At 58.0% G+C, this 57,671-nt stretch carries 51 protein-coding genes (1 of these 51 cut by a window edge); 38 read left to right on the top strand and 13 right to left on the bottom strand.

The window, feature by feature from the left end:
• The 7 genes in view from CD58_RS14150 to CD58_RS14180 are tightly spaced (at most 53 nt apart) and all read left to right on the top strand, a layout consistent with a single transcriptional unit that may run on beyond the window.
• Positions 1-776, top strand: partial view of a 3-oxoacyl-[acyl-carrier-protein] synthase III C-terminal domain-containing protein gene (locus CD58_RS14150; RefSeq protein WP_235195305.1) — the 3' portion only. It extends 259 nt beyond the left edge of the window; only the last 776 of its 1,035 coding nucleotides appear in the window; its start codon lies off the left edge, out of view; its stop codon occupies positions 774-776.
• Between the two features lie 28 nt (positions 777-804).
• A complete protein-coding gene (locus CD58_RS14155) occupies positions 805-1,923 on the top strand; it encodes an acyl-CoA dehydrogenase family protein (RefSeq protein WP_025213653.1) in 1,119 nt (372 codons plus the stop codon).
• A gap of 53 nt (positions 1,924-1,976) precedes the next feature.
• Complete coding sequence (locus tag CD58_RS14160) at positions 1,977-2,774, top strand: hypothetical protein (RefSeq protein WP_235195306.1); 798 nt, start codon at positions 1,977-1,979, stop codon at positions 2,772-2,774.
• Entirely contained in the window at positions 2,771-3,718 is a 948-nt protein-coding gene (locus CD58_RS14165; protein ID WP_025213655.1) for a 3-oxoacyl-[acyl-carrier-protein] synthase III C-terminal domain-containing protein, read from the top strand. Before CD58_RS14160 ends, CD58_RS14165 begins: the two co-directional genes overlap by 4 nt.
• On the top strand, positions 3,708-5,021 hold the full coding sequence (locus tag CD58_RS14170) for a cytochrome P450 (protein WP_025213656.1): 1,314 nt from the start codon (positions 3,708-3,710) through the stop codon (positions 5,019-5,021). Before CD58_RS14165 ends, CD58_RS14170 begins: the two co-directional genes overlap by 11 nt.
• Positions 5,005-6,075, top strand: coding sequence for a MupA/Atu3671 family FMN-dependent luciferase-like monooxygenase (locus CD58_RS14175; protein ID WP_025213657.1), 1,071 nt, complete (start codon positions 5,005-5,007; stop codon positions 6,073-6,075). The genes CD58_RS14170 and CD58_RS14175 overlap by 17 nt, the downstream gene beginning before the upstream one ends.
• Before the next feature lie 23 nt (positions 6,076-6,098).
• Positions 6,099-6,746, top strand: coding sequence for a GIN domain-containing protein (locus CD58_RS14180; RefSeq protein ID WP_235195307.1), 648 nt, complete (start codon positions 6,099-6,101; stop codon positions 6,744-6,746).
• 55 nt (positions 6,747-6,801) lie between these two features.
• On the opposite strand, the gene CD58_RS14185 is transcribed toward CD58_RS14180, so the two are convergent.
• The 6 genes from CD58_RS14185 to CD58_RS14210 are packed head-to-tail and all read right to left on the bottom strand — an operon-like array spanning position 6,802 to position 14,633.
• The gene (locus tag CD58_RS14185) at positions 6,802-7,485 is read right to left on the bottom strand and encodes a 4'-phosphopantetheinyl transferase family protein (RefSeq protein ID WP_038436640.1); all 684 of its coding nucleotides are present in this window, start codon (positions 7,483-7,485) and stop codon (positions 6,802-6,804) included.
• Positions 7,430-8,755 carry a sensor histidine kinase gene (locus CD58_RS14190; protein WP_025213660.1) on the bottom strand — a complete coding sequence of 442 codons (1,326 nt, stop codon included), beginning with the start codon at positions 8,753-8,755 and terminating at the stop codon, positions 7,430-7,432. The genes CD58_RS14185 and CD58_RS14190 overlap by 56 nt, the downstream gene beginning before the upstream one ends.
• A complete protein-coding gene (locus tag CD58_RS14195) occupies positions 8,748-10,160 on the bottom strand; it encodes a sigma-54-dependent transcriptional regulator (RefSeq protein WP_025213661.1) in 1,413 nt (470 codons plus the stop codon). Before CD58_RS14195 ends, CD58_RS14190 begins: the two co-directional genes overlap by 8 nt.
• A 28-nt stretch (positions 10,161-10,188) precedes the next feature.
• The gene (locus CD58_RS14200; protein WP_025213662.1) at positions 10,189-12,618 is read right to left on the bottom strand and encodes an ABC transporter permease; all 2,430 of its coding nucleotides are present in this window, start codon (positions 12,616-12,618) and stop codon (positions 10,189-10,191) included.
• A gap of 1 nt (position 12,619) precedes the next feature.
• Positions 12,620-13,393 carry an ABC transporter ATP-binding protein gene (locus tag CD58_RS14205; protein ID WP_235195308.1) on the bottom strand — a complete coding sequence of 258 codons (774 nt, stop codon included), beginning with the start codon at positions 13,391-13,393 and terminating at the stop codon, positions 12,620-12,622.
• A complete protein-coding gene (locus CD58_RS14210) occupies positions 13,383-14,633 on the bottom strand; it encodes an efflux RND transporter periplasmic adaptor subunit (RefSeq protein WP_025213664.1) in 1,251 nt (416 codons plus the stop codon). Before CD58_RS14210 ends, CD58_RS14205 begins: the two co-directional genes overlap by 11 nt.
• 428 nt (positions 14,634-15,061) lie before the next feature.
• Here CD58_RS14210 and CD58_RS14215 point away from each other — a divergent pair, with 428 nt between their 5' ends.
• Positions 15,062-15,607, top strand: a complete 546-nt coding sequence (locus CD58_RS14215) for a helix-turn-helix domain-containing protein (protein ID WP_025213665.1) — start codon at positions 15,062-15,064, stop codon at positions 15,605-15,607.
• 211 nt (positions 15,608-15,818) lie between these two features.
• On the opposite strand, the gene CD58_RS14220 is transcribed toward CD58_RS14215, so the two are convergent.
• The 5 genes from CD58_RS14220 to CD58_RS14240 are packed head-to-tail and all read right to left on the bottom strand — an operon-like array spanning position 15,819 to position 20,044.
• The gene (locus CD58_RS14220; RefSeq protein ID WP_025213666.1) at positions 15,819-16,874 is read right to left on the bottom strand and encodes an alpha/beta fold hydrolase; all 1,056 of its coding nucleotides are present in this window, start codon (positions 16,872-16,874) and stop codon (positions 15,819-15,821) included.
• Entirely contained in the window at positions 16,864-18,216 is a 1,353-nt protein-coding gene (locus CD58_RS14225) for an MATE family efflux transporter (protein ID WP_025213667.1), read from the bottom strand. Before CD58_RS14225 ends, CD58_RS14220 begins: the two co-directional genes overlap by 11 nt.
• Entirely contained in the window at positions 18,213-18,857 is a 645-nt protein-coding gene (locus CD58_RS14230; protein ID WP_025213668.1) for a hypothetical protein, read from the bottom strand. Before CD58_RS14230 ends, CD58_RS14225 begins: the two co-directional genes overlap by 4 nt.
• On the bottom strand, positions 18,850-19,110 hold the full coding sequence (locus tag CD58_RS14235) for an acyl carrier protein (protein ID WP_025213669.1): 261 nt from the start codon (positions 19,108-19,110) through the stop codon (positions 18,850-18,852). The genes CD58_RS14230 and CD58_RS14235 overlap by 8 nt, the downstream gene beginning before the upstream one ends.
• Positions 19,085-20,044 carry a 3-oxoacyl-[acyl-carrier-protein] synthase III C-terminal domain-containing protein gene (locus tag CD58_RS14240; RefSeq protein WP_025213670.1) on the bottom strand — a complete coding sequence of 320 codons (960 nt, stop codon included), beginning with the start codon at positions 20,042-20,044 and terminating at the stop codon, positions 19,085-19,087. Before CD58_RS14240 ends, CD58_RS14235 begins: the two co-directional genes overlap by 26 nt.
• A gap of 371 nt (positions 20,045-20,415) precedes the next feature.
• Here CD58_RS14240 and CD58_RS14245 point away from each other — a divergent pair, with 371 nt between their 5' ends.
• From CD58_RS14245 to CD58_RS14290, 10 genes are all read left to right on the top strand, one after another.
• Positions 20,416-21,072, top strand: coding sequence for a hypothetical protein (locus CD58_RS14245; RefSeq protein WP_025213671.1), 657 nt, complete (start codon positions 20,416-20,418; stop codon positions 21,070-21,072).
• Positions 21,073-21,167: 95 nt separating this feature from the next.
• Positions 21,168-21,737, top strand: a complete 570-nt coding sequence (locus CD58_RS14250) for a hypothetical protein (protein ID WP_025213672.1) — start codon at positions 21,168-21,170, stop codon at positions 21,735-21,737.
• A gap of 81 nt (positions 21,738-21,818) precedes the next feature.
• Positions 21,819-22,226: a hypothetical protein gene (locus CD58_RS14255; protein ID WP_025213673.1), complete on the top strand. Its 408-nt coding sequence runs from the start codon at positions 21,819-21,821 to the stop codon at positions 22,224-22,226.
• A gap of 183 nt (positions 22,227-22,409) precedes the next feature.
• A complete protein-coding gene (locus tag CD58_RS14260) occupies positions 22,410-24,635 on the top strand; it encodes a type VI secretion system Vgr family protein (RefSeq protein WP_025213674.1) in 2,226 nt (741 codons plus the stop codon).
• Positions 24,636-24,651: 16 nt separating this feature from the next.
• On the top strand, positions 24,652-25,110 hold the full coding sequence (locus tag CD58_RS14265) for a DUF6484 domain-containing protein (protein ID WP_025213675.1): 459 nt from the start codon (positions 24,652-24,654) through the stop codon (positions 25,108-25,110).
• Positions 25,111-25,124: 14 nt separating this feature from the next.
• Complete coding sequence (locus tag CD58_RS14270; protein WP_025213676.1) at positions 25,125-26,237, top strand: DUF2169 family type VI secretion system accessory protein; 1,113 nt, start codon at positions 25,125-25,127, stop codon at positions 26,235-26,237.
• On the top strand, positions 26,234-27,274 hold the full coding sequence (locus CD58_RS14275; protein ID WP_144238569.1) for a hypothetical protein: 1,041 nt from the start codon (positions 26,234-26,236) through the stop codon (positions 27,272-27,274). The genes CD58_RS14270 and CD58_RS14275 overlap by 4 nt, the downstream gene beginning before the upstream one ends.
• Positions 27,274-28,356, top strand: a complete 1,083-nt coding sequence (locus CD58_RS14280) for a PAAR-like domain-containing protein (RefSeq protein ID WP_025213678.1) — start codon at positions 27,274-27,276, stop codon at positions 28,354-28,356. Before CD58_RS14275 ends, CD58_RS14280 begins: the two co-directional genes overlap by 1 nt.
• Positions 28,357-28,366: 10 nt before the next feature.
• On the top strand, positions 28,367-29,275 hold the full coding sequence (locus CD58_RS28775; RefSeq protein ID WP_025213679.1) for a hypothetical protein: 909 nt from the start codon (positions 28,367-28,369) through the stop codon (positions 29,273-29,275).
• A 37-nt stretch (positions 29,276-29,312) separates the two neighbouring features.
• Positions 29,313-30,599 (top strand): TIGR02270 family protein, encoded by a 1,287-nt coding sequence (locus CD58_RS14290; RefSeq protein ID WP_025213680.1) that lies wholly within the window; start codon positions 29,313-29,315, stop codon positions 30,597-30,599.
• Between the two features lie 49 nt (positions 30,600-30,648).
• Here the strand turns inward: CD58_RS14290 and CD58_RS14295 are convergent, their stop codons facing one another.
• Positions 30,649-31,629 carry a DNA-binding protein gene (locus tag CD58_RS14295; protein ID WP_025213681.1) on the bottom strand — a complete coding sequence of 327 codons (981 nt, stop codon included), beginning with the start codon at positions 31,627-31,629 and terminating at the stop codon, positions 30,649-30,651.
• A gap of 88 nt (positions 31,630-31,717) precedes the next feature.
• Here CD58_RS14295 and CD58_RS14300 point away from each other — a divergent pair, with 88 nt between their 5' ends.
• The 20 genes from CD58_RS14300 (at position 31,718) to CD58_RS14395 (ending at position 56,314) form a co-directional block, all read left to right on the top strand.
• A complete protein-coding gene (locus CD58_RS14300) occupies positions 31,718-32,848 on the top strand; it encodes a site-specific integrase (protein WP_080712549.1) in 1,131 nt (376 codons plus the stop codon).
• 110 nt (positions 32,849-32,958) lie between these two features.
• The gene (locus CD58_RS14305) at positions 32,959-33,978 is read left to right on the top strand and encodes a LacI family DNA-binding transcriptional regulator (RefSeq protein ID WP_025213683.1); all 1,020 of its coding nucleotides are present in this window, start codon (positions 32,959-32,961) and stop codon (positions 33,976-33,978) included.
• Positions 33,962-34,966 (top strand): ABC transporter substrate-binding protein, encoded by a 1,005-nt coding sequence (locus CD58_RS14310; RefSeq protein ID WP_025213684.1) that lies wholly within the window; start codon positions 33,962-33,964, stop codon positions 34,964-34,966. The genes CD58_RS14305 and CD58_RS14310 overlap by 17 nt, the downstream gene beginning before the upstream one ends.
• A 60-nt stretch (positions 34,967-35,026) precedes the next feature.
• Positions 35,027-35,836, top strand: coding sequence for an ABC transporter permease (locus tag CD58_RS14315; protein WP_038436641.1), 810 nt, complete (start codon positions 35,027-35,029; stop codon positions 35,834-35,836).
• A complete protein-coding gene (locus CD58_RS14320) occupies positions 35,833-36,627 on the top strand; it encodes an ABC transporter permease (RefSeq protein ID WP_025213686.1) in 795 nt (264 codons plus the stop codon). Before CD58_RS14315 ends, CD58_RS14320 begins: the two co-directional genes overlap by 4 nt.
• Positions 36,624-37,655, top strand: a complete 1,032-nt coding sequence (locus CD58_RS14325) for an ABC transporter ATP-binding protein (RefSeq protein ID WP_025213687.1) — start codon at positions 36,624-36,626, stop codon at positions 37,653-37,655. The genes CD58_RS14320 and CD58_RS14325 overlap by 4 nt, the downstream gene beginning before the upstream one ends.
• A gap of 24 nt (positions 37,656-37,679) precedes the next feature.
• Positions 37,680-38,510: a phosphodiesterase gene (locus tag CD58_RS14330; RefSeq protein WP_025213688.1), complete on the top strand. Its 831-nt coding sequence runs from the start codon at positions 37,680-37,682 to the stop codon at positions 38,508-38,510.
• Positions 38,511-38,700: 190 nt separating this feature from the next.
• Positions 38,701-40,020: an OprD family porin gene (locus CD58_RS14335; RefSeq protein ID WP_025213689.1), complete on the top strand. Its 1,320-nt coding sequence runs from the start codon at positions 38,701-38,703 to the stop codon at positions 40,018-40,020.
• 254 nt (positions 40,021-40,274) lie between these two features.
• Positions 40,275-41,216: a hypothetical protein gene (locus tag CD58_RS14340; RefSeq protein ID WP_025213690.1), complete on the top strand. Its 942-nt coding sequence runs from the start codon at positions 40,275-40,277 to the stop codon at positions 41,214-41,216.
• A gap of 29 nt (positions 41,217-41,245) precedes the next feature.
• Entirely contained in the window at positions 41,246-41,641 is a 396-nt protein-coding gene (locus CD58_RS14345) for a hypothetical protein (protein ID WP_025213691.1), read from the top strand.
• A 22-nt stretch (positions 41,642-41,663) separates the two neighbouring features.
• Entirely contained in the window at positions 41,664-42,980 is a 1,317-nt protein-coding gene (locus CD58_RS14350; RefSeq protein ID WP_025213692.1) for a hypothetical protein, read from the top strand.
• Complete coding sequence (locus tag CD58_RS14355; RefSeq protein ID WP_025213693.1) at positions 42,980-44,044, top strand: polyprenyl synthetase family protein; 1,065 nt, start codon at positions 42,980-42,982, stop codon at positions 44,042-44,044. Before CD58_RS14350 ends, CD58_RS14355 begins: the two co-directional genes overlap by 1 nt.
• 22 nt (positions 44,045-44,066) lie before the next feature.
• On the top strand, positions 44,067-45,701 hold the full coding sequence (locus CD58_RS14360; RefSeq protein ID WP_025213694.1) for a hypothetical protein: 1,635 nt from the start codon (positions 44,067-44,069) through the stop codon (positions 45,699-45,701).
• A gap of 9 nt (positions 45,702-45,710) precedes the next feature.
• A complete protein-coding gene (locus CD58_RS14365) occupies positions 45,711-46,421 on the top strand; it encodes a hypothetical protein (protein WP_025213695.1) in 711 nt (236 codons plus the stop codon).
• A gap of 20 nt (positions 46,422-46,441) precedes the next feature.
• Positions 46,442-47,557 carry a hypothetical protein gene (locus CD58_RS14370; RefSeq protein WP_025213696.1) on the top strand — a complete coding sequence of 372 codons (1,116 nt, stop codon included), beginning with the start codon at positions 46,442-46,444 and terminating at the stop codon, positions 47,555-47,557.
• Between the two features lie 71 nt (positions 47,558-47,628).
• A complete protein-coding gene (locus CD58_RS14375; RefSeq protein WP_025213697.1) occupies positions 47,629-48,570 on the top strand; it encodes a hypothetical protein in 942 nt (313 codons plus the stop codon).
• Positions 48,571-48,606: 36 nt separating this feature from the next.
• Positions 48,607-52,515, top strand: a complete 3,909-nt coding sequence (locus CD58_RS14380) for a hypothetical protein (RefSeq protein WP_025213698.1) — start codon at positions 48,607-48,609, stop codon at positions 52,513-52,515.
• 52 nt (positions 52,516-52,567) lie between these two features.
• A complete protein-coding gene (locus CD58_RS14385) occupies positions 52,568-53,440 on the top strand; it encodes a hypothetical protein (protein WP_025213699.1) in 873 nt (290 codons plus the stop codon).
• 147 nt (positions 53,441-53,587) lie between these two features.
• Positions 53,588-54,061, top strand: coding sequence for a (2Fe-2S)-binding protein (locus tag CD58_RS14390; RefSeq protein ID WP_025213700.1), 474 nt, complete (start codon positions 53,588-53,590; stop codon positions 54,059-54,061).
• Positions 54,062-54,073: 12 nt separating this feature from the next.
• Positions 54,074-56,314, top strand: a complete 2,241-nt coding sequence (locus tag CD58_RS14395; RefSeq protein ID WP_025213701.1) for a xanthine dehydrogenase family protein molybdopterin-binding subunit — start codon at positions 54,074-54,076, stop codon at positions 56,312-56,314.
• A 39-nt stretch (positions 56,315-56,353) separates the two neighbouring features.
• Here CD58_RS14395 and CD58_RS14400 read toward each other — a convergent pair whose 3' ends face one another.
• The gene (locus tag CD58_RS14400; protein WP_025213702.1) at positions 56,354-57,439 is read right to left on the bottom strand and encodes an alpha/beta fold hydrolase; all 1,086 of its coding nucleotides are present in this window, start codon (positions 57,437-57,439) and stop codon (positions 56,354-56,356) included.
• Positions 57,440-57,671 lie beyond the last annotated feature (232 nt).

The following is a 57,671-nucleotide window of genomic DNA, read 5'->3' on the forward strand; positions in this document are numbered from 1 at the left end:
GGCATGTGGTACATGCGCACACCGTACCGACCCTGCGCCCTTTTCACGAGACGGGCAGGACACTGCTCGACGCCTGCGGATTTGCCGACGACACCGAATACTGCAGCCTGACGATGGGCCACTGTGCAACCTCGTTGGCTGCCGTTGAGTATGCATGCAGCCGCCTCAGGGAAGGGGAATATGCCCTGCTGCTGGTCGGTGAAAAGGCCTTTCATCCAAAGGTAGAGCTGCTCGATGACACCACCATCATGGGGGAAGCCGCCTGTGCCGTGCTGCTCAGCCGGTCGGGAGCGCACGCCCAGGTCTCGGCCCGGTACAGCGTGCAAGCCGGTGAATTCAGTGAACAAAAGGGAAATGAGCCGAAAACCAACCCGGCATTCGCCGAGGCCTATTTCGGGTTTGTCTGCAATGCCATGCGCTGCGCCATGCAATATTTCGATTGCGCCCCGGACGCCCTGGGGTGGATAGCCCCGCATAACGTCAACCTGTCCTCCTGGCAAAAAATCGCCGATGAACTCGAGATCCCCCGTAGCAGGATTTTTCTACAGAACGTGCCCCGTTACGGCCACTGTTTCGGTGCCGACCCCTACCTCAACCTGGCCGCGCTTATCCGGGATCGACAGTTTTCTCCCGGCGATAAGGTTATGCTGGTCAGCGTCGGCATGGGTGCGACCTTTTCTTCACTGTTGCTTGAATTGCCCGCAGGCAATGAAATCCCGGTCTTTTGCAACCTCAAGCAATACCCGGATTCGAGGCCGAATAAAGTGAGTGCTTAGTTCTTTCTCTACGTGAACTCAACCACCCATGAGCGATATCACCCGCTGCTATCCACAACTTTATGCACTGTCAGAGCGACTTCTTGCTGCCGGACAGCTCGCGGAATACAACCTCGTCCAGGCGATTGCCTATCTGGATCACCCGCAGCTCCACAGCCTGGCCTGTATCGGCATCCCCTCACGGTTCAATCCGTGGGAAACGCCGGGATTTTCCAATGTCAGCTATGCCCGGCACCTGCAAATCATCGAGTACCTGAGCCGAACGGACGCCAGCGCCATGATGCTCCTGCCCGGCGCGTCCCTCAGCACTCGCGCCGTCCTGACCCTGGGTAACGAGGAGCAACAGGCGCGTTTTTTTGCCTGCTTTGCCAAGCGCCCTGCCTGGACATTCTTTGCCGTCACGGAGCCCCAGATCGGTTCCGATGCCGGCGCTATCTCCACTGAACTCACCCACGGTGAACAGGGCTGGCGGCTCAATGGCACCAAGATGCTGATCGGGGGTGCCCTGCTGGCGAGCGCCGGCCTTGTGTTTGCGTGTTATCAACACAGCCGGCGATTGGTGATGGTCTTCCCGGATGACACCGAGCCGACGTTGCAGCGTGAGTCATTGGACACGGTCGGCCTGGCCGGTGCCGGGTTGTCGCGCCTGACGTTCAAGGATCACTGCGTAAAGGAAGAAGACATCCTGGGGCACGAGCGTCGCGAACTGCTCCAGGGGCTCAACGCCCTGAGTCAGGTATTCGAACGTCATCGTCCCATGGTGGCGGCCATGGCATTGGGCACGGCATTCGGCCTGCTCACCGCCCTCGACGTCCGCCTCTTGCCGACCGCGGCGCGACGCTGGGTCGGTCGGCAATGGCGAAAGTATCACGCGATCTATCAACAGATGCTGACCGTGGCGGAGGGCTACAGCAACGGCCGGCACCAGTATGCCCTCACCAGCCAGCTCAAACGCAATGCCACCCGCCTGGTCGAGGAAACCGCGTGCCAGCTGCCCCATCTGCTGGACCGCGACGACTGGCTGGACGATCGCCTACTGCACAAGCGCTATCGCGACAGTTTTTCGTTCGAATACATGGAAGGCACCAGCAATGTCCATCTGCTCAATAGCTTCCGCGCGCCTGCAGCCCAAGGGATAAGCCTGTGACACTCTGCCTCGATCCTACGGATATCGTGTTCCAATCGTTTGATCATACTGAAATGCCCCAACCCGAGTGGGACGCGGATATTCCGCACTGGCGTTCTTATGCGCAGCACCTCTTCCAGGCCAATGGAGAGACACTCAGCCCGCAGCACGACCAAGTGCAGGCCTGGGTCACCAGCCCGGAGCGCGCCTCTTTCAGCGACATGATCACCGCGCTATTGCCCAGGCTGGCCGCTGTCATCGAACCTGGGCGAGTGAAAACCGTGCTGATGGCGCATTGGACGCCAGACCTGCATATGGGCAGTTCGGTGGTGAATGCGGCCATCCATCAATTGGGCCTTTCCGCCTGCCTGGCATTGGCCATCAGCGACCGCGGACCGGACGCTAGCCTGTTCGCGTTGGACGGCCTCAATGACTGCCTGGCCGGTAAGGACGAGGATGGTCTCTTACTGATCGCCGAGCAGAAGAACCTGATGTATTTCTCGCCGTTGATGGCGGCTCTGCAACCGGAAAATAACGCCTGCGTGTGCCTGCTGAACAAGCAGCAGCGCGGGTTGCGCTACCGCGGGTTCAGGCGGACACCCGTCGATCAATGGTTCAGTGAGTCGCTCCTGCACACGGTCGAGCAACTGGGGCTGGTCAAGGAGCGCCTGGTCCTGATTGGCCCGACCCGGTTATTGGAGGTCGCGCCTATCGGCACCCAATCGTTCGCCACCAACCCCCATTTGCTGTGCGCAGCGCCTTTCGTTGCCTTGCGCACCCTCTGGCAGCCGCAATGCGACTATCTGCTGATCAGCGAAAACGACAACGGAATCAGCCTGTGCGGGTTCGCCGCCGAGGAAGGTCCACGATGAACATCGCTTCGCTGGCTACTTATATTCCACCCACCAGGGTGCACATCGACCAAATCGTCGCTCACCGTGGCGGAAGTCCGTCGGAGGCCCGTACATTTACCCAGCTGTTCGGTATGCGGGAGGCATCAACCCTGGCAAATGAAGAAAGCGCCGAAGGCTGTTTTCAGGCCGCCCTGCAACAATTGGGTGAAAGCCTGGATGACGGCGAGAAAATTGACGCGCTCATACTGGTCCAGGGCCTGCCCGCTCGATCCTCGCGCCAAAGCGTCAACCTGTCGGCCCTGCGTCAACAGTCACGCTTTGTCACGGCGGACGCGTCCCTGCTGACCCTCAATCAACAGAACTGCGCCACTGTCTTCTGGGGATTACGCCTGGCCGAACGATTGCTGGCGAGCGGCAAGCACCGCTGCGCAGCGCTGCTGGTGGGCGACACACTGGCCGACTTCGATCTGGCCGAGCGCTACATCCCAGGCTGCACATTAATCGGCGACGCCTTCGTGGCCGCGCTGCTCAAGCCCGGTGGCGGTCAACGCAGGGTGACGGGCATCCAATGCTTCTATCATCCCGGGTTCTGGCAAGGGCTGGATGGCAGCCGTGAGGACACCAAGCGCTTCTACCAGTCCCACAACCACCTGGTTGCGCATGCGCTGGGACACTACCCCGAGGACCTGCGCAAGCATGCCTGGCTGCTACCGCACAATATCAATCGCCTCAGTTGGCAGACCTGGCTGCGCCTTCCAGACAACCGCCAGCAACAGGTCGCCACGGACCTGCTGAGCCAGTGCGGGCATTGCTTTAGTGCGGATCCCCTGCTCCTGCTCGATCGCTATTCTCCTCAAGAGACCGGACGCCCTGCCCTGCTGCTGTCGGTGGGCCTGGGCGGCTGGGTAGGCTGCGCCGCCATCACTTCAGACACCTTGGCGGAGGCAGCCCATGCCCAATAACCCCAGCGCTATTGCGACCGTCAAACCGTCCGCCGCCAAGTATGCGCAGCTGGGCTTCCTGAAAATTGCTGAAAGTGCCTGTCGCCAGCACGGGGATAAAGTCTGGATAGGTGAGGAAGAGCATGCCGTATTGCTGCTGGCCGGCGCTCGACATCTGCGGTTCTTTCTCGAGAATGAAAGCAGCTTTCACAAGGAACTCGACAATGGCGCTTCAGTCAGGCGCTTACTGCTGGGCCAATCGCTGATCACCGCGCGTGAAGGTGAAGAGTGGCACCTGGCTAGAAAGCTGACGACACCGCTGGTCAATCCAAAATCAGCACTGCTGAAACAGGGCACTCGACTCTCCGCCCAGTGGCTGGTCGACACGCTCCACGACCCGGAAAAAAACTCAATGCAGGAAATCTGCCTGCAATGGGCGCTGATGTGCGTCGCACAAGGCTTCGTCGGCTCCAGGCTTGGCTATCAACAGCTTGATGAGCTGATCAATCACTTCCGCCGGATCTACCTGCAACTGATTGTCGCTGAGCCGAACGAAGATTACGCCGTGTTAAGCCAGCACCCCGCCCTCATCGCGTTCCGTGAGACGCTTGAGTCGATGATCGGACCGTTGGTGACGGGCGTGGATGCGGGGGATAGGGATGTCGACATGTTGGTGCGCTTTTGCCAGGCGCTGGATGTCAGCGCCCACCCTCAGGAACGCGAACGGGCGATCAGCCTGTTGCTGGGTAACCTGGTCGCCAGCGTGGATAACACCGGTATCGCGCTGTTGTGGTGCCTGGCTCACCTGTCACAGCATCCCCATTATCAGGATCAGGTCCGGGAAGAATCCTGCCAGGGCAAGCGCGACATGGCCATCGCCATCGTTAAGGAGTCGCTGCGTATCACGCCGGTGACGGCCTTCTTCGAGCGCGGCACCCTGGACCCACTGGAGATCGACGGTGTGGGAATTCCGGCCGGCACCAAAGTGCTGTTTTCCCCCTGGTTGGTGCATCGCAATGCTGTCTATTGGCCCGAACCCCTGAGCTTCAGGCCCGAGCGCTTTCTTGAAGGCCGGAAAATTCCACGAGAGCACTTTGTGCCCTTCAGCATGGGTAAGCGCAACTGCGTGGGCATGGCACTCGCGCTCGACCAACTCACGACGGCCGTCGAAGCACTGTGCAGCCATTGTCGTTTCTCCCTGGCGCCGTCGACCACTCCCGCGGCACTCACGCCGCTGTATGGGCTGAATGTAATGCCAAGAGGGCCCATTTGCTTCACCATCGAATCCGTTGACAGGGTCAGCCAGCATGAATGCATCGCCTAACGTGGCGGGAGATGCCATCCCGCAACTCAGTGTGTTTTGTTTTTCGGACGTGGCCCGAGACAGCTTTGCCGAAAAGTATGAACAGTTACTGAGTACCGCCAGGCTGGCGGATGAACTCAACTTTCACGCGATCTGGACGCCGGAGCGTCATTTCCACACGTTCGGTGGGATGTTTCCCAATCCTTCCGTCATCAGCGCCGCACTGGCCGCCAGCACCCGGCGCATAGCGATCCGAGCAGGCAGCGTGGTACTCCCCTTGCACGATCCGCTGCGCGTCGCTGAAGAATGGGCGCTGGTGGATAATCTTTCTCGTGGCCGGGTCGGCGTCGCGTTCTCTGCGGGCTGGCAACGTAACGATTTTGTGCTCAACGCGCAGAATTACCGCCAACGTCATGAGCTGCTGTTTTCGTCCTTGGAGCAGGTCCAGTCGTTGTGGCGCGGTGAATCCGTGACACGCCACGATCTCTCCCTGCCAGGAAATCCGGAGCCGGTGACATTAAAAACCTGGCCACCCGCCTATCAAGACACAATTGGCGTTTGGATCACGACGGGGAGCAATCCCTTGTTATTCAGCGAGGCTGGAAAACGCGGCCTGAACGTGTTGACCCATTTGATCGCGCAAACCCGTGAACAATTGCAGGAAAACTGCGTCAGCTATCGCCTTGCACGCCAGGCTGCCGGGTTGGACCCTGCGGCCGGCAAAATCACGCTGATGATGCATACCCAGGCTGGAGAGGACCGGCAAGCGCTGCAGCCACGTTTACGGCCGGCCCTCACCGGCTACCTGCAAGCGTTCATGCAGTTGTCTGAAAACCTCCATGAACCCTCTACGCTGACTCAGGAGGCCGTTGATAAGAGGCGGGCCTACGCACTCAAGCTGGGCGTGGAAAAGTACCTCAGCCACTACGGTTTGTTTGGCTCTGCCGCAGAGTGCCTGGAGCAATTGAGGCAGCTCAAGCGTGAGGGCATCGATGAAGTGGCAGGGTTAGTGGACTTTGGCATGTCTCAGGACAGCGTGGAAACAACGCTGCGTACACTCGCGACATTACTGTGAAATAAGGAGATTGTATGAACACGATGAAGATGGTGCTGGCGCTGCTGGCCGGCGCGACCAGCTACGCGGCATCGGCCGCCGAAAAAACCGTTCCGCTGGACGCCTTCAACAGCGTTGAAGTCCGCCAGGGCATCAACTTGACGATCAAATGCGCGGCCACCTCGTCCATGGTGGTCTCAGGCTCTGCCGATACGTTGGGCAAGCTCCAGGTGACGACCAACGATAAGGCGTTATTGCTCGTGAATGACGCCGCGGAAAATGATCGCTTGGTCTCCCATACGCTGGATATCACGCTGTATACCAGCGCGCCGCTGACCGGACTGACAGGCAAGGCCGGGATAAAGATCCTGGCGCCTGCGTGTGCCGTCGATCGATCCAGACTGGCGATCGTCGGCAGCATGGGCGCAGACATCCAGATCGAGGGCAAGACCGGTGAGCTGGTGCTTGACCTGGCAATGGGCGGCACCTTCAACAAAAAGCCGCAACCCTTTACCGCGGATGTGGCCAATGTGCGCATGAGCATGGGAGCGGAATCGTCCCTGTGCGACATTCCGAAGATCAATGGCAGCCTGTCTGCCGGCGCACGGATATCGGTCAGCCCATCGGCTCAGGTCGATACCGGTGCCACGGGCAGCTTCGCCAGCGAAGTTTCAACCTCAGGTTGTTCGTGATCGGTCAGGAAACCGGCCAAGCTCAGTTCTCCGTCCGAGGGAACTGAGCTTGCTATTAGGAGCAATGTAGCTGCCATTGAACCGACGGTTGCTGCGGGCCGACGATCGCCCCATACGCCAGACAAAACCGCCCATCCCCTTGCACCTGGCAATAATGAATCTGCCCGCTACTGGCTGGTAGTTCCACTATAACCCGTGCCGTCCCGCTCGTACCCGCCTGCGGGATGACAGAAAAACTCCCGAGCGGTTGCGTCAGCCCCGTACCCCGGGCTTTCAGCCAGGCCTCCTTGATACTCCAGAGCTGCGTAAAACGAGTGAGGTAATTGGCTTCGTCAAGCGCCAGCCAGCGCTGCTCATCCGGGTGAAAAAAGCGCTGGGCGATCGCCTTTTTTACCGAGACCTTTCCGCTGACGCGTTCCAGATCAACCCCGACCTCATGCTCCCGGCACAAGGCGATGGCGGCCGAATGAGCGCTGTGGCTCAGGTTGAAGCGCAGCCAGGTGTGTTCTGGCAGCCACGGTTTGCCGGTGGCCGTCCTGGCGATGCGCACTTGATCGACCGGGATCGCCAGGTACGCCGCGAGCACCTGATGCATCCAGCGTTGCGCCTGTTGGCGAACCGTCATGAGCGGCAGCGCATCGTTGAAGTTGCGCAGCAGGCAGACACCCTGGCCGTCGATCAACTCAGGCAGGAGATTGCAGCGGTAAATTGATGGTGACTTTGCAACCGGTCTGCTCATGGCGATTTTCCAGGGACAAGTAACCACCATGGCTTTCGGCAATTTGCCGGCACAGGATCAGGCCGATGCCGGTGCCATTGGGTTTGGTGGTGTAGAAAGGCACGAACAGATTCTTCGGATTCGTCAGCCCCACGCCGCGATCGAGGACAGTGATCAGTAAGCGCCCTTTCTCCTCGGCCCACTCGATATCGATACTGTCGGTACTACTGCCCATAGACTCATCGGCGTTCTTGATCAGGTTGATCAATAACTGGTGAATCTGTACCCGGTCGACGTGAGCCATCAACGGACGCGGTCCGCTCAGGGTAATCACACGGTGGGAAAACAACAGCGGCAGCTCCTCCACCAGGGCCGTCAAATCCACCCGTTCCTTCAGCGCCGGCGCCAGCTTGCTCAACTGCCGGTAGCTGCTGATGAAGGCGATCAGTTCGCGGGCCCGCCGGTTAATCAGATCGATGCCCTCGGTAAACCCCGGAGGCAGGTTGCCTGAATGGTGCCGATAGTGCTGTTGCAGCATTTGACTGATGGAGGCGATCGGGCTGAGGGAGTTGTTGATTTCGTGGCTTATCACGCGGAGCAGATCCTGCCAGGCTTTCTGCTCCTCCTGACGCAACATGTCGTCGACATCACTGACAAACAACAACACGTTCCGCACACCGTCCACCATGTAGGTGTCACTGGTCACTTTGTACCGGCCCGGCCGCCCCTCATGATCGGACACGACGGGCTGCTCCGTATTGGCATTTTGCAAAAGATAGTCCAGTTGCCAGGCGCTGGCCGTATCGCCAATCAACTTATCCAATGAGGTGCCGAGCATCCGCGAGGCCGCATCATTGCACCAGATCAGCCGATGACTGCCGTCGAGGGCATAGATGGCAACCGTGATGTTGGAGATCACCTTCTGCAGCAGGAAATCCATCTCCCGCTGCTGTTGGCGGTGGCGCGACAACTGGCAGGAAATGTCATTGATCTGCTCAATGACACCCTCGAAAGCCCCCGCCCCGTTGGTCACCCCACGCAGGCTGAAATCTTCCTGCTCCACCGCCTCCAGCAAATTGGAGATGACGTTGATTTTGTAGATCAACTGCTGAAAAAAGTGATAACAGAAATACACCGTCGTCACACACAGCACGAACAGGGTGAAAAACTTGAGGTAAACGGACTGGTCCGGAAAAAACCAAAGCAGCAGGTAGGCAACGATGGCGCCGATCGGTGCCAGGCTGCACAGCAACAGGTGGCGTACTTCAAATGACTGAAAAAACTTACGCATGACAGATTTTTAGTTTTTCGAGCCGGCGATAAAAAGCGCTGCGACTGAGCCCCAGTGATTCCGCGGCCTTGACCGCATTGCCGTCATACTGACGCAGGCGCTGTAGCAGTAAGGTTTCTTCGGCTTCGGCCAGGGTGCACGCGTCCGTCAACCCCAGCGACGATTCATTGGCCGGACGCACTTCGCTGCGCGATGACACCGAAGACGGCAGACAGAGGTCTTCGACGTCAATCACATTGGCGCGACACAGCAACACAGCGCGTTCCAACAAATGACTCAGCTCCCGGATATTCCCGGGCCATGAATAATCCAACAGCGCCTGGCGCGCCCGCGGTAACAATGCTGGCCGGGGCTTGTTGTATTTACGCGCAAAACGTATCAGGAAGCGTTCAGTCAGCGGCTCGATATCTTCCAGCCGTTCGCGAAGCGGCGGCAGTTGGATTTGAATCAGGTTCATGCGATAAAGCAGGTCCTGACGGAACCGCCCCTCCGCCACGGCCTTGTCCAGGTCAGAGTTGGTGGCGGCGATGATCCTGCATTGGGTGGTCTGGGTGCGCGAAGACCCGACACGCTCAAATTTCCGCTCTTCCAGCACCCGTAGTAATTTCACCTGCTGTGTCAGGGGCAAGTTACCGATTTCATCGAGGAACAGCGTTCCCTTGTCTGCCAGTTCGAAGCGACCGATACGGTTCTCCCGCGCGTCGGTAAAGGCGCCTTTTACGTGGCCAAACATCTCGCTTTCAAATAACTGCTCGTTGATACACCCCATGTTCACTTCGACGATGCTGTGTTCGGCACGCGAGGAAATCTGGTGGATGTAGCGCGCCAGCAGGCTTTTACCGGTGCCGTTTTCTCCCAGGATCAGAACGCTGGTGTCAGTGCCCGCCACCTTTTCCACCAGGCTGATCAAGCGCTTCATCGCCGGCGAGCGGACTACCCATTGGCTGTCCATGTCATCTTCGAGTGCCAGCTTGAGCAGCTTGTTTTCTTCCCGCAGGCAATTACCTGAACGACGCGCCTGGCTCATCGAAATCTGTTGCTGAACGATGCTCAGCAGGCGCTCGTTATCCCAAGGCTTTTGAATGAAATCGGCTGCCCCCCCTCGCATGGCATTGACGATGATGTCGACACTTCCCCACCCCGTCATCGCAACAGCCGGCAGGCAATCATCGAACTTCTTCATCTCGGCGAGCAACTGCAGGCCTTCCATGCCTGACGTGGTGTCTTTCTGAAAGTTCATGTCCATCAACACCAGATCGACAGGCTTCGCGGACAAATGCGCAAGCAGGCGATCGGCTTGGGTTTCCAGAGTCACGTCGTACCCTTGCATGCGCAATAAGATATCGAGACTGGTCAGGATTCCCGTGTCATCGTCAATAACAAGGATATGTTTCTTATCGTTCATCTCAAGCATCCTGCTTAGGGGCAGTCATTCATTCATAGCGAATCGCGTCGGCGGGCGACATATTGGTCGCACGTCGGGACGGAAGCCAGACCGCCAGGGCCACCACCAGTGTAATCATCAGCGCCACCATCCAGAACAGAAGCACAAAAGGCGTGTTTCCGTCACCCAGGACATGGGTCAGTTTGGGCGCGACAAAAAATGCCAGAGGCAAGCCGATGATCAGGCCGGTCAATAACTGCTTGCCGCCCTGGATCATCAGCATACGTAACAAATTACTTTCAGTGGCCCCCATGGCCATGCGCAAGCCGATTTCCTGGGTACGTTGATTGATCAAGTTGCACATCACCGCATAAATCCCCGTTGCCGCCAGTATCATCGCTACCAGGCCAAACAACATGAAAAGATTGGCAATAAAATGCAAGCCGGCCGTATTACGGGCCAAGCGCTCACCCAGCGTCTGGATCTGATTGACGGAAAGATCGCTGTCCACCTGACGAACCGCGGTGACCAGGCCGGGCCCGATCGTTTCCGCGTGCTGGGAACGCAGCACCAGCATCAATGAGGGGGCGGACTGCTGTTCCAGAGAGCGATACACCGTGGTGCGGTGGCGGAACGCGCTGAAAGGCCGACCATGAATAACGCTGGGCACCACACCGACTACGGTGTACCAGCGCTGGTCATCGGTATCGCGAAAACGCAGGCGCTTGCCAATCACATCACGCTCGCCCGGCCAGAACTGCTCGGCAAAGGACTGGCTGACGACGACCACCTGTTGTGAGTCCTGGGTATCCCCGTGGACAAACTCCCGTCCCGCCTTGGGCGTAATCCCCATCGCCGACAAGCTCCCCGGCATCACCTGCACATCGTTGACCATCGGGTAGGACCAGCGCTCGTTCCTGTTGTTGGTCGATGCGTCGACTTCTACCTGGCGCGGTACGGTGAACTGTCCCACGGCACTGGTGGTCAACGCCGCGCTTTCAACACCGGGGATCGTCGCGACAGCGTCCTGCAAGCGCTGGTAGAACAGGATACGGCTTTCATCATCAGGGTAATTGTTCGCGTTGAGGTGGATTTGCGCGGTCAGGTAGTCATGGGTGTCGACACCGTAATCAGCGCGGGTCGCCTGGTAGACCAAGAGTGCGAACAGCGCACTGATACAGAGGATGGAGCAAGAGAGCCCTACTTCGACGATCACCAGGATCCGGGAAACCCGACCTGCGCCACGGCTCTGCGCACCACGGGTGCCATCTCGCAATACCTCATTGAAGTTGCCACGGACAATTTTCCAGGCCGGTAATGCACTGGTGAGTACAGCCGTGATAATTACCAGGAAAAGCGCGTTGAGGACCAACACATTATCGAGTGACAGCTGCCACCAGAAAGGAATCTTATTCGGCACGAAACCCGGCAATATCGAATTGGTGACCTCCAGCCCCCACGCAGCCAGCAGGACTGCCACGACACCGGACAGCAAACAGATAAACAAGCTCTCCAGCATCATTTGCAGGACCAGACGCCCTGCGGGAGACCCCAGCGCGACCCGGATGGCGATCTCTTTGGCTCGCTCGGTCGTCCTGGCCAGCAATAAGTTTCCAACATTGCAGCAAGCCAGCAGCAGCACAAAGCAAACGGCGAACAGCATCACGATGAAGATTGGCGTGGTCTCTTCACCCATGAAGTTTTCCTGGAACGTCAGTGCCTGGGCGGAAAGCCCTTTATTGCTTTCCGGGTACTCCGACGCCAATGATTGCATCACTCTGTTGAGGTCGCGGTTGGCCTCCTCAAGGCTCACACCGGGCTTCAAACGTGCGTACACCGACACTTCCGGCGCACCTTTGCGCTCCAGGTACTGCAAAGGAACAAGCTGGGAAGGCAACCACAGGTCATGGAAGAAGGGAAAGGCAAAATTTTGCGGCATGATGCCGACGATGCGGGTATGTATGCCATTGATCCTGATATCGCGGCCAATCAGTTGTTCATCGGAAGCGAAGTAGTTTTGCCACATGGCATAGCTGATCACCGCGACAGGCTCAGCCCCGGCCTGAACGTCCTCTTGATTGAGCAAACGTCCTCGAAATGGTTGAACAGCGGTATAGGAAAACAGCTCTGCGGTGTTCCTGATGGCCATGTATGAAACAGCCTTGCTGCCATCACTGATATCCGCGCGCTCGGCATAGAAATAGCCCATATCCTCGAACTGGGTGGAGCGCGCCTTGAGATCGCTGTAGTCCATGAAGTTCAGCCCGGAATCACTCAGGCTGACCCCGTTTACGGTCGGATTGATCAACACCATGCGTTCCCCATCAGGATAAGGAAGCGCGGTGAACATGATGGTATTGATCACTGAAAACATATATAGGGTCAGTGCCAGGCCGCAGGACATGATCAGCACGGTCACAAACGTGAAGCCGGGGCTTTTCAGGAGCAGGCGCAAGGCATAGCGAATATCGAAAAGCATTTTATGCTTCCTTCACCAGGGACAGTTGTCGCGCCTGTTCTCCATCGCCAACGACCTTTCCGTCGGACAGGACAATATTGCGCTGCGCACGCTCAGCCGAACGAGGGTCGTGGGTCACGATGCAGATCGTGGCCCCTTCTTCATGCAACTTGTCGAGGATGTTCATTACCGCTTCTGCATTGTTCGAATCGAGGTTACCGGTGGGTTCGTCCGCGAGAAGGATGGATGGGTTACCCACGATGGCCCGGGCGACCGCGACGCGCTGCTGCTGGCCGCCTGAAAGCTGTGAAGGATAGTGACGACTGCGGTGGGACATGTTGACCTTGGCCAGGGCCTCGGCCACCCGCTGTTGGCGTTCGGTTTTGGAAATCTCACCGCGGTACGTCAGCGGCAGCGCGACATTTTCTTCGATCGTCAGATCGCTGATGAGGTTGAACGACTGAAAGATGAAGCCAATGTCGCGGTTACGCACCTGCGCACGCTGTTTCTTGGAAATGTTGTCGACGTTTTGCCCTGCCAATTGATACGTGCCGCTCGAAGCCGTATCCAGCAACCCAAGGACTGAAAGCAGCGTCGATTTCCCACAACCGGAGGGGCCCGATATAGCCACGTACTCACCCTTGGAAATGGTCAGCGTAATCTTGCTGAGCGCATGGGTTTCGATTTCATCGGTCAGGAAAATCTTGTTTACGTCAGTCAGTTCTACCAAAGGTTCCATCATTACTGTCTCCAGGGCATTGTTCCGGTGGCCGGCGTGAGCTGCATCAGTTGGCAATTTGAATCTGTTCGGCACCCTGCCAGGCGGTGCTGTCACTGAGGATTATTCTGTCGCCAGCTTTAAGCCCGCTGGTGATCTGGATGTAGTCAGCAGAACCCTGCCCGAAATCCACTTTCATTTTGGTCGCTGAACGATCTTTTTCGTCCAGCCGGTAGAGCGTAGAAGGCAGGTTATTCTGCGCGAACGGCGGGCGCTCGACATACAACGAATTATTGATTTTCGTCACCGCAATCAATCCATCGACGCTCAGGTCGGGACGTGCCTCCTGTGGCAGCGGCTGAACGAACGTCACATCCACCTTGACCGTACCGTTGATCACCGCAGGATCAACCCGCGATAGCACGCCCGGGAACCGGCTCCGGCCCGTGTTGATCGTGACGGCCTGCCCGACTGCCAGATCACGCGACTGCAACTCGGGCACTTTGAGCTCGGCGTACAACTCTTTCTCTTTAGCCAGGCGAGCGATATCACTACCTACCGTTACCCGCTGGCCGACCTGAACTTTCACGTCTTGCAAAATGCCATCAATCGGCGATTTGACTTTGAGCGAATCAACCTCCTGCTGACTCAGCGCAACCAACGACTCCATTTTGTTAAGGCGGATAATGTTAGCCTTTATCTCCGCCACGACGCTGAGCTTAAGCGTCTTGAGCCGTCGCTCTTCGAAATTGACTTGCTGAGTATACTGTTCAGTCAGAATGCGCGTGGTTTCATATTCCAACCGGGGCACCGCCAAAATATATTTTGTCTGGGCAGCGAGGCGCAGTGAAGAACTAAGTAGCCGACTCTTCACGTCCAACATCAGCGCCTCTTGATTGAGCGTTTTATTTTGCAGCTCAGCGTTTTTGGCCTCGGTTTCTGCTCGAAGCGCCTTAAGCTCCAGTTGCCGCTCCTGAAGTTGCTGCTCCAGCGTCGGATTACTCATGACCACCAGCAACTCGCCCTTGCTGACTTTCATCCCTGCCTTATAAATGACTTGCTCGACCCGAGCGTCAACGTTCGCCGCCACCCAGTTGATGTCCAACGGTAAAAGTACGCCGTTGCCCCGCACCTCTATGGCAAAGTCACCGTACTTGACCTCGGCAACCGTGACGCTGCTGCGAGCAATTTGGTAAGGCGAAAACTTATAGTTGTAGATCGCCAGCAGCAGGATCAACAACAAGACGCCACCCGCAATGACGTTCCTGTGCTTATTGAGTACGCCTTTTTTTCCCGGTTGCGGGATAGAGATATCCATAAAAAACACCAATATTAGCTACTTGGATTACCTTCAAGCACACTCCATGCCAAGAGCAGAGAATAATCCCAAACCTTTGATATCCATTGAATAAAAATTTCGACAAGACGGGGGCACGTGAAGATCGATGCTGCGACGTCTCATTTTCGGAACGGCAGCGAAACGTGCACTACGGGTTAGCCGCTATTTATGGGAAAGTCCCATGAAAATCAAAATCCCGATAATGGAACGCAAGGTAATAGCCCGCAAAAAAAACATCCCATAAATGGGATTTCAATTTCCCTAAATCGAGAGCGGCACAAAAATACCTTAGTAAACAAACGGTTATGATAACGAAAAACTGGCATGGCAATTGCCAGAGCGTAAGGCAGTCACAGCCTATCCAATAATAAAAAAACTTCGCCATTGGTCTACAGAACGGAGTCTGTATGTGGGACGTTAAAATCTCGAATGCTGAGAAGACCCTCTTTACACAAAAAATAATGGATGACCTATACACGCGTCATCTTCAAATCTATGGCAAACATGCAGATACAGAAAAGGCGCTGTGCATTGTCACGGTGATCAATTACATCGTCGAAAATATTTCGGAGGAAATCACCTTGGAAGACCTGGAGAAAATCTGCGGTAAAACCCGATTCGATATTTGTCGCGTGTTCAACCTGTTTTACGAGGTGACACCGATAAAGTGGATGTGGAAGGTCCGCCTGGCGTTGGCAAAGGAGTTCATCAACCTGGCCCCGGAATGGTCATTGACCGACATCAGCTACGCCTGTGGCTTTTCCTCCCTGCCGCATTTTTCTCGAAGTTTCAGCAAGACCTATAACGAAACGCCACTGAGATTCAAACAGGACGTAATAAAATCGACCGGCCAGAAAGTGAAGAAAGACTCCTCCGAATATGATTTTATTTTTGGCATTCAACGAAATGGTTTCTCTCGAAATATGCTGCTTAACAACATTAATTCATTGTAAGTAATAAAGCCCGCTGGATCCGAGCCCCCTCAATCACTCGTACAACCGCAGATATGAAAGTTCAGCGTCATGACGTAACGGGCCTCCCCTTGCCGGGAAAAAGTAAAAAACCGTCGTTGAGGCGATAGTCATTTCCGGTTGAAAGAATAACGAGTGCTTGAGGGGGCGGCAGGAAAAGTGCGCTGAGTCGTTCGGTTATCAATATTGGTAATCAACGCTTTGTACGTTTGATACCTACACCAAAACGGCTGCGAAAACACAGGGCCGGGTCAACCATGGCAAAATAATCTTCCTGCGCGGTATTATCCAGGAATCTGGAAATACGGTTGAATACCGTCGGATCGCGCAAGGCTCCATTGTGGCCTTTGCCTTCGGTTACGATCAGTTTGCTTTTATCCAACGCGTAGTTAAGTACCATGGCTTCTTCCAAATCGATACTCACGTCTCCCTTGTCATGCAATATCAATACTGGCTGTTTTATTTTTGCAATGAGCTCTGGCCCGATTTTATCAGGGTGTACGCCGTACCGTAGTTGATAGAGCTTTTTCATCGACGTCGCAATGTTTCGCGGTAGTTTATTGTTAAGCACATAATTATCCAGGACTTCACCAAAACTGCAGGGGCTACTGATCAAGATCATTCTCTTGAACAACAACCCTTGCAGTGCGGCCATACAGCCTACCAGCCCGCCGGATGAATGCCCGACCACCACCGAGAAAGGACCGTAGTGTCGCTCGATATCGATGACCGCCCTGGAGAGATCGTAAAAAGACACACCCTGGCCCGGAGATACGCCATGGGCTGGCAGGTCAGGCACAAAAACACTGTACCCCTTTGCCTGCAAGCGCTGGGCAAGGTGCCTGAGCATGATGCTTCGCCCATCCCAGCCATGCAGCAGCAAGATTTTCTCTGCTTGCTGCGCGGATTGAGGGTAAATGAACATTTTTACGAAAGTCTGTCGCCAGGTGAAATTTTCCTGTTGGCATTGGCGCAGCAGCATCATCTCGGCGGGCTTATAGGGCAGCGGTCGGGTCTTTTCAAACAGCCGCAATGCGCACAGCGCTGAAAGATAAGAAGACATCATGTTCAACGAGTAGAGATCGAACAACCTTATTAAACGGCACACGCGAACATAGTGTGTCATTGGCCGGACACGGGCCTTCATCAGCAGTTTCGGCCGAAGTCGCAATACCACCAATACGCGAAAGTAGTTTTGATGAATCAGCGCCACTATCAGCAACAACGGATAGATTGCGCTAAATAACATGTTCGCTCCCGATTTTATTTGCCAGCCGCCAGTATTCGTTGGCAAAGGCCAGGAAATTAAGCGCACTGAACGTGATGATGATGCTCATGATAGCGTTCAAGCTAGAGAAGCGATCCCAACCGACCAATAAAACGATCACCATGAGCAACTCGATGATCACCGTCAGAATTAACACCCGACGCGCCTGGTCAAGCTGCTCGAGTAAAGCTTGCAGCGACGCCACGAATGCCGTGAGGAAGAACGTCGGTAATAAAATCAGCATCATCTGTTGGCTGGCGTCCCTGATCGTCCCGTTGCCTGAAAGAATGCCGATCAATGCTTCCTCACTCAGGTAGACCCCGACGGTGAGCACGGCGTAAAGCCCGCCAATGAACATCAACCCGCGATGCAAGAGTCGCCTCAATCCTTCGCCGCTACTGATTGCCAGACGCTGGTTCACCAAAATCGCCAGTGCGGAACCGCATGCCACGGCGGGAATGACAATGAACATCCTAATCTTGGTAATGATCAGGAACGCGGCGACATATTGCTCACCCAACGTTCCGATCAGGGGAAACACCAGCAATGAACTGAAGAACACCACGATAAAAGATACAAAGATCGGTAGGCCAACCAACTGCAGCAGCCCTTTCAATCGGGCAAAGAACGCATGCGGACGGTCGTCCTGCTGCTGGCGACCGACACGCCACACCAGCAATGTCGCAACGGGCATCAGCAGGCCGGACGCCAAGGCGTTAGCTACGATGATGGAATAGAAGCCCAAGCCGTAGACGTGGTAACTGATGTAGCAAATACCGGCGTTCAGGACGATATAGGCAATGACCAGAAACATGCTCAACGTGCTCTTGCCCTGCCCTCGCAAGGCACTGTTGCACATCTCCAGATGAATGAACGGCAAGATCGAAAGGAAATAGAGGGGAAGCACTTGCTGATAAAAGCTCCCACCGGATACAGGCAGCAGCTTCTCCAGCCAAGGTGCGCTGAATACGATCGCACCACTGAGCAAGGCCACGACCAGGATGCCTAGTGCAGACAAAATGGACGTGGCCGCCAGCACTTTCTGCTTTGACCAAAGATTCAGCGACCTTGCGCTGAATACTTGGTTAGTGATCGCCAGGCATTCGAGAATAGCCAGGAACAAAAAGCTGAATGGCTGGATCATCGACAACCAGTAAATCGACGTTGTCTCAGAACCATGCCCCAAAATAGCGGTTTGGATGTTCTGTGAAAAAGACACCGCGACGGCAACGACAATCATTGGCCAGGCAAGCTTGAGCAGGTCCGCAATGTCCCGGCTTGCTCCCTGGCGCTGCGACAGGGCCAGGTCCGATGATGCGTTCACAGTGCCTCCCCCACGCTTGCGTGCCGTGGCAGGGGGTAATGCCTCGTCGTTTTACCATGCAGGCTATAAATCATCATCGAGAGATAAGACAGCGTGTGCGTCGCGCCCAGCAAATAGCCGTGGCCTCCCATCAGTTTTTCCGCCCTGTTGGTCAACTGGGTGATTTGCCACTGGTCTTGTTCGGCGTCTAGAAAGTCCTGCGCTGCGATGCGCATTTCCCATTGCAACATCAGCAGGCTGCACTGGCTGCTCACGTCGGCAAACTCGGCCTTAATCAACTGATGCTGAGTGGTTTTCACACCAAAGCTGCGGCGCGCTGACAGATGTGTCCAACTCATGCTCAACATGCGCATCAGCAGTCCCAGGCGGGCCGCGACAGAGATGATCAGGGAAGTGTCATCGACGGCCGTTGCCTGCTCCGCTCCCAGGTATCGAAGATCCAGTCCAAGCGAGGCAAGTACCCGATCTGCCGGCCCGGACGGGCCGGCAGCGTCATCCCGCTCAAGTGGCACGAGTTGATAGCCCTGGCTGAATACCGGCTTGGTCTGATCGGGCAACCCGCCACGCAATAGCCGCACGGCTTCTGCGGGGTCATGGTCCGCTAACAGCTGATAAGTTCGGTTAAACAGGCCATCAGGCATACGCACTCTCCAACTGCAGGTGCTGCCCAATCCAACCGATCAACTTGCCAACGGTGGTAAATGCATCCTGATTGATTTGATCCGGATCAAACATCAGCCCAGGGACTTTTTCCTCAAGCGTCAGTAAGAACTGAACGAACAATACCGAATCAAGATCCAGATCTTCGTTGAAATCCGTTTCCAGACCGACCGACACGGTCGAAGACATGACATCATTGAGTGCTTCATTAACCGCTGACAGAAGATTTGACATGTAGAACCTCGCTATTTTCATTTTTTTCAATTAAAACGCATGAAAGCGTAACCCCCATGCCCATGGTCAGGCAGAGAATTTTCTTTCCGGTGAAGTATTCCAATAGGCCAGACAAGTTAAATAGAACGTCTGAGCAATAAGCATGTCCGTATTCAGCGACATGCCTGGTAAACAGGATGCCTTTGAAATTCAATTTCTCGACAACTCTTTCAAGCATCGGCAGGTCCAGATTGCACGGAATGATGGCATCGATGCTGTCAGCGGGAACATTGAATTTATCCAGCACGGACAGATAAAAATCATGATATTCCTGCTCCAGCGACGCATATAATTCGCGCCGACGCACGGAAGACTCATGCCGATAATTGTCATAAAACGAGGACATATGCTTTACCGCCGTATGGGTCAAATTCCATTGGGCGGGGCCCGCATTGAGCAGCATCGCGGCCGGTATTTCAGCCAATACGCTGTTATCCAGTCGATTGACAGCACTGTGGAAAGCCTTTTCCCCCGTAAGAAGAATCATTGGCTCGCCGCGCTTGCTCGATCTGTTTTTTAATAAATGAATCGCCGATAAGGCAGACGAGCAATGATTCAAACTCACACTGAGTACTTCCCAGTGCCCTATCCCGCATGCCTCGGCAACATCCTCCAGCCAACGACTGTCAAAGAATGTGTTATGCGTTTGAGTTTTGGCATACACCAGGCAACCTTTGACTTCTTTCAGTTGTGGGTTTGCAATAACCAATGCGCCCAGCGTTTCCACAAGCATCTCTGCGTGGGTTCTGGAAGACATCCCAACGGAGTGCAAAGAATAATAACGCTGTAGCACCTTGCAGGCCCCAGGCTTTAAACCATGAGACTGCTCAAGCGTGCTGAGAGGCTCTAGTGAAACACGACCCGGCAACCAACATAAATAATTAAGTGGCAGCATAACGTTCCCGAAAAGAATATTTTAGTGCCTGCATCAATTAGCCACATCGTCCCAGAAACGGATCGTGCTTTTTGCCTAAAATTGCTTAAAGAGGATGTTTTTCCCATTTGCAGGTCCCACAAATGGAATTCCTACCGACGTTCAACGGGGTTTAGGGGGGACGAAAAGTCCCAAGTGCGCGCTGGGCTGGAAGAACCGGTACTTCTGATGCGGATCGGAGTTACCCTCCTCCCCCCCTATGCTGCTTGACCTTGCCCCCCGAGTTTGCCTCATGCGGCCGGCGTAAAAAATCCGATCAGCCTCACGTGATCCTATATAGTTGCGCACATGATCGCGGACAACTTCCGCACGCCTCCGCCAGACCCTGACGCATGAAGCGCAAACAAAAACATCCGGTACGCCTGATCGAATCCCCCCCTACCGCAATGGCCAGCGCCACGCTCGCGCATCCGCCGTTCTGGCATTACGTCGATGAGCAACACAGTTCGCGTGTTTACCCGCGGGGCACGTTCGCTTTTTTCGCCGGTAGCTTTGGCTTTCTCGTGGTGCTGCTGTTCACCCTGCCTTTTTATGGGCTTGCACTGCTGCTGATTACCCTGGTGGAGGCAGTCAAGGGGTTACCGCTTACTTACGCGCAAACCCTCACAGAACCTACCTTTTTCCTTCCGCTGATCGGTACGGCATTGCTGGCGGCGGGCATGCTGAGCTTTGGCATTTCCAGTCCTGCAGTGACCGCCTTCAGTTTCGACGAAGCCAGGCAGCAACTCACCTTTACCCAGACACGCCGACTGGGAAAAGCCATCGAAAGGCAGGTACCTTTCAGCGATATCCTTTGGATATCGGCTTACGTCCTGTCCAGTTACGGTCGGTCCGGACATTTTCAGATCGGCTTTGTCGGGCCCAAGGGCAAGTCTTTGAAGTGCCACTTGGGTCGGGATTTTCCGGTCACGGAAATGGAGTTTCACATTGCTTGGTTGAAGGGGCTGATCGGCGAGCGGATGAGCGATATTTGCTGGCTGGATACGTGATGGCGGTGTTATGAAGACGTTGATTCAAGCATGACGAACCTGTATTCGCGTCTTCAAAGCTGGATATCCTCTGCAACGCTCTCAGAATATGACGCATGAGCCCTGAACCCGAGCATCCGCCGTACTGGCACTACGATAAAGAACCTCCACCAGCGGAAAATCTGGTGTTGGTCTTTGTCTTTACGTCCCTTTTTATTTTCGCGGTCTGGGCAATCGGGGCGCTGCCGGGGGTCCTGAGTGAGACAACCGGGGACTTCATGGCGAACTACCTGCAAAGCATTACCGAAACACCTTATCTGGCGGTGTTGTTCGTCCTTATTTTAGTGAGTGGCGTCATAATCGGCTTGCCCATTGGCCAGGTACCGGTGATGACCTTCAGCTTCGACGAGTCCGGGCAGCACCTCACCTTTACCCAGACGCGTCGTAACAAGGAACCTGTCGAAGTGAAGGTGCCATTCAGCGATATCCTTTGGATAGCGCCCTTCGTGACCTCCTTTTACGGCCGTTGCGGGCATTATCGGGTGGGTTTCAGGGGACCGACAGATGAACCCTTACGGTGTTGCCTGGGCTTTGAAATGCCGGTCGAGGAGATGGAATTCCACGCGACATGGTTGAAGGGTTTAATCGGCGAGCGGGTGCAGGCCTTGGACTGGGGGGGTGATTGATAACCCCGGCAACAGCCAGTTGTCTTTTTCTGATTCGACGAAACCTCTTACAATCCACCTCCCCTTATTCGGATCCTCACCATGCTGCGTCTTATCCCCCTGGCTTTTTCCCTCCTGGCCAGCCAGGCCATGGCGTATCCAGCCCTTCAAGACACCGAGCTCTATACCAAAGAGACCACCGACTGCAAGGATGTCGATCTCGCCACCTGGCAGCACCCAGCCCGCACCGTATTGGAGAAAAACGGCATCAAGCTGGAGCGCGTGCAGCTTTGTAATCAAGGACGCTATCCAATCTTCCAGGGCGAAGTTCCCTACGATCCCCAGGGTCAGACTAAAGACTTCTTCCTACCCTTGTATGAGCAACTGCGAAAGGCAAACGGCAAGTGGCCCTACGTGTTGGTCGCCAGTAACTATGGGGAGATGGTGTATGTCAGCTACCCGCAGAACGATTCGATATCCCTGGCATATGAGAACTTTGAAGCGCCGTAATGGTTTAGATTGATAAACAGCTGCGCTTCACCTATTTTGAACCCACGTCAGCGCTGCCACTTTGGCCTAATAGTGTCTTCAGATAAGTGTCTTCAGATACGCTAGGTGGCCCGGGCGAACGCCCTCCGCAGGATACGGATTCAGCCTACGTCCGCGCTGACCGAGTGCAAATTACGAGGCGATATGGAGATCACCCAAAACAACCGCCTGGTGCAAGTCGACAGCCCCCTCGGCGACAATGTCCTTGTGCTCAAGAGCCTGGAAGGCAGTGAAGAGTTGGGGCGGTTGTTCCACTACGAACTGGACCTGACCTCCGAAGACCGGGCCATCACATTCGACCAGTTGCTGGGCAAGCCGATGGGCCTGACCCTGGAGCTGTACGACGGCGGCAAGCGCTACTTCCACGGCATTGTCTGCAGCTGCCGGCAACTGACCGGCCACGGCCAGTTCGCGGGTTATCGCGTCAGTTTGCGCCCCTGGTTCTGGTTGCTCACGCGCACCTCCGACTGCCGGATTTTCCAGAACAAGACCGTGCCGGACATCATCAAGCAGGTGTTCCGCGATCTGGGGTTTTCCGATTTCGAGGACAGCCTGAGCGCCAGCTATCGCGAGTGGGAATACTGCGTGCAGTACCGCGAAACCAGCTTCGATTTCGTCAGTCGGCTGATGGAGCAGGAAGGCATCTATTACTACTTTCGCCATGAAGAGGCGCGGCATGTGTTGGTGTTGGCCGACGCCTATGGCGCCCACTCCACGGCGGCAGGCTACGACTCGGTGCCCTTCTATCCGCCGGATCGCCAAATGCGCGAGCGCGATCATTTCTACGATTGGCAACTGGCGCGGGAGGTACAACCCGGCTCGCTGGCGTTGAACGACTATGACTTCCTGCGCCCCCGCGCCAGCCTTGAGGTGCGCTCCAACGTGATGCGCAACCACAGCAACAGCGACCATCCGCTCTATGACTATCCCGGTGAATACGTACAGAGCAACGATGGCGAGCACTACGCGCGTACCCGCATCGAAGCCATTCACAGCCAATTCGAGCGCGTGCAGTTGCGCGGCCGTGCCCGAGGGCTGGGTTGCGGCCATGTGTTCAATCTGACGGGCTACGACCGTGGGGACCAAAATCGCGAATACCTGGTGGTGGTCGCACGTTATCAGATCCGCCAGGATCCCTATGAAAGCGGGCAGTCGGACCTGGACGAACAGTTCATCAGCGAGTTGGACTGCATGGACGCCAACCAGGCCTTCCGCCCTCTCCCGCTGACCCCCATGCCCATTGTCCGTGGACCGCAGACCGCCGTGGTGGTGGGGCCCAGTGGCGAGGAGATCTGGACCGACCAGTACGGCCGGGTCAAAGTGCATTTCCACTGGGATCGCCATGACCAGTCCAACGAAAACAGCTCCTGCTGGATTCGCGTGTCCCAGGCCTGGGCCGGTAAGAACTGGGGATCCGTGCAGCTCCCGCGGATCGGTCAGGAAGTGATCGTCAGCTTCCTTGAAGGCGATCCGGATCGGCCGATCATCACCGGCCGCGTCTACAACGCCGAACAGACCGTGCCCTACGCGTTGCCCGCCAATGCCACCCAGAGTGGGGTGAAGAGCCGCTCAAGCAAGGGCGGCTCACCGGCCAACTTCAATGAAATCCGCATGGAGGACAAAAAAGGCGCCGAGCAACTGTTTATCCACGCCGAGAAGAACCAGGACATCGAGGTCGAGAACGACGAGACCCACTGGGTCGGCCATGATCGCAGCAAGACCGTCGACAACGACGAAACCGTGCACGTCAAACACGACCGCACCGAAACCGTCGATAACAACGAAACCATCACCATCGGTGTGGATCGCAAGGAAAAGGTCGGCAATAACGAAACCATCTCCATCGGCGTGAACCGTACCGAGGATGTGGGCAGCAACGAGAAAATCACCATCGGCGCCAATCGCACCGAGAACGTGGGCAGCAACGAGACCATCACCATCGGTGCGGACCGCACGGAAAAGGTCGGCGCCAACGAAAAAATCAGCATTGCCAGCAACCGGACCGAGGACGTAGGCGGCAACGAGACCATCGGCATCAGTGGCAACCGTAACGAAACGGTCCAGGGCAACGAAGGCATCGAGATCAACGGCAACCAGAGCACTCAGATCGGCCAGAACGAATCCCGCGACGTCGCTCAGAACCGCACCACGGGCATCAAGCAGAACGACAGCCTGGACGTCGGCAAGCATTTTTCCCTCACGGCCGGCGACTCCATCACCCTGACCACGGGCGCGGCCAGCATCACCATGAAAAAGGACGGCACGATCATGATCAGCGGCAAGAACATCACCATCGACGGCTCTGGCGCGATCAATATCAAGGCCAGCAAGAATGTGGTCGTCAAAGGCCAGAAGATTCTGCAGAACTAGCCATGGAGCCTGTGCTATGACCGTTGAATACCACCTCCCCGCCTCCTCCACCGCCACGCCCGCGCGCGTGGAGGGCGTCGTGATTGGCGTGCTGTTGGATGTGCCCAAGGCGGACGCCCCGGTAGTGGCCTTCCCCGGTTGCCCTGCTGACACTGGCCTCGCCGCGCGCACCACCACCCCGCTCACCCGCGAAGACATCGGAGCCCAGGTCGCCCTGATGTTCGAGGCCGGCGACGTGGCCCGGCCGCTGGTGATCGGGCGCATCCAGCGCCTGCCGGAAACCGTGACGCCTGCCATCGCTCACCTGGATGGCGAGCGCTTGGAATTTACAGCCGAGCGGGAAATCGTCCTGCGCTGCGGCAAGGCCAGCATCACTCTGACCCGCGCAGGCAAAGTGATCATCCGTGGCACCTACCTTTCCAGCCGCTCCAGCGGGGTCAACCGCATCAAGGGCGGTTCGGTGCAGATTAACTAGAAGGTAGTCGATCCATGGAACTGCTCAACGCCAGCAAACTGGTGGCTGCCTACACCATGGGCATGGCAAGCGACGGCCGCGAATCCCTGGTCGTGGTGGCCAAGGGTACTTTCGATCTGCCGTTGGACGGCCGCGTCGCAACTCTCGCTGACATCCAGCAACCGCTGCTGATGGCCGACACTTTTCTTGGCGAACCGGGCCTCAGCGCCCCTCGGCAGGAAATGGACTTCGCCCCGGTCAAGCCATTTTGCGACGTACTGGTGTGTGGCAAAGCCTACGCGCCAGGCGGCCGGCCCGTGACGCAGTTGACTGCGGGCATTCGGGTTGGTCAGATGACCAAAGCCTTTTCCGTCCTTGGCCCCCGTCTATGGCAGCCAGGACTATTGGGCGCTTCTCCTGGCTTGCCGCAGCCCTTCACCGCGCAGGACATCTCGTATGCCCAAGCCTTTGGAGGCAGCCATCCGATGGCGAACGAGCCCGACATGCGTCACTGCTACCCAGCCAATCCGGCCGGTTGCGGCTGGTATCCGCACCGTCTGGGTAGTGCTGACATCCTGGGCATGCCAATGCCGAACACCGAGGAATTGGGTAAGCCAATCGACAGCCCCTCTGGCGACTTTCGTCCGATGGCCCTCGGCCCGGTTGGTCGTAGCTGGCCGCAACGCGCCCGCTTCGCTGGTACTTACGACGATGCCTGGTTGGCCGACTGCTTTCCGTTTCTGCCAGGGGATTTCGACAATCGCTACTTCCAGGCAGCCCCTGACGACCAGCAGGTTCCTCACCTGCGTGGCGGCGAGATCGTACAGCTGCTCAACCTCACGCCCCAGGAGCGTGCAGGCTTTCGCATCCCCGAAATGGCTGTGCCGGTGACTTTCTTCCTGAAAAAAGGCGGTCATGAGACTGTGCAGGCGGTGATCGACACCTTGCTGATCGACACCGACGCTCGCCATGTGCAGTTAACCTGGCGTGTTTCCCGTCCGCTACGCCGCAATATGTTCGAGATCGCTCAGGTGCTGGTCGGCACTATGTCTACGGGCTGGTGGCGCGCCCGTGAACTGGGCAAGGGTTATTATCCGTCGCTCTCCTCCCTGGTGAAAGGCAAGCCGGCTGCCGAGGAGGCGAACTGATGACTGCGCTTTGTATTATCGGCTCCGGCATGGTCAGCGCGGTCGGCCTCAGCGCACCCGCGAGCTGCGCGGCGATCCGCTGTGCCATCGACAATTTCCAGGACACCCGTTTCATCGACCAAGGTGGCGAATGGCTGATTGCAGCCAGCGTGCCTCTGGAACAGCCCTGGCGCGGCCGCACCAAGCTGATCAAGATGGCCGCCCGTGCCGTCGCCGAGGTGCTGCAAAGCACCCCCAACGTCGACCCGGAAAAGACCCCGCTGCTGCTGGGAGTAGCGGAAGTCGAGCGCCCCGGCCGCCTTGAAAGACTCGATAAGGAGCTGCTGCACGCTATCGAAGCCGAGCTGGGCCTGCGCTTTCATCCCAGCTCCAGCGTCATCGCCCGTGGACGGGTCAGCGCTGCCGTGGCCCTGCTCAATGCGCGTACGCTGATCTACCAGGGCGGCCATCGCCACGTACTGATTGCCGGCGTCGATTCCTTCTTGAACGGACCGACACTGGGTGCTTTCGAAGCACGCGAGCGCCTGCTCACCAGCCAGAATTCCAACGGTTTTATCCCCGGCGAAGGTGCCGCCGCCGTGGTGCTGGCCGCCCCAGTCGCCAGCGAAGAACCGCAATTGGCCTGCATCGGTCTGGGGTTCGGGATGGAGAAGGCCACAGTGGAGGCCGAAGACATTCCCCTACGCGCCGAAGGCCTGACTCAAGCTGTACGGGCGGCCCTGAGCGAAGCCGGCTGTGGGTTGGAGCAAATGGATTATCGGCTCACCGACATCTCCGGCGAGCAGTACTACTTCAAGGAAGCCTCCCTGGCCCTCAGCCGGACCCTGCGCGTGCGCAAAGAGTTCTTCCATCTCTGGCACCCGGCCGACTGCATCGGCGAAGTCGGCGCCGCCATCGGTCCGGCCATGCTCGCCGTGGCGTTGGCCGCCAGTCGCAAGGGTTATGGCGAAGGCCCGAATATCTTCTGCCACCTTGGCAACGACGCCGGCGAACGCGCCGTTGCACTGCTCAGTTATCAGATCGTGAGGGCCGCCTGATGGCCAACGAAGTCTTCGCCAACAATATGGAGGTTTCCTGCAAGGCGGCCGACGGCAAGTCGGTTGCCTGCTTTCCGGATGTCTGCTTCACCCCACCCCAGGCCCCGCCCACCCCGCTGGGGGTGCCGATTCCCTACCCCAATACCGGCTTGGCCAAGGACACCACCAGGGGCACGCGAACGGTGAAGATCAGTCGTAAGGAGGTCATGCTCAAGGATAAGAGCTACTTCAAGACCAGTTATGGGGATGAAGCTGGAAATGCGCCGAAAAAAGGGATCATCACCAGCAAGATCAAAGGAAAGGTCTATTTCACGGCGTGGTCGATGAATGTGAAGTTTGAAGCTGAAAACGTCGTCCGAAATATGGACCTGACCACCCATAACCATGGCTCAACGTCCAACACACTGGCATGGCCCTATCTGGATGCGGTGGCGATGGCAGACCCCCAAAACCCTTGTGTCAAGTCAGGGGACGTGGAAAAAATAAAAGCGGCCTGCCCACCGCCAGCCAAGTCATTGTCACGCGGGGCGATACCCGGCCCGGCCGACAATACAAGCCCCGAGTGTTGTGAAGCCCGTAAGTGCATGCTCGTACCCAACTCGCCAAAAACACGTTGCTCAAAATGTGGGGGAAAGACGCCGCACCACCCGGTTCCAGTAGCGGATTTATCGACGCCCCGCCCCATAAACCCGAAAACCGGCAAGCTGAAAGTCCGTGGTGACGCTTTCGTCCCGACATACGATCACAACAAGGCCCCCTGCATATGCGTAGAAGGCGCTGACCATAACTCCCGTCAAGGCCCGACAGAAAAGCTCATGCAGCATGGACGTATCGGTAGGGCTTACGTGGTAAAACGCGATGCGATGTTGAACGGTCGTAATGACTTCACCTACGCGGAAATCAGTGACCTCTCGGCGCAAGCGGTCGCCGACGAGACGGGCTGCGATAAAAAATGCCTGAAGGCTCAGATTGACAAAGGACACGAAGACCTGGGCGTTGGTCCGGAGTCAGGTATGCGCAGGGGCGAAGTTCGCGCACCCGCCCTCGAAAAAAAGCCGAAGAACCCGGCCCCCTTGATATAGAGAAGCCATCATGAGTAATGAAGACTCCCTGTTTTTTACCTGTGGCCTGATTGTAAAGGCGGGCACAATCATTGTCCCCGCGCAGTACAACTCCCTGCCGGACGAACAAATGTCCAGGGTCGCCTTCTGCTTCGATGGAAACTGGGTCTACAACGATGTAGATAACGACGTCATAGGGGCAGCCTGCTTCAGACGCAAGGACAACAGCCTCTGGATGCTTGGACGAAATGGCAACCTTCGTCATGTAACGTCGGGCTCGGCGGACTTCACCCTGGACAATATCCGAGGAAAGTTCGAAAACGATCGCATCGAGACGGGCCGGCTTGGCGAGTTACTTTGCATAAGGGAAATCGAAAGCGAGTTGTACATCTGCGGTCAGTCATCCCAGGTTTATCGTTACTCACACGGTGCCTGGGTGAACATGAGCCCGCCCGGCGTGAAAGTGGGCTCCCCGACCCTGGAAAACCTGGATGGCCTGTTGCATAACGATATTTATGCCGTGGGTGAAAAGGGCCACATCCTGCACTATGACGGGGCGCGCTGGAGCACGCTGGATTCCCCAACCAATCGCCCACTGTCACGGGTACTGTGCAAGAGTGAAAATCAGGTTTATGCCTGTGGCAATGACGGTCTGCTACTCATGGGCAACCGCGATAAGTGGGATGTCATTGACACCGAGAGAACCATGAATTTCTGGGACATGGCGCTGTACAACGGGCATCTATACCTTTCCCATGTGCACGGCCTCGTTCGATATGACGGACAGAACTTCTTCGATATCGACACGGGCATCAACCCTCCTCCCGGCGCCCATAAACTTGATGCCCGTGATGGACTGCTTTACTCCTTTGGTGTTGACGACATACTCAAGTTTGATGGCAGTCAGTGGGAGCGGTTGATATGTCCACACAACACTTGAGTTTGGCCACCGAGTCGGTAATTCCGATGCATTGCTCATGAACAACTCGCTATCCCTGGTGGTCGAGCAACACGCAGAAGAAGTCGGCTTCCTTGCCACCCTACGCGACTATGCCCTACGCGCTCCGCACTACGACATCGAGCACCTCGACAACCTCGATAACCGCCTCGACGCCCACCTCGACGGCTTGCGAATCGCCGGGCAAACAGGCCTTGAAACGCTGCTGTCCCAACTCGGTCCACACGCCATCGGCGAGATGTTCGCCAGTGTGGTGCTGGCTTTCGAGGCGGGTAACGCGCAGGTGTTGTCGCGGCTCAGCGAGCACTTGCGCAGTGCCACGGGGAAAGCCATGGAAAGCACTGCGGAAACGGAGCGCGGTTATCTGATGGCCCTGGGTTGGCTCGACTGGGAACGAATAGCGCCTTGGATCGACCGCATGCTCGCCGCCCCTGCCCCGCTGTTCCGCCGCCTCGGCCTCGCGGCCTGTGGCATGCATCGCCACGACCCCGGCCCTGCCCTGCTGACCGGACTTTCCGATGCCGACCCCAGCGTGGTGGCACGCGCCGCCCGCACCGCCGGTGAATTACGTCGACGGGACTTGCTGCCGACGATTCGGGCCCACCGCCGACACCAGGATCCAGCCACGCGTTTCTGGGCCAACTGGGCCACTGCGCAAATGGGCGATGAGCAAGCCTTGGAACCCCTGCGCGAGTTTGCCGAGCAATCGGGCGAGTTCCAGTACCGCGCATGCTGTGTATTGCTGGCCTGGCAGAAGCGCGAACCCAGCATCGCCTGGATACGCCAGCTGGTACAGAATCCTGCGCAGCGGCGCATCGGCATCCAGGCCCTTGGGTTACTGGGCGATCCGGTCAGCGTGCCGTGGCTGATCCAGCAGATGAGCGACCTGCCTTATGCCCGCGTCGCCGGGGAAGCCTTCAGCCTGATGACTGGCGCCGACTTGGCGTTGCTTGACTTGGAATTGAAGGACTCGCCGGACTTCGATGCGGGCCCGAACGACGACCCTCAGGACCCCAATGTCGCCATGGACCCCGATGAGGACCTGCCTTGGCCCGATCCGCAGGCAATCGAAGTCTGGTGGCAGGCTCATGGTGGCGATTTCCAAGTGGGTACTGGTTATGTGTTGGGGTTAGCGCAGAGCGAAAGCAGTTTTCGGCAGGCCCTTGTCCGGGGCCAGCAACGCCAGCGCATTGCCGCCGCTTGTGGCGTTGCACGCTATCGGCCAAACGAAGTGCTTTTCCCTACCAGCGCACCGGCCCGGCGGCAAAAGCGGCTGCTGGGCAAACCGGCGGGATTGGGGCGATGAACCGTACACGTGCAGCAATGATTGAACCGTCGAACCTGCGAGCTGCATCCTACGGGGACTTGTCGGCTGCGCCCTTCCTGGTACGGCTCTTGCGCTGCAGGGTGGTGCGCAGTTGGTCCAGTTGCCCCTCCAAGGTGTCGGCTCGGGCCTGCTGGGCGACCATCGTGTAACGCACCTCGTCGAGGGCGAGCAGGGCCTCTTTCAGACGCGTTTCGAGCGAATGCCGTTGCTGCTCGCCCTGCTCTGCTGCCAGCTCGGCGCGCGTTTGTAGCTCCGCTGCCTGGCGTTGCGTTTCGAGGAGCTGGCTGCGGGTCTGCTCAGATCGGCGTTGCAGTTCATCGAACTGGCGCCGCAGCTCGCGGCACTCGACCAGGCGTGCCTTACTCTCCTCGCGCGCACGGTCGACTTCACGGTGGGCCCGCTCTTCCACGCCACGCACATAGGTTTCCTGGGAGAGCCGCTCCTGTTCAGCCTGTCGCTGCGCGTCTTGCAGTTCCTGCTGCAGGTTCTGCACCTGCAGCTGCATTTCGCTGCGCGACTGTTGCAGCTCGCCGCGCTGGTGCTGCAAGTCATCGATCTGCGCCTGGCGCTGTTCGAGTAATCGCTCGAGGTCATTGAGGCGCACTTCGATGGCTTGCCGAGCCGCAGTGGCTTCCATAGCTTGCTGGCGAGCGCGGGCCGCGTCCTGGCGGATCTGCTCTTGCGCCATCGCCAGCTGTTCACGCTCGCTGTCGAGCACCTGGCGCTGGGCGCTTAGCCCTTGCTCGACCACGCCTTGGGCCAATGTGGTCGCCTGCTGCCAAATGTCCACGAAGGCCTGCGCGACCTCCGTCGGTAACTCGGGCAGCCGCGTTTCGCCGCGCAGGCGCCCCGCCAATCGTTCCCACCATTGATCGAGCAAGGCGCCGACCCGTGCAGGGCTGCCGCGACCCAGCTCCAGGCGTACACGCTCTACCGTGGGCCGCTCACCGCGCGCCAACACGGCATCCGCCGCTTCGAACACCGCCGTTTCCGGTACGCCTACCGCCATTGTCGTGCCCTCCGCTATATTAGGTCTGATAAGAGATTGTTATCCGACTCTATAATCTTGTAACCAAATTTATAATACGTTGAACGTAATGAATAATACAGATACTCCGCAAGTGGTATTAGAAGGACCGCTGGAACTGCATGGACTGGCCGAAAACACCCGCGCCGCCGCCGAAGCGTTCATTGCCGCCGGCACCGCCGCCAATACGGTGCGCAGCTACCGCAGCGCCTTCGCTTACTGGGCGGCCTGGTTGCAGCTGCGCTACAGACGTGCGCTCGGTGATGGCGCCCTGCCGCCTTCCGTGGTGGTGCAGTTCATCGTCGATCATCTTGCTCGTCCGGACGGCGCTGGCGGCTGGACGCACTTGCTGCCCGCCAACGTCGATGCGGCACTGATCGCCGCCAGTGTCAAAAGCAAGCCGGGGGTGCTGGCATTCAGCACCGTCAGCCACCGCCTGGCGGTATTGGCCAAATGGCACCGTTTGAACGAGTGGGATAACCCCTGCGAAGTCGCGGCGGTCAAGACCCTGCTGCGCGAGGCGCATAAGGCCCAGGCGCGCCAGGGCGTCACCCTGCGCAAGAAGACCGCCGTGGTTCTTGAACCGCTGCAGGCGATGCTGGCCACCTGTACTGACGGCGTGCGCGGGCTACGCGACCGCGCCCTGCTGCTGTTAGCCTGGAGTGGCGGAGGTCGGCGCCGCTCTGAAGTGATTGGCTTGCAGATCGAGGACCTGCGTCGGCTCGACACCGACACCTGGCTCTATGCGCTCGGTGCGACCAAGACCGATACCGGTGGGGTGCGCCGGGAAAAACCGCTCCGTGGCGTGGCGGCGCAAGCGCTAAACGCTTGGCTGGCAGCGGCACCGGCCTGCACCGGACCGCTGTTTCGTCGGTTGTACAAGGGCGGCAAGGTGGGTACGTCAGGACTGTCCGGCGACCAGGTCGCCCGCATCGTCAAACGCCGTGCGCAACTGGCCGGTTTGGACGGAGACTGGGCGGCCCACAGCCTGCGTTCCGGCTTTGTCACGGAAGCCGGCCGCCAGGGTGTTCCCTTGGGTGAGGTGATGGCAATGACTGAACACCGCAGCGTGACTACCGTGATGAGCTACTTTCAAGCCGGTGAATTGCTGAACAGTCGCGCCGGGGATTTGCTCAAGCCGGACCAGGATTCGCAACATCCGCCGGGTAGCCAGGACCATCGTTATCCGGTTAAGAACTAACCTATTCTGTCGCGCTGCGACTGACATCAAACTGTCACCAATCCATCCCTGAAACGCCATATCCCCTGAGTACTGTCCTCGCCAATGAGATCGATCTCAAGCGAGTGACAATGACTGATTTAAAAGAAGTGGCACGGTTGGCGGGGGTATCGCGGGCGACTGCGGCGCGTACCTTTGCGTCCCCTGAAGTGGTCCGTCCAGCCACCCGGGAACAGGTCTTCGCCGCCGCGCGCCAGCTGGGTTTCCGGCCTAATCGTCTCGGCCGCCAACTACGCCTGCAAGTGACCAAGCTGATCGGCGTGGTGGTGCCCAACCTGCTCAACCCGGTCTTCGCCGAGCAATTCCAGGCGATGGAGCGCGCGGCGCGTCTGCGCGGTTACAACCTGCTGCTGGCCACGACCGACTACAGCAGCGAGCGTGAAAGCGTGGTGGTCGAGGAGTTGTTGCGACAGCGCGTCGATGGCCTCGTTCTCACGGTGACCGACGCCGAGAGTAACCGCGTGCTGCAAAACCTGGACAACGAGGACACACCTTTTGTCCTGGCCTATCACCAGCCGGGCAATCCGGACTACAGCGCCGTGTCGGTGGACAATCGCGCCGGCATGGCCCTCGCCACCCGTTATCTGCTGGAAGCCGGTCATTGGCGCATTGGCATGGTTGCGGGCCCTGCCCTGCAGTCCGACCGCGCTCGCCAGCGGTATGCCGGTTATTGCGACGCGATGCGCGAGGCCGGCCTCGACAGCCTGCCGGTGATTGAAATGCCGGCCCACACCCAGGCCGACTTCGCCGCCATCGAGCCACTGCTGCAAGGCCCGCAGGCGCTCAGCGCGTTGGTCTGCTCCAACGATTTATTGGCGATCAGCCTGATTGCGCAGCTGCGGCGCAACGGTTGGCACGTGCCCAAGCAACTCTCGGTCATTGGCTTTGATGGCATCGCCCTTGGCACCCAGATGCACCCGACGCTGTGCAGTGTCGTCCAGCCCATCGAAGCGCTGGCCTGCACCGTGATCGACCAACTGCTGGCGCAGATCGCCGGCGCCACACCGGTTTCCCATTGCCTGCCCTGCCATATCCGACCGGGCGAAAGCACTCAACCCTACGAGGAGACGCTTGATGATCCGCTTCAGTAAAACCCTGGCGACGTTGCTGCTGTGCGGCGTTGCCAGCCTGGCCCAGGCCGCCGAGACGGCGATTTGCTACAACTGCCCGCCGGAATGGGCCGACTGGGGCACGCAACTCAAGGCAATTGCCGATACCACTGGAGTACAGGTCCCGCTGGACAACAAGAACTCCGGGCAGGCATTGGCGCAACTGGTGGCCGAACAGGCCGCACCGGTGGCTGATGTGGTGTATTACGGTGTGACGTTTGGTTTGCAGGCGCAAAAGGCCGGGGTGGTCGGCACTTATAAACCCAAGGGCTGGGAGCAGATCCCGGCAGGTTTGAAGGACCCGCAGGGACATTGGTTTGCCATTCATTCCGGCACCTTGGGCATCATGGTCAACGTCGATGCGCTGGGTGGCCTGCCCGTGCCGCAAAGCTGGGGCGATCTGCTCAAGCCTGAATACAAAGGCATGGTTGGCTACCTGGATCCGTCCAGCGCGTTCGTCGGCTACGTCTCTGCCGTCGCGATCAACCAGGCCATGGGTGGGAGCCTGGACGACTTCGCTCCGGCGATCGATTACTTCCAGAAACTGGCGAAAAACTCGCCCATTGTGCCTAAGCAGACGGCTTACGCGCGGGTGCTGTCCGGCGAATTGCCGATCCTGGTGGATTACGATTTCAACGCCTATCGGGCCCGTTACAAGGACAAGGCCAACGTTGCCTTTGTGATTCCCAAGGAAGGCAGCATCAGCGTGCCTTACGTGATGAGCATCGTCGGCAACGCCCCCCATCGGGCCAACGCCGAGATAGTCTTGGATTTTGTGCTGTCCGAACAAGGCCAGGCGCTTTGGGCCAAGGCGTACCTGAGGCCGGTGCGAGCCATGAAGATGCCTGCCGATATCGCCGCGCAGTTCCTGCCTGACAGCGATTACGCCCGGGCTGGCGTGGTCAACTACGAGCAAATGGCGGCGGCGCAGGAAGCCTTTTCCGCACGTTACCTGCGAGAGGTCAAGTAAGTGACCGCCTCGGTAATAAAAACCCAGGAAGTCCGCTCGGGCCGGGCCACGGCGCCGCCTTTGCGGCTGACCGCGGCCTGGGCCCTGGCGCCTGCCGCAGCGGTGTTGTTCGCGTTCTGGCTGTTGCCGTTGGCACACCTGATCGTACTGGGTGGGCAAAGTCGTGATGGCAGCGCGAGCGGCTATTGGCAGGTGCTGAGCAGCGCGCAATACCTGGGCAGCCTGGCGCAGACCTGCCTGCTGGCCCTGGCGACAACCCTTGCGGCGCTGCTGGTGGGCGGCATCAGTGGTTTTTTTCTCAGTCGCCAGCGTTTCTTCGGTCGTTCGCTCCTGGTCGCCTTGTTGACTTTCCCACTGGCATTCCCCGGTGTGGTCGTCGGGTTCCTGGTGATTCTGCTGGCCGGTCGACAAGGCTTGTTTGCCAGCCTCGGCATGGAGCTGGCGGGTGAACGCTGGATTTTTGCCTACTCGCTGATGGGACTGTGCATCGGTTACCTGTACTTCTCGATCCCGCGGGTGATCCTCACGGTGATGGCCGCGTGCGAAAGCCTGGATCGCAGCCTGGAAGAGGCGGCTCAATCACTGGGGGCCGGACCTTGGCGGGTGACCTGTGATGTCATCGTTCCGGGGCTGGCGCCAGCACTGGTGTCCTGCGGGGCGATCTGCTTTGCGACGTCCATGGGGGCGTTCGGTACGGCTTTCACCTTGGGTACCCGGCTCAACGTGACACCGGTGGCGATCTACAACGTGTTCACCAACTACGCCAATTTCGCCGTGGCCGCCGCATTGTCGGTGGTGCTGGGGGCGCTGACCTGGGCGGTGCTGCTACTGGCCAGGCGCCTGGCGAAAAATTCGAGGACAGTCTTGTGAAGCGCTCAACGTTGTTTGTCGGGCAATTGGTGTTCACCTTGCTGGTATGCGCCTTCATGTTGGTGCCGGTCTTGATGTCCCTGCTGGCCGGGCTGACGCGCAATTATTTCCAGGGCGTGTCCAGCGGTCTGACGTTCGATTGGCTGGTGCAAGTCTGGCAAGACTATTCGCCCACGGTCTGGCTATCCCTGCAGTTGGCCCTGGCTTGCGCGGTGTGCGTCTGTGTGGTGGGTGTGCCGGCGGCTTACGCGCTGGTGCGGATGAACAATCGCTTCAGCCGCGGGTTCGAGGAGTTGATGGTGCTGCCCGTGGCAATGCCGGGCCTGGCCAGCGCCTTGGCGTTGCTGCTGACTTACGGGCAATACGGCGGGTTCCGCAGCAGCTGGCTATTCATTCTCGTCGGTCATGTGCTGTTCACCCTGCCGTTTCTGGTACGTCCGGTCATGGCCGTGATGCAACGCCAGCAACTGCCCGTCCTGGAAGAAGCCGCGGCCAGCCTTGGCGCCGGGCCACTGCGGCGATTCTTCAGTGTGGTGGTACCCAACTGCAGGGCGGGGATTCTCGCCGGGGTATTAATGGTCGTCACCCTGTCACTGGGCGAGTTCAACCTGACTTGGATGCTTCATACGCCGATGACCAAGACGCTGCCGGTGGGCCTGGCTGACAGTTATGCCTCGGCCAGGCTGGAAGTTGCCAGCGCCTACACCCTCATATTCCTGCTGATGATCGTGCCGCTGCTGATTGCGTTGCAGGCCATCAGCGCCCGCCTTTCCCGTGGAGAAAAACGATGAGCGGAACCACCATTCGCCTGGCGGGTTGCCGCAAGGCATTCTCTGACGGCACCGTTGCCGTACATGACCTGGACTTGACGATTGAAGCCGGGGAAACCCTGGCGATCCTCGGCCCGTCCGGTTGCGGTAAAACCACCACTTTGCGCCTGATTGCCGGGCTTGAGCGGCCGGATGTGGGGCAGGTGTTTTTTGGCGACACCGAGGTCACCCGTTTACCCATCGAACGTCGCGATGTGGGCATGGTGTTCCAGAACTATGCGCTGTTTCCCAACCTGGATGTGGCCGGCAACATCGTTTATGGGCTGAAAGTTCGCGGCGTATCACCCGCTGAGCGCAACAAGCGTTGCTCAGAGTTGTTGGAACTGGTCGGCCTGCAGGATCACGGCAAGCGCAGCATCCACGAGTTGTCCGGCGGTCAGCGCCAGCGAGTCGCCCTCGCCCGCGCCCTGGCGCCCAGGCCCCGGGTATTGCTGCTCGATGAACCCTTGGCGGCGTTGGATGCGCAGTTGCGTGAACGCTTGCGCAGCGAGTTGGATCAGCTGCTACGCCATCTGGGCATTACCGCCGTGTTCGTCACTCACGATCAGGGCGAAGCCATGGCCCTGGGCAGTCGGATCCTGGTCATGGCGCAGGGCCGCGTCGCGCAGTTGGCCAGCCCGCGGGAAATCTATCAGCAACCCGCCAACGCCTTTGTCGCCAGTTTTGTCGGCAACCTCAATGCTTTTGCGGTGATCGAGCACACCCTCCAAGGCTTGAAAGTCCATGGCGGAGAGTTGCCTTGGCGCGGACGCGGGCTGCCTGCCACGGTCTATTGCCGCCCGGAGCATTTACGGGTGATGGAGGGCGAAGGACACCTGCGTGGGTGTCTGGTCGGTCAGTTTTTTCAAGGTGCTCAAAGCCGACTGTTGGTGGACATCGGCGCCGCCCAGCCGTTGCTGGTGGACAGCACCGACAGCACTATTCATGCCCCAGGCACCCTGCTCGCCTTGGCCATCGAGCCCCAGGCGCTGTTCACCCTGTCATCGTGATTTGTGTTCTTTAGAGGACTTATTTTGAATCATCCGTTTCTCATTGCGCAGATCAGTGACCTGCACCTTAAAGCCGGGGAAAAACTGACCTATGGCGTCGTTGATACCCTCGCCGCGTTGCGGCGTGCGGTCGACCATTTGAACGCCCATGTTCCACGCCCCGACATCGTGGTGATCAGTGGCGATCTGGTGGACTTCGGTCGACCTGATGAATATGCCGTGTTGCACCCCGAACTGGCGCGCCTGCACATGCCTTGCTATCTGGTGCCCGGGAACCATGACAATCGCGAGCATCTGCGGGCAGCATTTGCCGATCATGACTACCTGCCGAGCGTGGTCGGTGCGCCCCTGGATTGGGTGGTTGAGGAATATCCGCTACGCCTGATCGGCCTGGACAGCACCATTCCCGGCGGCCATGGCGGTCAGTTGCTGGACAGCCAACTGCGCTGGCTCGATGAACAACTGGCCAGTCGTCCCGACGTGCCAACGCTATTGGTCCTGCACCACCCACCGTTTATCAGCGGCATTGGCCACATGGACCGCGAACCGTTCATCAACGCCTCGGCACTGGAGCAGGTCATCGCCCGTCATCCGCAGGTGGAGCGCTTGCTGTGCGGACATTTGCATCGGCCGATGCAGCGACGCTTCGGCGGCAGCCTGAGTTGCGTGTGTCCTGGCACCTCACATCAAATTGTCCTGGATCTCCAGACAAGCGCTCCCGCGCATTTCAACCTGGAGCCCGCCGGGTACCTGTTGCACCACTGGCATGGGCAGGGACTGGTGAGCCATAACGGCGTGTTTGGCGAGTATCCCGGGCCGTATCCGTTTTATGACGCTCATGGATTGATCGACTGACAACCCAGGGACTTTTACGGTGTTGTTTTTTGAAGGCGCTCCTCGGAGGTTTTAACCACAGTCCCCTCTATCGATTGAAGATTCCCTAGCGTTTTATTCAACCCAGCGGCCCATCACCTGATCGGCCGATGGCGTCCTGCTGCCTTTTCAACATGCCCGGAACAGAGATTCCGCGGTGGAGTGCGTCCTGATGAAAGCCCTATTTCAAGTATTGAGTTTATTAACCGGCGGCATGAGTGTTGTCATGAGCCCGTTGGCGTCTGCTGATTTTATCAACGACAGCAAAGCCAACTTGAACTTGCGCAACTTCTACTTCAACAACGACAACCGCGACGGAGCCGCCGCACCTTCGAAGACCGAGGAATGGGGCCAGGCTTTCATGCTCAATTATCAGTCCGGGTTTACCGACGGCACCGTGGGGTTCGGTCTGGACGCTATCGGATTGCTGGGGTTGAAGCTCGACAGCGGCGCGGGTCGTCATGTCGGTAGCTCAATGTTCCCCAACGACGGTGACAAGGCCGCGGATCAATGGGCGCGTCTCGGTGCAACGGCAAAGATGCGCGTCTCCAAGACCGAGCTGCGGTACGGCACCTTGCAACCGAAATTGCCGATTCTGGTTTCCAACGATGGCCGCCTGCTGCCGCAAACCTTCGAGGGTGGGCAAGTCACCAGCAATGAAATCGACAACCTGACCTTCACTGCCGGGCAACTGGAACACGCCACCGGCCGTGCTTCCAGCGACAGCGCCGGCCTGGCCGTGGCGGGCGGCAGCCAGGAAAGCAATAAATTCACTTTCGCCGGTGGCGATTACAAGCTGACCAAGGATCTGACCGCCCAGTATTACTACGCCAATCTTGAGGATTATTACCAGCAGCACTTCGCCGGTCTGTTGCATGTTTTACCACTGGGTGAGTACGGCTCGTTGAAAACCGACTTGCGCTACTTCAAGACCACCTCCGATGGCAAGAACAGCAGCGCGGCCGGTCGCGCCAGTGGCTACAAACTCGGCGGCTATACCAAAGACGGTAGCGGTGAAATCGACAACGATACCTGGAGCGCGGCGTTCATTTACTCGCTGGGTGGCCACGCCATTACCGCGGGCTATCAACGCGTTTCCGAAGACAGCAACTTTACCCAACTCAACCAGGGCGGCCTGGTGGGTAAAGGCGAAGGTGGCGCGAGTCTTTATCTCTACACCGACCGCACCATCCAGACCTTCATCCAGGCCGGCGAGCGTACGGCATTCGCGCAATATGCCTATGACTTCGCAGCGCTCGGTGTTCCGGGCTTGAAGGCTTCGGTGATGTACCTCAAGGGCGACAATATCCAGACCGCCAGCGGCCAGGATGCCAGTGAATGGGAACGTGATATTTCCCTGGACTATGTGATTCAGAGTGGCGCGTTGAAGAACGTCGGTTTCGGCTGGCGCAACGGCATGTCGCGAAGCGATATTGCCCGCGACCAGGATCAGAATCGGTTGATTGTGAGCTATAGCATTCCTTTGATGTAAGCCGTCAGCTTCATTGACGAACGTGATCCAGCGCTTTGATCGGGAGGTCAATCGTCGCGCAAGAAGCCGGAGTGTCCCGCTACGGTTTCTTGCGAAATGGGCGGATGCCAGAGGTGTCGATAAGCGCTGGCATTTCTTGTATCTGGTTGAGCTGACGCCTCTTCAACATTTTTTTAAGAAAAAAGGTGGCTTTTTAAAAACCTGCTACATTCGAGTGTGAGATGGATTCTCACAGACATCAGGAAGGTACAGGGATGACCAATTTCGACGCTGCCGCAGGCATCAGCGTGACGGAGCTCAACACCTTGTTGGGCGAGTATTACCAGAACGCCCCCAGCACTAATGACCCATTCAAGGGCAGCCTGCCCAAAACCCTGCCAGACCTCGGAGCAGTGACGCTGACTTGGGATGTCGGTGCTGCGCCTAGCCTTGCTTTCGGTCCTCCCTCCCCAGCTATCTGGAATGCCGCGCTTGCGCCGAACGGCGAAACCAATGGCGCCCAGAGCATCCCTTTGCCCAGTTTGCCAATGATCCAACTCACCGTGCCGATGCTGACGGCCAGCTACACGCTGGGTAGTGCGCCCGCGGTAGGCGGTACCGCCCCGAGCGTAGTGGTCTACGCCACGCTCACCTTTACGCCGGGAACACTGGCACTCGACTTGGTGGCAGTGTCATTGGACGAGAGCAAATTCTCCGCGTGGGACCAAGCCATATTCAACCTGATGCTGTTGCCGCAGATATTCACCTCTGCTAATCAGATGCTGGCCCTCGTGCACCTGCCCAACCTCGATTGGAACGGTGTGACACTCAACCCTGTACAGCTGCAACTGACTGCAAGCTATTTGCTCGGTGCGACGACGCTGACCACCAACACCAATGCGCTGGATATCGACGGAGTAACCTGGCCCACCGATCCGGTGTTCGTGATCGCCAGCAATGCGCTGATCAACACGGCAATGGCTGTTTTCTTGAAGCCTTACCAAGGGTATCCGTTCTCCGACAGCGGCGACTTCAAAAAACTGGCCGATTGGAGCTACAACGGCTCGATCTCCTCGCTCTCGGCCACAGTCAAGCAGGTGGCCCCCTTGACCATCAATGCACAGTTGAGCGCTTCGCTCAATGCGCAGGCCACCCTTACTGCGGCGGGCATGGCCCTGGCGGCGGCAGGTTGTGCCCTCGGTGCGGCCCTGCTGTAACCCTCAAATTCCTTGCCGGAGCAACGCCCATGTCGAGCATGTTTGATTACGATGTTTCCATCAGTCCTTCGCCCGCCGAAATCGATCTGACCGTGGCAGTCGACGGCGTCGCTATCAGCGCGACGATATCGTCGGTGCCTTCGCTGACGTTTAAATTGACGCCGACTGGAAACCTGGCCCAGAAGATTCTGTCCGCGGTTGCCTATCCCATTGCGACCCTCATCGCCGCAGAGGTCAAGGACAAACCCAAGGACGCGTTGCAAGGCAAAGTCGAGTCCATTGGCTCTGTGCCCAACTACGATACCAATGGTATCCGCATCGCCCCCAGCGCACTGACGTTGGGTAGCGTCAACATCGGTGATAGCACGATGTTGAAAATCGTCGCGACGCTGGCGATCACCACTCCCCCCTCTACCAGCGTCTGATCTGCCTACGAGAGCGCATCGCATGCCTACTATCGACGACTTCCTGCCGAAATTGACGGCTGCCTCCGGCCCAGTCTCCTTGGCCGCCACCCTGCCCCGGCAATTTTCGGTATCGGCTTGTGGCCCCTATCCATTGGCGAGCCACGTGGACATTCCCAGTAATTCCAACGGTGGCGAATTACTGCTGGGATTGAACGACATCTCGGTGTCGCCAGTGACGTTGTTATCCATCGTTACCGACCATGATCCCCGCCGTATCGTGGTGACCCTGGCGCCGATGCAACTGAACGGAACCTACGACCTGTTTGGCCTGGAAAGTGCGAAGGTGCAATTGGATACCGGTGGATTGATGGCGCCGCTGGCAAGTTTTGCCGTGGGTGCGAGTACTGTTGATGATTCCGATCCACCGACTATCACCGAGAAACAGTATGACCAGCTGCAGCAAGCCAACGATCAGCGTACCCAGTTGAATCAGACTGCAAATGGCCGCTCTCTGCTGGATACGTTCAACCAGCATAATGATGCCTATACCGATGTTTTCAATAACAATTCGCAGTTGCGCACGTCCTGGGCAAAGGGTGGTGCCATTGCAGAGATGTTCGATTACACGTCGCAAGCGCTGGCTACATCGGGTATGCCGGTCAATCCGCAGGACAAGCTATTTGGTACCCAGCAGTTGTCCTACAATATGCACGCGTTCTCGCAGAAAATTCATCTTTATTACGCCTGTCTAAAACCCTACCCCGATGCCGCGGTGGCCGCGTTGAGCTTTCAGGCACAAGTTGCGACCAACACCCAAAACACGCAGCAGACGGTGGTGCCAATGACTGCCGATTCTGTCTACAACACCGTCAACACAGCCCCCCCCGCGAATCAGGCAGCGCTCCAGCTGCAGATCCAAAGCCTGCAGGAGACGTTCGCGCGAATCGCCGACAATACCCATGACGACACGGATCTGGATCTATGCGTCCAGCACGGCTTCGTCATGGACCCCGACACCATAGTGCGTGTGCAAGCCATCTATGCCGAGTCATTGCGTTTGCACGATCCCAAGCGCCGCTTGCCTCTGCATAGTGGACCATTCTCCAGCTCTCTCGCCGAAAGCCACTTCGTCTTCGCCCTCAGCGAGCAGCCCGATGGCGCACTGACCCTCAAGTTGCAACGCAGCAGTTTGAGCGTGCCGGCACTGGACCTTGACAGCGCGCAATGGCAGGGCCAGGCCGGTGAAATTGGACGCTCGCGCCTGGGTAGCGCCAACTTCATCCGAGGCATCCTCGAAGACCGCATTGCCAGCCAACTGACTCGCGTACTGCGAACACTGGCCAGCCAGGAGGCATGATGTCGGCAAGCAATTCCATTGCCGCTGTCATCGCGCAGCAGCCGATCGCATCGTCGTCATCCGTGTACGCGCGCATCAGCGAAGAACTGCTCGCCGAAGACCTCGTGCGTTTCCGGCAGGAAGTGGAGCTGGCGTTGCAACCACAGGCGCCCTACCTCACCGACGTGGAACGGCAGATGTTTGCCGGCGGTAAAAAGATACGTCCCTTGGTCATGCTCCTGTCGGCGCGGCTAATCGCGCAGGATGGGCCTCTGTCCGACAAGGTCTACAAAGGCGCGGCATCGCTGGAGATGCTGCATGTGGCCACCTTGATTCATGACGACATCGTCGATGAGGCTCAGCTGCGACGCGGACTGCCATCGGTGTCGGCGGCTCGCGGCAGCAAAACCGCGCTGCTGATCGGTGATCTGCAATTCGTACAGGCGCTTCGCGGGTTCGCCACCGCCGTGGATACCGAGCGCGACATGACCTTGGTGCGGTTGGTGCTGGATACCGCGTTCGATATCTGCCGAGGGGAGTTGGACGAATTGGACCGGACCTTGCCCGAGGATCACGATGCACGCCTGGCGCGCTACTACCAGACCATCGACCGCAAGACCGCAGTCTTGTTTCGGTTGGCCTGCCAGGGGGGTATCGATCTGGCCGGTGGGCGTAGCCGTGATGCCCGCCGCGGTGGCTTCTTCGGGCGCGCCTTGGGTCGTGCGTTCCAGATCATGGACGACGTGCTCGATGTGGTGGAGTACGAAAGTTCGGCGGGCAAGCAGTCAGGTATCGACCTGTTACTGGGTCGACTGTCGCTGCCGCTGATCTATGCGATGGAAACGCTCGGCCCGACACATGCAATCAGCCAATCACTGCGCGAAGGCACGCCATTGGCGGGTCATCGTTTGGGCGATGCATTGGACGACTTGCGTGATTGTGGCTGTATCGACAAGGCCTACGCGGCTGCCCGGCGCGAAGCCTTGCAGGCGCTGTTCTATCTTGAGCCATTTCCTCCAGGCCGCTATCGCGATGCCCTGGAGGAGCTGACCCTGCACGTCATTGACCGCCCCCTGAACGGCTGACCTCGCACCTGACGGAGCCCCCATGAGCACCTTGATGAGTTTTTTTCTCGACACGCTGCAACCATGCGTCAACGACCCGAACAACGCCAAGCTGTGGCTGCCCGGACAACTGGTGCAGATGAAGGGAGGCGATGGCAATCCGGTCCTGCCGGTACACGCCGACCAGCAGGACCTGGGCTACCTGACCGGCTCCAACGGCGACTATCTCGCCGAGCAATTTGCCGAAAACTGGTCCATCGTCAACCAAGAGGACGCCGTACCCGATCCTAAAAAACCAGATCCGCACCTGAAGCTGTCCGCAGTCCTGGTGGACGGTCTGCAAAACCTCTTCGTCAACCCAGCGTCCTCCACAATCACGGGCCAAGGCTACTCCATCACCCTGCCACTGCTGTTCAATTACTATAACGGAGCCTCAAGGCAGACGGACTTGCCGCCGCTTACGATGTCCGGCAACTATCACATCGACCAGTCCCTCCAGATCGGGGACGCACCCAACACTTCGACCACTGACATCGTCGGCAGCGGTGCATTCACCGTGGTGTTCAGCGAATGCATGTTGACGGCGAAGGTCGGCGTGACCATCGAAGGCGCTGGCGCAACGCGCTCGCTGGCCTTCGCAGTGAGCGAACTACTAGTGACCGGCGTGCAGGACAAACCGGTGAGTTTGAACTTCAAGCAGCTCACTCTGGATGGCGACTTTGTGGGCAAAGATCAGCTAATTGAATCGATCAGGGAGGCACTAAACAGCGCCGAAGGCCAGGCAGCCATGGTCGGCGCGTTAAGCAGCATGTTGAATTTGCCCTCCAACCTGCAAAGCGTCAACGACATGCTCGGCACACAGGCCGAGAACCTCATGTCCAGTGTGTTCGGGCCGCTCCCCACCCAAGGCCTGCCCAATGACGACAGTGGCCAGGACGCGGCCTCGCCGGTGGACCTGTTCCTGTTCGATCGCACGCGCGTGGCGTTGAACGAAGCGAACAGTAACTGGTATCTCCCGTGGCAACTCGCGTGCTCGTCGGATCCGGTGCTGGAGCCTTATTCCAATCCTCAAATCGATGTACCCGATCAGACGTACGGGGGGCTGAAGTACACCAACATTCAGTTGACCAAACTGACGCTTACGGGCGGTTCCAACGCTCAAGCACCGTTGTCGGCGGTCACGCTCAGCACTCCGCGGATTGCCGCCACGCTCAATTTCGGCGCTCTGGCGGCGGGGCCGGTACGGCAGCTCGACCGCCCGGGCCCGACGGTCAGCCAGCCCGTTCCACCGGCGCCGCCGCTCACCGTGAACGCCGGGTTCTCGCTGACCCAGCAAGGCCTCAAGCCAGTCCTACTGCAGGGCACCCTGACCGCGACTGTGGTCAACCTGCAAAGCTCGCTGACGATCACCCCATCAGGCGCCGATGTGAATGCCTTGACGCTCACGATCAGCGATATCAGCGCAAACCTGGACAGTGCCCAGATAGGTGTGTCGGTGACGCTGACGCCTCACGATGTCTCACTGGAGCAGCTCATCGGCCATTTGTTCCAGAAACCCGAAGTCCAGTCACAGATCGCCAAAGCGCTGAACAATGCGCTCAGCGCCCAGGCGCCGCAGCTATCGGAAGAGTTCAGCCAGATCGCGCGTAAAGCCATCCTCAACCAACTCAACAGTTAGGAGCACACCATGTCCGACAGTCAACTCGTCCAATTGCTGGAAAACATGCTATTGACGCCCGCCTCCGACTTCTACCTGTCCACGATTCTCTACAACCCGGACGGTAGCGCCCTGGACCCACTGACCATCGCCGAAGTGGACCTGGGCTCATTCACGATCGAAAAGATTCCGATCGACATCGTTATCAAGAAACTGCATATCCTCGGACTGAGCAACAGCCAGGTGAAGCTCGACAATGGAACCGACCCCGAGATCGTCGTCGACGGCAGCACCGTGACTTTCCATGGCAAACAGCCCAATACACAGGATGGGTACCAACGCCCCCCCTCCGTACCCAACCAGATCCAGGCCAGTGGCGAATTGCACGTCAACCTGAACCACGTCGACATGCCACCGGGTACTTTCAGCCTGACCATCAACCACGTCGATGACCTGACCGGGGTCTTCAGTGCTACCGAGGCGGTGGATGGACAGCTCGACACCGCAGTCGTCAACTTCAGCGCGTTGTCGGTCAATCCGGTCGTCGGCAATGGCAACATAAAGATCGATATCGATCTGGCGACCGTCTTTAAAGCCACCATCAACCAACTGCTCAATGAGGACGCCAACCAGACGAAGCTCATCACCGCGCTCAATGGCCAGCTCTCCAACCCCGATCTGCTCGCCAGCCTGTCGCAGGTCGCCACCAGGGAAGCCCGCAAGGCCTTGGCCACTATCTGATTGAAAAAGGAGTTTCGACCATGTCCACCGACTTCATCGCAGGCCTTTCGCAATCGTTATTGAACAACGCCAGTGAATCCATTTTTCCCACCATAGCGCCCAAGCTGGGCGACACCGCAAACATCCCCGAAGCGAACGCGAGTTTGACCTGGAGCGTATCTGCACCACCGACATTCAGTTTGGCCGCCAGCGGTAGCGGTCAAACTTTCATGGTCAGCATGCCGGTGGAGCTGTCCGTGACCGTGACCGGCGGGGACCCCACCAGCAGCACAGTCGGTGCCAATGCCAGTGCACGGGCAACAGTAGATGGCAACGGTGTGGTGCGGTTGTCAGTGACCGATATCAACTTTGTCACCGATGATCCGTTTGTGAACGAAATCCTGGACGCCTTGAAGAGTGATATCGCCAGCAGGGTGAACAGCCTGATATCCGCCATCGCCATACCGCTGGGGCCCGTCAACGGTATCACCTTTGCCGGATACGCCCTGTTGATCGATGGCGGTAACGCCTATGCGGCCGGCGGATTGTTCTCGCCGGTGGCGATCAGCCAAAAGCAACCGCCATCCAATGGCGGCTTCAACCTGGTACTCACCGAGCCGCTGATCCAACAGGTCGTCGCCAATCTGTGGTGGAGCACAGTACAGAAGACCTATTCGGCCAGCGGTGCCGTCGTGCATCTCAACAGTTACAACGCTTCGGTCAACAACGGTAACCTGACGCTGACGCTCAACTTGAGCGGTAGCTACAGCTTGGGCCCGGCAGACTGGGATATTTCCATCAGCCCAGTTACCGCGACGCTGCAGGTGGTGGTGGATGCACAACGTAACATCCGTATAAGCGGCGGCAGTGTTTCTCGCCCATCGGTCAACATCACGCCCTCCAATTTCTGGGCGTGGATGGCGACGTTGGGCGGTGGTGTGATCTCCTCCATTACCCTGGCGATCCTCAACGATGTGGTAGGAGGCCAGATCCAGGAAACGATCCAAGGTCAGTTGGCCCAGAGCCTGCTGCAAATCCCGGATCTGAGCGGCAATTTCGAAGGTTTCACTCTGCAGGTGACGCCTCAGAACCTGAACATCACAGGCGTGGGCAATCAGATCCTGCTGACAGGTACCGCCAGCGTCACCGCCAGCTAAACGATATCCCGGCGGAACCAGCGTTGACACCGCCGGGATAGCGAAATCGCCCTCACATTGAGTGAACGCCCATGCCGGAAATCGCCGATTACATGTCATGGAATATTGAAAGCCTGTCCTCGAAGAAATGCGCCAAGGACGTCTTTCGCAACGTCAACGTCGCGGCCTGGATCGCCGTGCTGATCGACGAGATGCAGGCCAGCGTCATCGGCGTCATGGAAGTGACGCTCGGCACAGGTGAGCAAGCGGTGCAAGTGCTGGTCCAGGCCATCAATGATCGCAAGAAGCTTGTAGGCTCAGGCAGCAAGTGGAAATACGAGGTGTCGCAGCGAAATATTGAAGTCGCCCATACGTTCGCCCGGCGCGCCGACAAGTACGCGTTGCTTTGGGACGATGCAAACGTCAGCGTCAGCAACATGGCCGTCGCCACCAGCACCAAGGTGATCTTCGCTGACCGCAATCCACTGTTCTGGAATATGCAGGCCAAAACCGCTGGCAAGCCCAAGGAACTCAACTGCCTGCTCTGGCATGCCCCCCAGCCCAAGTATCACAAGAAAGATGCGACCATCCAGTTGTTGGCAGATCTAACCGAAGAGATCGAGATCAACACGGGCAACACGACCTTTTTGATCTCTGGCGATTTCAACTACAACACGGCCAATGCCGCTACCTATGCACCTCTGACCAGCCTGAAGTTCTCCGGTATATTCGACGGCGAAAAAACTACTCTTACCTCGTTGAAATCGTTCGTCAATGACATCGCCAATCGCGAGAAAATGATCCAGCAAGGCGATGTTGACGAGGCCTTTTTGGCAAGCGCCTACGACAACATATTCATCCGTGGCATTACCTCCAATTGGGAACTCAAGGTCTGCGTTCCCAACGTCGTCCTCCAGGAAATCATGGACAGCTTCACCTTCATGATTGTCACCCGCATGCAGCTGCAACTGGCAATGAAGAATGCCAAGATCATCAGCGACCACATGCCTATCGTCATGACTCTCGAAGAATAACCCCAGCGAACTTCGCTCTCTGATGAAGAAATGGCCATGGATATCCAAACGCTTCGCGAGAACCTCAAGATAGGGCTGGACGGGACGACAACCATCGTTGCCAGCACGGTGACCACGGCAAAATTCGCCGACTTTTACGGGCGCATTTTCGACAATAAACCTCTGACAATTTCCAATGCGAGCCCCGGTCCCGAAGACGGCGGCAATACGGTGCAGCGGGTCGGCACCGCATCGCTTTTTCGCCAAGTGGCTAACGCTCCCGTAACAGCCACTTTTGTGCTCGACCCGCAAAGCGGCGACGTCACTGTCCAGTTGGTGTTCACTTTGATTGGCACAGGACGAAACTGGAAATTTTCCGACAGTTTCCCGGATCTGCCCGTCAGCTTCGACTTCAGTTCCAGTGTCACCGCTCCCCAGACGTCGGCGCTGGACGATCTCACGCTGACCTCGGCATGGTTCTATGCACTGACCGATGCCACCGTCGTTGATATCGACTTGGGCTCCACCAAGGCGCCAGTGTCGCTGGACGCAGGGCTCGGTTTCGCCGGCATCGTTGAGCTTAGAGGCGTACTGCTGGCGCTGGAACATCTGCTGGACGTCAACGACCGTTTCGCGATCGGCGGAAACATCGTCGAACCCTCCGTGCAGGTGTCGCCGCTGCGCGAGATCGTTAACAATTTCCCATGGAAAGAACAAAACTCGCCGCCGGGCATCAGCCTGTTCGTGGACCTGGGACTGGAAGTTTCCATTTCCGAAAAGCTTGCGCTTACCCAGACGATCTTCTCGGTCTACAGTCCTTTGAGCGCGAAATGGTGGATGGCCAACCCCAGCTATGAGCCATTCATGGCGATCAGTGGTGCGCTGACGATACCCAGTGCCGGCCTGACCGTTGAGCTGTCATCGAAGATTCCCAAAGGCACTCGCAAGCTGGTGATCACCGGAGAATTCAGCGGTTTCACCCTGAGCAATCTGGCGGACCTGCTGGACCTGGCAGGCACCTCGACGCTAATCGACTACCTGCCGGGGCCACTGCAAGACGCCCTGCATGATGCCGGCAAGCTGCAGTTGCTGGACGCGGCGATCGCGCTGACGGGGTCGGGCACCGGCCTTAGCGTCGACTATGTCTACCTGACCGTTGGTATCCCGAACGCTCAATGGAAGCTGCTGGGCGATGAGTTTCTGCTCGAATCCATATCCGTTGAGTTCCATGTCACCCTGCCTTTTATCAAGCCTGCACCGGGTGCTTCGATAAATGCGTTGTTCCTGATCGGTAATGCCGCCCAAGTAAACGTTAGCGCCGGCTATCCTGATTTCTTCATTGCGGGCGAACTGGAGGACGCGGTTACGCTGCCGCTGCAGGCGCTGGTCACGCGGTACTTGCCGTCGATCCAGCCACCGGCCGATCTGACGATCGACATGCTGTCGGTCAACATCGATACCCAGGCCGGCTACAACTTTTACACCGAAATGGCCGACTCCCCAGGGTGGGTCATTCCACTGGGCCCGCACAACCTGGCCATCGAGGACATTCAATTCGGCTTGTCAAAAGGGCTCGGGGCGAACGCTAAGACCTCGGCTCAGTTTGCCGGCGGGCTGGTCTTCGACGACCGCCTGACGCTGGCCATGTCCTACGATCCCACCCAGGGGGTTGCGCTACGTGGCGCCCTGCCCCAAGTCACGTTGAACGGGCTGATCGGCTGGTTATGCAACGCTAAAGATGTACTGCCAAGCGGACTCGGCGACTTGACGTTTACTGACTCGACGCTGTTGATCACCAAGAACCAAGATCAATTCAAGCTTTCGTTCGGAACCCAGGTCGCCAACGCCGGCTCGCTGGCCTTCGAACTCCTGGACCAACAAGGTACGTGGGGCTTTGCTCTCGGTCTGGACTTGTCCCTGTGCAAGCTGTCGGCGCTGCCAGGACTTTCGTCCATCCAGACATTCCTGGATATCTTTCCTATTGCCGGCGAGGAGGTGGTGATCGTCTCCACCCTGAAGAAGTCAGATTTCACCTTCCCGGCTTTAGACCTATTTCAAAATCCGCAGATCAAGTCAAAACAAATCACCATTCCAGCCTGGTCAGGTGGACTGCAGGAAGGGTTCTACTTTTACGCACAGACCCAATTGAAGCAAAACAGGATCCTGCAAAACCTGGCCACAATGCTGTCCATTTCGCCAGACACAAACCTGAATGCAGGGATCTTCATTGGCACCGACGCCGGCACCCAGGCACGGCTCTTCGCAAATATCAGCACGGTGATCAATCGTTCGGTGACACTGAGTGGTGCCTTGGGCGTACAGATACAGGCCGAACAGGTTGAGTTCTATCTGACTGCCACCGCTCGCACCACCATCGAGTCGCAACCGATTCGCTTCGATGTCAGCTTGGCAGTAGTGGAAAACGGTGCATTCGTATCGGGCGACATGGTGGTTGAAAACGGGAATGGCACCCTCGATTTCTCGGTATTCAAACTGAAGAGCTTGGCATTCGAGCTTGGCATTTCCTTCGAGGGAGAACCTTCGATCGGATTTGCCGCCGAACTGGATATCGCCGACATCGATAGCGCCTTGGCGGTGTTCATCGACACCGTGCAACCTAGCCAGTCAATGGTGGTCGGCGCCATCAGCGACCTCAGCCTGGCCAAGGTCTTTGACGAGTTGACCGGTGCTACTGCCTCGGACTTGCCCGGATTCCTGCGCGATGTACTCACCCAGATAGCCGTGGGCCGATTGCACAGCTTCGACAGTGACTGGCAGGCCTGTCACGATGCCCTGAACCATTACGACCTGGCCAAAATTCGCGAGATGTTCGCCGCCGGCGGAGTTAACCTGCCCGCCGATAGCGGGCAGGTCCAGTTGATTGTGAACACGCCGGACCAGACTTGGTACCTGCTCGACCTTTCCACGATGTACCACTACGAAATACTGCGTAACGGGCAGCGGATCTCGGTGTCGCTGGAGGCCCAACTGTATGTTGTACCTCAGCAAGTCAGCATCGCGACACTGACGTTCCCACAGGGTTTCCACCTCTTTGCAGATATCCAGTTTCTGTGGATCCGAGAACAGATCAAGGTCGAGGTCATGCCCCAAAAAGGCATCGCCTTCAATATTGAGATGGCGCCAATCGTCATCGGCAACGACAAGCTGTTCAAGCTCACCGGCGCCCAGGGCTCGGGCGGCCCTAGTGTGCTGCTGTGCACCTTCTCGGACGCCACCAACCCGGAACCGCACTATCGAACGCCCGCATTCATGATCTCAGGCGAGGCTTATCTATTGGGTATCGGCCCGCAAATCGATATCGACGTTCGGGCCGACCATTGTCATTTTGAACTCAAGGACACCACCTTTGGAGGCTCGACCTTCAACCTCCTGGCCGATATCGACGGTATCGACTCAATCAACGCACAGGGTTCGGCCAGCGTCGGCATCAACGAGTCCATCGATCTGGGGCCGCTCGGCACGCTGACCATCGACGACACCCTCAATGCCGACCTGGCCTTCGGCAGCACAAAGCAGGGAATATTTGCCAACGCGTCGTTCAGCTTCACCTTGGCCAGCAGCACTCATGACATCGCCCGCTTCGACCTGGATATCAACGTCGGTCCTCTGGACAATCTCCCGGGCATCCTGCTGGACAAGATCAAACAGTTCTTTGTCGAATTGTTCCAGGACGCGAAGAAATGGTTGGAATATGTCTATCAGGGCATCCTGAAGGGAATTGAAGAGATCGAGCAAATCGGCAAGGTCCTCAGAGATACCTTCAAACTTGCGTGGAAGCAGGCCGCCCTCTTTCTGCAAGCCGTTGGTTATGCGGCCGAGGACGTGGAGAAGATGCTGATTGCAGTCTTCAACAAAACCCTCGAAGAGGCGCAAGAAATCGTCGACTTCCTTTACAACAGCATCAAGAACTGCGCGATGAAGAGCGGCCTGCTGGCCGCAGCATGATAGAGCGGTCATGTTTCGATTCTGCACCAGCGACTGAGAGGCCTGCAGCGACATGAAATCAGACAATGTATTCATCTTTAATATCGAGTCGGACGCACATGGAGCAGTTGCCAATAGCGCAAACGCTCTTTTCGTAAAACACACCAAAACCGACCGTATAACAAAGCGAGTCTTTTTCGTAGAAGTTGATAAGGCGCGCGCAGCAAAAATAACAAAGATCTGGATGAATGAACACTTAATAGCAGAAGCAGACCGAAAGCCCATAGATTTAAATCAAGATATTAAAACGCTACTGGAAACCCATCTGCCCGCCGGCGAATCCTCTGTCGGAGCCTATCTGGTTGCACATGCACTCGCCGGGTATTTTGCTGGCGAAGACCCGCTAATATGGGGTGACTTCCTAGGGAGCCCTCCTTGGCCTGTTTTTTCAAAAATCGTCTTTGACGCCTGTAAGGCCGCTAACCCCACACCTATTTTCACAGAAGATTACTTCGAGGATCTTTTGCAGAAGCCCGAGCTGGTTCCTCTCATTCAGAAAAACGACAAGGCAGAAGACTCCTTGAGCTTTATTTCCATGTTCCTGTACTTCTATAAAGAGCGCGTTGAAAAGAGACCCGACAAGAAAGAAGCGTTCAAAATCAGGGTCGCGGGATGGCCAAACTTCATAACGGTCGCCAGCGAGAGCTTGCAGAAGCCAATAAAAGGATACAACTTTGGCCCGGCTCATACCGATAAGGAAAGAGGCGTCTATGGCAGAAAAGTAACAGCCTTCGAGAATCCTAACAAAGCCAGCAATACCAAAGAACTTTATGGCCTGGCAAAAGACAATCGACACCTGAAGAAAAAAATAATGTACGCAGCGAAGGCAAGTGGTCAGTCAACGTTCTTTGAAATCACCCAAGATGAAGACTGGGTTGACAGATAGATTCGAAGCCGCAGGCCGTTGGCAGGTCTTTCTGGCTATCCAGTCAATTCGCAAGATTAGGCAATTATCCCCCCGGATTGTGCAATCAGCCCCATGGATTGCTTCCTATAGTTAACCAGAGCCAAACCATCTGGAGCTGGTCCCCCTATGAGCGTTCTCAACATCAACGGCCGTGAATACACGGTCGACATAGACCCTGGAACCCCCATCCTCTGGACCCTGCGCGACACGCTGGGCATGACCGGCACCAAGTTCGGCTGCGGCGCGGCGCTGTGTGGTGCCTGCACTGTGCACCTCGATGGCCAGGCCATTCGCTCCTGCGTGACGCCCATTGCCGCCGCCGAAGGCAAGCAGATCACCACCATCGAAGCGGCCACCAATGGCAGTGACCCGGTCGGCAGCGCCGTGCACGAGGCCTGGGTCAAGCACGATGTGGCGCAATGCGGCTACTGCCAGAGCGGCCAGATCATGAGCGCGACCGCCTTCCTCAAGGCCCAGCCCAAGGGCAAGCAGCCTACAGTGGCTGAAATCGATTCGGCCATGGCAGGCAATATCTGCCGCTGTGGCACCTACGCCCGTATTCGCGCCGCGGTGGCTGATGCCGCCAAAGCCCTCGCCTGATCGGAGCTCGCCATGTTGAACGACATTCTTTCCGATGAGATTCCGCGCGCCTTACAGCACATGTTTGAACGCGATGATGCCGACAGCCCCGCTACCCTTCCCCGCCGCAGCTTTCTCAAGATTGTCGGCATCGGTGGGCTGGCCCTCGGTGCGTTTCCACACCTAGCCCTGGCGCAAGAGGCCAACGCTGCCGGCGCTCAAGCGCTCAAGCCGACTCAGCAGCCCTCCGCCTTCGTGCAGATCGCGCCTAACGGCGAGGTCACGGTGACCATCAACCGGCTGGAGTTCGGCCAGGGTGTGCAGACCGGCCTGCCAATGATTCTTGCCGAAGAGCTGGATGCTGACTGGAGTCTGGTGCGCAGCCGTAACGGCAACAGCGACGTGGCCTACCAGGACCCCATCTTCGGCATGCACCTTACCGGCGGCTCCAATTCGATCAAGAACAGCTACATCCAGTACCGCGAGCTCGGTGCCCGTGCCCGCGCCATGTTGCTGGCCGCGGCCGCCGCGCGATGGCACGTCGACGTGGCGAGCCTGAGCACCCAAGCCGGCACGGTGCTCGGTCCGGACGGTCGTAAAGCAAACTACGGTGAACTGGCCGAAGCCGCGATGGCGATGCCTGTGCCCGAGAAGGTCACGCTCAAGGATCCCAAGGACTTTCGCATCATCGGCCAGGCCACCACGCGCATCGATGCCAAGGCCAAGAGCAGTGGCCAGCAGGATTTCGGCATCGACATGCACCTGCCCGGGCAGTTGACTGCCGTGGTCGCCCGGCCACCGGTATTCGGTGCCAAAATCGCCTCGTTGGATGACAGCGCGGCGCGTGCGACGAAGGGCGTAAAAGCCGTGTTGCGCGTACCGTTGGACGGCGGTGCGGAAGGCGTTGCAGTGGTGGCGGACGGTTACTGGCAGGCCAAGCAGGCACGCGATGCGCTAAAGATCGAATGGAATTCGGACGCAGTAGAAAAAGTGGACAGCGAAACCCAATTGGCTCAATACCGCGATCTGGCCGGTCAACCCGGCCCACTCCACTTCGATGCCGACATGACGCCCCTTGCCACCGCGCCGCATCAACTGGAAGCCGAGTTCATCTTCCCCTACCTCGCCCACGCCCCCATGGAGCCGCTGAACTGCACCGTGCAGCTTGCCGAGGATGGCGCCCAACTGTGGGTCGGCACGCAGTTTCCCGGTGGCGATGGTGCCGCAGCCGCCAAGGTGCTGGGTCTCAAGCCCGAACAGATCCAGGTGAACGTGCAGACCGCGGGCGGCGGCTTTGGTCGACGTGGCGTGCCCACCAACGATTTCGCCGTGCTGGCATGTGAAGTGGCCAAGGCCGCGCGCACCGCCGGGCTGAATGTACCGATCCGCACCCTCTGGAGCCGGGAAGATGACATCAAGGGTGGCTACTACCGGCCCATGCACTTGCACCGCGCACGCATCGGTTTTGATGACACCGGCAAGGTCCTGGCCTGGGACCATGCCCTGGTCGGGCAGTCGATCATCACCGGCACCGTGTTCGGCGGGCGGGTGAAAAACGGCATCGACCCTACCGCGACGGAAGGCCTGCGCAATCCTTACCCGATACCGATGCGCCTGACAGTCCATCATCCAAAACTCAACGTACCCGTACTCTGGTGGCGCAGCGTAGGCTCTACTCATACGGCCTTTGTCATGGAGACGCTGATCGATGAGATCGCCCGGACAACCAAGCAAGATCCGGTGGCCTACCGGATGAAACTGTTTGGCGATCAAAGTCCTCGCCATCGCGCGGCCCTGCAACTGGCCGTGGACAAGAGCGAATATGGTAAGCGTCAGCTCCCTGCCGGCCGTGCCTGGGGCGTGGCGGTACATGAGTCGTTCAGTTCCGTGGTGGCTTACGTCGTGGAGGCCTCGGTACAGGACGGTCGCCCGGTATTGCACCGTGCCACCGCTGGCGTTCACTGCAACCTGGCCGTCAACCCGCGCAGCGTGGAAGCCCAGGTGCAAGGCGCGGCCCTGATGGGCTTGTCCATGTGCCTGCCGGGCGGCGCCATCACGTTGAAGGACGGTGTCGTGCAACAAAGCAACTTTGCCGACTTCAGCGTGCCGCGCATTACCGACATGCCGGAGTTTGCCGTTCACATCGTGCCAAGCGCCGAACCACCTACCGGGATGGGCGAGCCCGGCCTGCCCGCGTTGGCCCCGGCTTTTGCGAATGCCATCGCGAGCCTGACGGGCAAGCCGATGCGGCAGTTGCCGTTCAAGTTGGCGTGACCGTCCGGGAACGGCAACTGTGCATCCGCCAGGTCGCGGTCAGAGATGATCTGCGTCGATCACCGCCTGGGCGAAAGCCTGCGGAGCTTCCTGCGGCAAGTTATGGCCGACACCGCCGTCGATCAGGCGATGCTCGTAGTGACCGGTGAAACGCTTGGCATAGGCTTCTGCTGGGGGATGCGGTGCGCCGTTGGCATCGCCTTCCAGGGTGATGGTCGGTACGCTGATGGCCGGGAACGCCGCCAGTTTTTTCTCCAGCGCGGCGTATTTGGCCTCGCCCTTGACCAGGCCCAGGCGCCAGCGATAGTTGAAGATCGAAACGGCGACGTGGTCGGGGTTCTGCAAGGCACCGGCGCTTCGGTCGAAGGTCGCGTCATCGAAATTCCACTTCGGCGATGCGAGTTTCCAGATCAGCTTGGCGAAGTCGTGAGTGTTCTTCTCGTAGCCCAGCCGGCCGCGCTCTGTGGCGAAGTAGAACTGATACCACCACTGCAACTCCGCGGCAGGCGGCAACGGCGCCTTGCCCGCCTCCTGGCTGCCGATCAGGTAACCGCTAACCGCCACCAGCGCTTTCACCCGTTCCGGCCAAAGGGCCGCGACAATGTCGGCGGTGCGTGCGCCCCAGTCATAACCGCCGAGCACGGCTTGCTTGATGTTCAGGGCGTCCATGAAGTCAATGAGATCGCTGGCCAGCGCCGAAGGTTGGCCGTTGCGCAGGGTCTTGGCTGACAGGAAACGTGTATCGCCAAAACCGCGAGCGTAGGGAATCAACACCCGGTAGCCTTTCTCGGCCAGTGCTGGTGCGACGTCGGCGTAGCTATGGATGTCGTAGGGCCAACCGTGCAACAGAATCACCACCGGCCCGTTGGCAGGCCCGACTTCGGCGTAGGCAACGTCCAGCAGGCCAGCCTTGACGTGCTTGAGCGGGCCGAACGAAGTGTGACTGCCGGGAGTAATGGCGCCAACCGTGCTGGCAGGCTCACTCGCAGCCACCTCGGCAGCACTGGCCTGGGATGAGGAAAACCCCAACGCCCCCAACTGCATCAAGGCGAACGCCAGGATGGAGGGTGCGAGCAGGCGCCGATGCCGGGATGCGGGTTTTTGCTTCAACTGTGTGGTGCCCATGGTTTATCTCCTTGCGAACGGCGGATGAGCTGGTGAGACGGCTTGTGCTGTCTCGATGGGGGCCATTTGACGCCGGGCAGGTATCTCGTATGTGTCACCGACCGGCCTCAAAAGAAACAGTCCGTATCGACAGGTGGCCTGGATACACAGAGATACATTTGTATCTGGAGGGCTTGACGTGCTGGGCAAACCGCGGAGTGAGGTCCATTCGGCGAATGCCGGGAGGGCTCCC

This window comes from Pseudomonas brassicacearum (genome assembly GCF_000585995.1).
GTDB classification, from domain to species: domain Bacteria; phylum Pseudomonadota; class Gammaproteobacteria; order Pseudomonadales; family Pseudomonadaceae; genus Aquipseudomonas; species Aquipseudomonas brassicacearum_A.

What these genes read in the sequence shown, in the direction of transcription:
- CD58_RS14155 (WP_025213653.1), top strand. Translation starts at nt 805, where the DNA reads ATGAGCGATATCACCCGCTGCTATCCACAACTTTATGCACTGTCAGAG.
- CD58_RS14160 (WP_235195306.1), top strand. Translation starts at nt 1,977, where the DNA reads ATGCCCCAACCCGAGTGGGACGCGGATATTCCGCACTGGCGTTCTTAT.
- CD58_RS14165 (WP_025213655.1), top strand. Translation starts at nt 2,771, where the DNA reads ATGAACATCGCTTCGCTGGCTACTTATATTCCACCCACCAGGGTGCAC.
- CD58_RS14170 (WP_025213656.1), top strand. Translation starts at nt 3,708, where the DNA reads ATGCCCAATAACCCCAGCGCTATTGCGACCGTCAAACCGTCCGCCGCC.
- CD58_RS14175 (WP_025213657.1), top strand. Translation starts at nt 5,005, where the DNA reads ATGAATGCATCGCCTAACGTGGCGGGAGATGCCATCCCGCAACTCAGT.
- CD58_RS14180 (WP_235195307.1), top strand. Translation starts at nt 6,099, where the DNA reads ATGAAGATGGTGCTGGCGCTGCTGGCCGGCGCGACCAGCTACGCGGCA.
- CD58_RS14185 (WP_038436640.1), bottom strand. Translation starts at nt 7,485, where the DNA reads ATGAGCAGACCGGTTGCAAAGTCACCATCAATTTACCGCTGCAATCTC.
- CD58_RS14190 (WP_025213660.1), bottom strand. Translation starts at nt 8,755, where the DNA reads ATGCGTAAGTTTTTTCAGTCATTTGAAGTACGCCACCTGTTGCTGTGC.
- CD58_RS14195 (WP_025213661.1), bottom strand. Translation starts at nt 10,160, where the DNA reads ATGAACGATAAGAAACATATCCTTGTTATTGACGATGACACGGGAATC.
- CD58_RS14200 (WP_025213662.1), bottom strand. Translation starts at nt 12,618, where the DNA reads ATGCTTTTCGATATTCGCTATGCCTTGCGCCTGCTCCTGAAAAGCCCC.
- CD58_RS14210 (WP_025213664.1), bottom strand. Translation starts at nt 14,633, where the DNA reads ATGGATATCTCTATCCCGCAACCGGGAAAAAAAGGCGTACTCAATAAG.
- CD58_RS14215 (WP_025213665.1), top strand. Translation starts at nt 15,062, where the DNA reads ATGTGGGACGTTAAAATCTCGAATGCTGAGAAGACCCTCTTTACACAA.
- CD58_RS14220 (WP_025213666.1), bottom strand. Translation starts at nt 16,874, where the DNA reads ATGTTATTTAGCGCAATCTATCCGTTGTTGCTGATAGTGGCGCTGATT.
- CD58_RS14230 (WP_025213668.1), bottom strand. Translation starts at nt 18,857, where the DNA reads ATGCCTGATGGCCTGTTTAACCGAACTTATCAGCTGTTAGCGGACCAT.
- CD58_RS14235 (WP_025213669.1), bottom strand. Translation starts at nt 19,110, where the DNA reads ATGTCAAATCTTCTGTCAGCGGTTAATGAAGCACTCAATGATGTCATG.
- CD58_RS14240 (WP_025213670.1), bottom strand. Translation starts at nt 20,044, where the DNA reads ATGCTGCCACTTAATTATTTATGTTGGTTGCCGGGTCGTGTTTCACTA.
- CD58_RS14245 (WP_025213671.1), top strand. Translation starts at nt 20,416, where the DNA reads ATGAAGCGCAAACAAAAACATCCGGTACGCCTGATCGAATCCCCCCCT.
- CD58_RS14250 (WP_025213672.1), top strand. Translation starts at nt 21,168, where the DNA reads ATGAGCCCTGAACCCGAGCATCCGCCGTACTGGCACTACGATAAAGAA.
- CD58_RS14255 (WP_025213673.1), top strand. Translation starts at nt 21,819, where the DNA reads ATGCTGCGTCTTATCCCCCTGGCTTTTTCCCTCCTGGCCAGCCAGGCC.
- CD58_RS14260 (WP_025213674.1), top strand. Translation starts at nt 22,410, where the DNA reads ATGGAGATCACCCAAAACAACCGCCTGGTGCAAGTCGACAGCCCCCTC.
- CD58_RS14265 (WP_025213675.1), top strand. Translation starts at nt 24,652, where the DNA reads ATGACCGTTGAATACCACCTCCCCGCCTCCTCCACCGCCACGCCCGCG.
- CD58_RS14270 (WP_025213676.1), top strand. Translation starts at nt 25,125, where the DNA reads ATGGAACTGCTCAACGCCAGCAAACTGGTGGCTGCCTACACCATGGGC.
- CD58_RS14280 (WP_025213678.1), top strand. Translation starts at nt 27,274, where the DNA reads ATGGCCAACGAAGTCTTCGCCAACAATATGGAGGTTTCCTGCAAGGCG.
- CD58_RS28775 (WP_025213679.1), top strand. Translation starts at nt 28,367, where the DNA reads ATGAGTAATGAAGACTCCCTGTTTTTTACCTGTGGCCTGATTGTAAAG.
- CD58_RS14290 (WP_025213680.1), top strand. Translation starts at nt 29,313, where the DNA reads ATGAACAACTCGCTATCCCTGGTGGTCGAGCAACACGCAGAAGAAGTC.
- CD58_RS14295 (WP_025213681.1), bottom strand. Translation starts at nt 31,629, where the DNA reads ATGGCGGTAGGCGTACCGGAAACGGCGGTGTTCGAAGCGGCGGATGCC.
- CD58_RS14300 (WP_080712549.1), top strand. Translation starts at nt 31,718, where the DNA reads ATGAATAATACAGATACTCCGCAAGTGGTATTAGAAGGACCGCTGGAA.
- CD58_RS14305 (WP_025213683.1), top strand. Translation starts at nt 32,959, where the DNA reads ATGACTGATTTAAAAGAAGTGGCACGGTTGGCGGGGGTATCGCGGGCG.
- CD58_RS14310 (WP_025213684.1), top strand. Translation starts at nt 33,962, where the DNA reads ATGATCCGCTTCAGTAAAACCCTGGCGACGTTGCTGCTGTGCGGCGTT.
- CD58_RS14325 (WP_025213687.1), top strand. Translation starts at nt 36,624, where the DNA reads ATGAGCGGAACCACCATTCGCCTGGCGGGTTGCCGCAAGGCATTCTCT.
- CD58_RS14335 (WP_025213689.1), top strand. Translation starts at nt 38,701, where the DNA reads ATGAAAGCCCTATTTCAAGTATTGAGTTTATTAACCGGCGGCATGAGT.
- CD58_RS14340 (WP_025213690.1), top strand. Translation starts at nt 40,275, where the DNA reads ATGACCAATTTCGACGCTGCCGCAGGCATCAGCGTGACGGAGCTCAAC.
- CD58_RS14345 (WP_025213691.1), top strand. Translation starts at nt 41,246, where the DNA reads ATGTCGAGCATGTTTGATTACGATGTTTCCATCAGTCCTTCGCCCGCC.
- CD58_RS14350 (WP_025213692.1), top strand. Translation starts at nt 41,664, where the DNA reads ATGCCTACTATCGACGACTTCCTGCCGAAATTGACGGCTGCCTCCGGC.
- CD58_RS14355 (WP_025213693.1), top strand. Translation starts at nt 42,980, where the DNA reads ATGTCGGCAAGCAATTCCATTGCCGCTGTCATCGCGCAGCAGCCGATC.
- CD58_RS14360 (WP_025213694.1), top strand. Translation starts at nt 44,067, where the DNA reads ATGAGCACCTTGATGAGTTTTTTTCTCGACACGCTGCAACCATGCGTC.
- CD58_RS14365 (WP_025213695.1), top strand. Translation starts at nt 45,711, where the DNA reads ATGTCCGACAGTCAACTCGTCCAATTGCTGGAAAACATGCTATTGACG.
- CD58_RS14370 (WP_025213696.1), top strand. Translation starts at nt 46,442, where the DNA reads ATGTCCACCGACTTCATCGCAGGCCTTTCGCAATCGTTATTGAACAAC.
- CD58_RS14375 (WP_025213697.1), top strand. Translation starts at nt 47,629, where the DNA reads ATGCCGGAAATCGCCGATTACATGTCATGGAATATTGAAAGCCTGTCC.
- CD58_RS14380 (WP_025213698.1), top strand. Translation starts at nt 48,607, where the DNA reads ATGGATATCCAAACGCTTCGCGAGAACCTCAAGATAGGGCTGGACGGG.
- CD58_RS14385 (WP_025213699.1), top strand. Translation starts at nt 52,568, where the DNA reads ATGAAATCAGACAATGTATTCATCTTTAATATCGAGTCGGACGCACAT.
- CD58_RS14390 (WP_025213700.1), top strand. Translation starts at nt 53,588, where the DNA reads ATGAGCGTTCTCAACATCAACGGCCGTGAATACACGGTCGACATAGAC.
- CD58_RS14395 (WP_025213701.1), top strand. Translation starts at nt 54,074, where the DNA reads ATGTTGAACGACATTCTTTCCGATGAGATTCCGCGCGCCTTACAGCAC.
- CD58_RS14400 (WP_025213702.1), bottom strand. Translation starts at nt 57,439, where the DNA reads ATGGGCACCACACAGTTGAAGCAAAAACCCGCATCCCGGCATCGGCGC.